This window comes from Vreelandella titanicae, from assembly GCF_014697095.1.
Taxonomy (GTDB): domain Bacteria; phylum Pseudomonadota; class Gammaproteobacteria; order Pseudomonadales; family Halomonadaceae; genus Vreelandella; species Vreelandella titanicae.
In genome coordinates this window covers 2,811,014-2,868,684 of the sequence record NZ_CP059082.1, presented here as the reverse complement: position 1 = coordinate 2,868,684, position 57,671 = coordinate 2,811,014, and the positions used below count along the sequence as shown (strand labels likewise).

Below are 57,671 nucleotides of genomic sequence, written 5' to 3'. Positions count from 1 at the left end.
TCAGGAAGATGACCGATGCCAACAGGTTCAAGGTGACGTACTTAATCGCCCCTTCCATCTGCGCGCGTTCTCCCCCCAGAATCAGCAGCGCAAAAGAGGCCACCAGCATTACCTCAAACCATACATAGAGGTTAAAGATATCGCCGGTTAAAAAGGCCCCCATCACCCCGGCGAGCAGCAGGTGCATTAACGGATAGTAGCCAAATTTTTCGTGGCCGCGGCCAGTGGTGGCCAGCGAGTAAACACCCATTGCCAAACCGATAAGAGCGGTCATTAACACCATCACCGCACTTAACAGATCGGCTATTAAGGTAATCCCGAAGGGAGCTGGCCAGCTACCCATTTGCATGGTGACATAGCCATCTGACAATGTAGATACAAACAGCCACAGGCTAACCATGAGTAGCGCAACATTACCTGCCACCGCCAAAAAGCGCTGCATGGGGCGCGCGCGCCAAAACAACAAGGAAACTGCCCCGGTTAGCAGGGGCAAGAGGACGGGAAGAGCAACTTCAGGCCTCACGTATCAGTATCCTTCATCTTATCGAGATCATCAGCCTTAACGACTTCGTAGGCGCGTCGAATCAATACCACGGCAAAGGCAAGCACCCCAAAGGCAATCACAATGGCCGTCAGCACAACCGCTTGGGGTAAGGGGTCGGCTACCCCGCTGGGCGGCAGCATCATCCCCTCAGGGATAAGCGGAGGTGCTCCACGGGTCATGCCCGCCGTGGTAAAAATCAGTAAATTGGCGGCATTAGAGAGCAGCATCAAGCCAATCACCAATTTGACGATAGAGCGGCGCAACATCATAAAAATAGCCGTCGCATACAGCAGGCCAATCGCCACTGCCATTAATGGTTCCATGCTGTGCCTCCTGTTAACTCAAGGTTCATCCTTGTCGACCTCCATAAGCGTCATCACCATGCCGGTGACCGAACCCAGCACAGCAAAATAGACGCCTACATCGAAAATCAGCGGCGTGGAAGCTTTAAAGTCGATAACCGGGATAGTCCACCACTGGGCTGTCAGAAATGGCTGCCCCATAAACCAGGCAGGCACTACCGAGATCATTCCCAGCAATAGCCCAACCCCAATCAGGTCTCGGGGGTCGACCATGCGCAGCACTTCTTTGGTGGCACTTACACCAAAGGCAAACAGATACAGCGTAAACGCCCCTGCCGCTACCAAGCCGGCAATAAATCCTCCGCCCGGCTCGTCATGCCCCCGCAGCAATAGGAAAATAGAAAACATCAGTTGCAGCGGCATTAAAAACCGTGCGGCGGTATTAAGAATAATCGTGCCTGACTTAACCATCGTAAGGCTCCTTGGCAGCTACTTTACTGCTGTCGGTGGTTTTGGTGTTATTGCGTAGCTTTAACATGGCGATCACGCCGATGGCGGCAAGCGCTAACACGAACATCTCACCTAAGGTATCCAGGGCACGGTAGTCGACCAAAATGACGTTAACGATGTTGCGGCCATACGCCAAAGGCGCGCTGTTCTCAATCATGTAGGTCGAAATGGGCTCAAACTGTTGAATGCTCCAGGAGGTCATAATCAGTAGGCAGATCAAGATACCCACCATAGCGGCCACCACGCCGTCGCGTATGCGCTCCAAGCTGGTGGAAAGATTCGAGAAGCGTGGCAGGCGAAACAGCACCAGTACCAGCAAAATAACCGTTAAGGTCTCTACCAGCAGTTGGGTAATCGCTAAATCTGGCGCACTGAACAGAACAAAAATCAATGCAATGGAAAAACCCATGATGCCCACGGAAACCACTGCCCCCAGCCGCGATCGAGAAATGGTCGCAAACAGTGCCCCCATCACCATAGTGCCAGCCACGACTACCTCGTGAAAACGCACATCCAGGTCAACGGCAAACACAGGCGAATGGCGTAATAGAATTGAATTACCGATCAGTGCAATAAGCGTCGCTAACATCACTAAAATGTAGTTACGCATATAGCCGTTTTGGAGCAGCCGAGTTTGCCACTCTGAGAAGTGCACAATGCCATTCATCATGCTTTCATACCCAGCCTCGGGGCCATGGCGCATCACCGGTGCCAATACAGAGAGCTTGCCACGCACGCTGTCCCAACGCCTAAACAGCAAAAAGCCTAAACCAAGGCTAACGATCGACATTATCAACGCGACGTTAATGCCATACCAAAGCGACAGCGCCACTTCTACTGTTTGCCCGGATATAGCAGTGGCGGTTGCCGTTAACAACGCATCAGCACCCAGCACAGCGGGCATCAAGCCTAACAGTAGCGACCCTAGTGCGAGCAACGCGGGCCCAAGCAGCATACCAGGCGGGGCTTCATGTGGTTCAAGCGGGGTTTGGTGACGCTTACCGTAAAAAGGACGTAGCGCCACAATGAAAGCAACGGCGATAGTTAAAATAGATGCCAGAAAGGCGAACAGCACCAGTAGTGTTCGGAAGCTATCGGCACCGAGAACTGATTCAAGCATCAGTTCTTTACCGATAAAACCGAGTAGCGGCGGCACACCGGCAAGCGAAAGCGCAGCCACCAACGCAATGGTGGCAGTCAGCGGCATCACTGAGCGTAACCCGCCCATCTGGGTGACATCTTTCGTGCCGGTCTCATGATCGAGAATACCGGCGACCATAAACAGCGCCCCTTTATACAGCGAGTGCGCGAGCAGGAAGGTAACAAACGCGGTCATCGCGTACTCGGTGCCGATGCCCAATAGCATCGTCAGCGTGCCCAGCGCCATAATGGTCGAGTAAGCGAGCAGCTTTTTGATATTGGTGTGATGAATCGCTAAAAACGCACCCACCAGCATCGTGGTTGCGCCGACCACGGAAAGAACGCCAACCCAAATCGCAGTGCCACCCAGCTCCGGGTGTAAGCGCGCCAGCAGATAAATACCCGCTTTCACCATGGTGGCCGAGTGCAGGTAAGCCGAAACCGGAGTCGGCGCGGCCATGGCGTTGGGTAACCAAAAGTGAAACGGAAACTGAGCCGATTTGGTGAAGGCGCCCAGCAGCAAACAGATCAACATAGGCGTGTAGAGTGCATGTTCACGCAGGTCAGCCTCCTGATCGAGAATCTCCGCCAGCGACCAGCTACCGCTGGCAATCCCTAGCAGCACCAACCCAGCCATTAATGCTAACCCACCCGCCACGGTAACGAATAAGCCCTGCCGCGCTGATTTACGTGCATTGATATCAGCGTGGTTAAAACCAATCAGCAAATAGGAGGTAATGCTGGTCAATTCCCAAAAAACGAATAGCGTTAATAGGCCGTCAGCTAGTACCAGCCCCAGCATCGACACCATGAAGGCGACCAAGGCGATGTGAAATCGGGCAAGATCAGGGTGATCTTTAAGGTAGCCGCCGGCATATACCAGCACGCAGGCCCCCATAACGGTAATCAATAACCCAAAGAGTAACGATAGACCGTCCAACAGGAAGGTAAGGCTGATTCCCAGAGAAGGCACCCACTGCCACTCTAAAAGCAGGCTACCGTTCTCAATGACCTCAGGGGCTTGAAGTGCCAACCACGCCGCCAATCCGGCAGGAAATAGAGCCAATACTAGGCTGGCACGCTGGCCGAACCAGTGGTTTAACATTGGCGATAGCGCCGCCAGTACGAACCCCATTAAAACGGCAAATTGTATCAAGCGAAACCTCCTGAAAAACGAAAGGCTCACCACCAAGACAGCCGCTAGCGGTTAGACACCTTACTTTGCCAATAATATGCCAGCGTTGAATAATAGTGATTCTAAAGTAGTACACCATATAACAGGCAGTTTTGACTGACCAGTCAAACGCTTAAACGCAAACAGCCGCACAGCGATTAATTTCGCAGGGCGGCTGCTATTAGCTTTCAGTTATGACGAGTAGCTAGCTAAACGCTAGGGTTTGGGGCCGATAGCCATCCTGCTAATTCATTGTTGATGACTGCTAACAGTGCCTCAATATGGTCATCGCGATCATTCAGGCAAGGTATATAGCTGAACGTTTCGCCACCCGCTTCCATAAAGCTATCGCGAATCTCCTCTTCGATCTCTTCCAAGGTTTCAACACAGTCGGAAGAGAAGGCAGGCGACATAATCGCAATGTGCTTATGCCCCTGCTCGGCGAGTTCTGCCACATGCTTAACGGTTTGTGGGCCGACCCATTTTTCAGGGCCAAACTGCGACTGGAAAGCGGTATCCACTTCCTCTTTGCTAAAACCGAGTTTCTCGCGGAGTAGGCGCGTCGTTTTCTGGCACTGGCAGTGGTAGGGATCACCCTCCATCAGGTAGCGCTCGGGAACGCCGTGGTAGCTGGCCACCAGCTTGGTCGGCCGGGTCGAGAAACCGTCATAGGCTTCTTGCACCGAATTGGCTAGCGCCTGAATGTAAGCAGGATGTTCAAAATATGCTGGCACCGTACGTATATAAGGCTGCCACTTCATCTTCATCAGGGTGCGAAACGCCTGATCATTCGCCGTCGCCGTGGTGGGCGAACCGTACTGAGGGTATAGCGGATAAAACACGATTCGCTCGCAGCCCTTCTCTTTTAATCGCGTCAGCACGCTTTCCGTCGAGGGATTACCGTAGCGCATGCAGAAATCGACCTCGACATCGTCACCATAAAGCGCCTTTAACCGTGCGGTCATCTTCTCGGTCTGGGCACGCGTCGTTGTTAGCAGCGGGCTTTCGTTTTTCTCGTTATTCCAGATTCCCCGGTAGGCCTTGCCCGATGAGAACGGACGCTTGGTCAAAATAATCAGCTGTAGCAACGGCTGCCATTTCCAACCGGCATAGTCGACCACACGCTTATCAGAAAGAAACTCATTAAGGTAACGACGCATTGACCAGTAGTCGGTGGCATCCGGGGTTCCCAGGTTTGCCAGCACAACACCCACCTTGGCGCGCGCTACTGGTGGATGATCGCTGGGTGCATGGGCCAAGCGGCCCTCGCCCGGCTGATCCTTGACGACATTCTCGGTCATTACTCATGCTCCTGAAAAATAACGATGGTGCTCAGTACCTCTATCAATTGATTAAATCCTATCACTTTTCGGCAAAGTGGCGGTATAAAGTTATACTATCGGCATCATTTGTATAATTACAGGCTAACTCATGTCCAAGCCTTTGCTTTTGGTGCTCGGCGACCAGCTCTCGTTTTCACTCACAACGCTGCAAGACGCGCCCGCCAATGCCGTGGTTGCCCTGTGCGAAGTTGGCGAGGAAGCGCGCTATGTTCCCCATCATATCCATAAAATTGGCCTCTTTTTGGCTGCCATGCGTCACTTTGCCCAGGCACTGCGCGAAAAAGGCTTTCAAGTGCACTACAGCGCGCTGGATGATGCAGATAACTGCCACTCCCTTATTGAAGAAGCTGAACGCATCGCACAACAGTATGGCTGCGATGAGATACGCGTTGCCCGACCTGGCGAATGGCGGCTTTGGGAGACGATGCAGCAGCGCGAAACCGCCATGATTCCGTGGAGGCTAGTTGAGGACGAGCGTTTTTTCACCACACCCGATGACTTTAGCCAGTGGGCAAAAGGCCGCAAACAGCTTCGCCTAGAGTACTTTTACCGAGAACAGCGCAAACGTACCGGGTACTTGATGGAGGGCGACGAGCCCGTTGGCGGCAAATGGAATTTTGATCACGACAATCGCCAGCCTATCAAAGCCAAACTGGATTTTCCTGAGCTACCTCAACACCGTCAGGATGCGATCACCCAAGAAGCGCTAAACGATGCCAAGCGCCATTTTGGCGACCATATGGGGTCTCTGGATAATTTCAACCTGCCAGTCACTCGTCGACAAGCGCTGGTGGATTTACACCATTTTATAGACCATGGATTGGCTGATTTTGGCCGCTATCAAGACGCAATCAGTGACTCTGCACCTTATTTGTATCACTCGCGCCTCTCAGCTGCGATGAACATCGGCCTGCTGTCGCCCCATGAAGTCTGCGAAGCCGCCGAGCAGCGTTACTATGGCGGTGACGTGTCGATCAACGCCGTGGAAGGGTTTATCCGCCAAATTCTTGGCTGGCGTGAGTATGTGCGAGGGCTCTACTGGACGCAGATGCCCAGCTACAAAGGGTCTAATCAGCTAGGTTTTGAGCGCGACCTGCCAGCGTTTTACTGGGACGCGGATACCGATATGCGCTGCTTGCAGCGCGCTATTCAGATGACCATCGACAATAGCTACGCCCACCATATTCAACGACTGATGGTGACAGGCAATTTCGCCTTACTATGCGGAGTTAAACCTGAGGCGCTATGCGACTGGTACTTAGCGGTTTATGCAGATGCCAGTGAGTGGGTAGAGCTGCCTAACACCCTAGGGATGGTGCTCCATGCCGACGGCGGCTTAATGGGCTCAAAGCCCTACTGTGCGTCGGGCAAGTATATCGACAAAATGTCCGACCATTGTCAGCACTGCCGTTACTCACCCAAGCAGGTCACGGGGCCAAAAGCCTGCCCTTTCAACAGCCTTTACTGGCACTTTCTCGAAACCAACGCTGAGCGCCTGAGTAAGACCCCTCGCATGAAGCTGATTTACGGCTCCCTCAACCGCATGGCCGACGAGAAGCGCGAGGCTATCCGCCAACAGGCTGAGCACTTTTTGGATCAATTGGAAACATCGCCTGGCTACGGGCAGCCCTGCCACACAGCAGGTTATTCGGCCAATACCAACCAGGAGTCACCATGAGCCGCTACACGCCACTACATGCTGCACCGCCAGTTACGCTATTTCACGATGGTCACTGCCCCTTTTGCCAACAGGAAGTCGCGTGGCTGGAAAAGCATCGCCATCGGGAACACATCGCGCTGATAGATATTCAGGCCCGTGATTTTAACGCTCAGGCGTATGGGCAAGAATTTAACGCCATGATGGGCCAGTTGCACCTGCGTGATAGTCAAGGGAGATGGTACATCGGCATGGATGCCAGCCGTGCCCTCTATGCAGTGTTGGGCTATCGGCGGCTGGTGAGGTTTTCGTGCTTACCGGGAGTACACGGCATAATGAATGCCGGTTACCGATTTTTTGCCCGTCGCCGAATTCGGCTTGGGCAGTGGTGGGAAAAGCGTCAGGCTAAACGTTGATGGGTGAGAGCAGCGTTAAAAAACAAGCGGCATACGCGATGTGAGCGGCTCACTATAGTGCGCGTCGCGGCCTATCACTTCATCGTGGGGCACATGCTGTACTAGGTAAGCGCGATGAATCCCGGCGCGCTTGAGATCCATATAGGCATCATCTAGCGAGCGAAACAGCATTGGCTTGGTACGCTGCGTCAGCATATGACGCTCGCCTTCAACGTCTTCCAGCTCAACCTGATAAAAACGGCTGCCCGAATGGGTAATCACGCGAATTTCAAAATTGTCGTGATTGGCGACAAACTGCTTAAGATCCTTAAGTTCCATGGTTCCCTCCTATTATTTGGCTATTTCATACGTTATGTCAGACGGCATGTCATCAGGGCACAGCATGACTGTACCCCATGACACTTCTGTTGCCCCGTCATTGCAATGTAATGACAACAAGCAATAACTAGACATTAATAGCTAGGAGGTCAATAGTGCAAGAGAGTTCCTGACCGGAAGGTCAAGATATCAATTGATTATTGATATTCAGAGGGGTCGATCGCTTTGCCAAGCGAATTGCGGTCAATCCAGTTGCCGCCTTTAGTCTCTTTGTAGCGGAACACGACCTTATCTCCCACCGTCACAGGCAGCTCACCATCTTCAGTCTGGTAACTATACTTCTCGCCTGCGACCACTAAATGGTAGCGATAAAGATCCGGCATACCTAGCCACTCTTTAAAAGGGCCTTCGCGCTCTATCGCCTCTAGCTCACCGCGACCTTCTAACTTAGGAAGACGCTGCCGGTTACCGCGCCGAAATCCACCTGCCATTTGCTGCTCCCGTTTTTACATATCGTGGGTGAGGCATTATACGAACTCGCCCCCCATCCTCAAGCTACTTATCACTAGCCTGTCATCACAAACCAGTCATCACAAACCAGTCATCATTAACTTAGTCGCCGAACTCTTGGCCGTAACTATCCGGGGCCAAATCCTCAAAGCGGGTATATTTGCCGATAAAGGCCATATGCACCGTGCCAATAGGACCATTACGCTGCTTACCGATAATTAACTCAGCAATCCCCTGATTGTCGGGATTATCTGGATTATAGACCTCATCACGATAAACGAAGGCAATGACGTCGGCATCCTGCTCGATCGCACCAGATTCCCTCAGATCCGACATAACCGGGCGTTTGTTGGGGCGCTGCTCCAAGGAGCGGTTCAACTGAGAAAGAGCTACCACAGGGCAGTTAAACTCTTTCGCCAACCCCTTCAAGGAGCGCGAAATCTCGGAAATCTCACCGGTGCGGTTTTCGCTAAAGCCAGGGATCTGCATCAACTGAAGATAATCGATCATGACCAGTGCGATATTGCCATGTTCACGCACCACACGGCGCAACCTTGAGCGCATTTCGTTAGGCGACAAGGCCGCGGTGTCGTCGATAAACAGCTGTTTGTCTTTGAGCAGATTAACCGCTGAGGTTAAACGCGGCCAATCCTCGTCCTCCAGTTGCCCGGTACGCACACGGGTTTGATCGATTCGGCCCAGGGAAGACAGCATCCTCAGCATGAGCGACTCTGCGGGCATCTCCATGGAGAACACCATGACTGGCTTGTCGCTGGAAATCACCGCATGTTCAACCAGGTTCATAGCGAAGGTCGTTTTACCCATCGAGGGTCGACCGGCGATGACCACCATATCGGATGGCTGCAACCCGGTGGTCATTTCATCCAGATCACGAAAACCAGTGGAAAGCCCGGTCATTTCACCTTTCAGATTAAACAGCTCATCAATACGATCCACCGCCTTGGTCAATAGATCGCTCATGCCAATGGGGCCGCCCGTTTTGGGGCGCTCCTCGGCAATCTGGAACACTAACCGCTCGGCTTCGTTAAGCAATTCATCAGCCGGGCGCCCCTGGGGAGTAAAGGCACTATCGGCAATTTGATTAGCCGCACGGATCAGCTTGCGCAGCGTTGCCCGCTCACGCACGATATCAGCATAGGCGCGAATATTACTGGCAGAGGGCGTGTTACGAGCAAGCTCTGCCAAAAACGCCAGGCCGCCTACGGTATCCAAGTGATCACGCGCTTCCAGCGCTTCAGAAAGCGTCACCACATCCAGCGGCTGACCGGCTTCAGCCAGATGAATCATCACGTTGAACACCAAACGGTGCTCATAGCGGTAGAAGTCATCAGCGACCAACCGCTCTGAAACGTTATCCCAGGCCTGGTTGTCTAGCATGAGCCCGCCTAGTACCGACTGCTCCGCCTCTAATGAATGCGGCGGCAGTTTTAGCGCTGCCGTTTCTGTATCAGCAGAAGGCTGGTCCTGCATAGCGAGCTCCTTTAAACACTACTGCGTAGCCGGTGAAGATGCTTATCTTAGCCGCATGCGGTGCGACTACCAACATGATCAAGGCGTTGTCTTAAAATACCCAGCGGGAGATGGGCTGGATAGTTTTGGCAACGCCCAAAAAATAGCGAATATCCAGAACTAGCGGATACCCGGAAAAACAAAAGGCGCGGGAGAAACCCCGCGCCTTTTGAGGCAGCTGTATTAGCTGCCGTTAGTAACGACTTTACGTCGTTACTAACTTAACTACTCGCTCAATTACTCTGCAACTACCACTACGCGTACAACGGCATCCACTTCAGCGTGCAAGTGAAGAGTGATGTCGTATTCGCCAGTTTGACGAATTGGGCCATTTGGCATGCGGACTTCGCTTTTGGCAATATCGATGCCAGCAGAGGAAATCGCGTCGGCCAGGTCACGCGGACCAATAGAACCAAACAGCTTGCCTTCATCGCCTGCTTTGGAAACCAAAGACAGTTCGATGTCGTTTAGCTGCTCAGCGCGCGCTTCGGCTTCTGCCTTACGCTCAGCGGCTTGCGCTTCGAGCTCAGCACGCTGTGCTTCAAACGCTTCGATGTTGTCTTTGGTGGCCGGTACGGCTAAGCCGTAAGGCACCAAGTAGTTACGACCATAACCAGGCTTCACGGTGACCTTGTCACCCAGGCCGCCCAGCTTACCAATGTTGTCGAGCAGAATGACTTCCATCTCGTAAACCTCTTGTCAGTTGCTGCGGGCAAGGCGTGCGCGAACGTTCGCGAATGTATCAATCAGCCCCAACAGCAGCACAATGAGAATCGTGGGCCAGGTCGTGATCAGTAGCACATAAAATGCTACCAGCCACAGCCCGTTCATCCCCTTTATTCCAATAAACCCGTGCACTAACGCAACGCCAGCTACCAACAGCGGAATCCAACCAAGCATCGCCAGCGCATGAGCGCCTAGCAGCATACCTATCACCCCAATGACGACCAGCACGGCCAGTTCTTTAGGGGTCAAGCGCAGTGCGTGAAACTCTTCGCGAAAGCCACCTGGGTTGTACAACCCAGCTTGCCAACTCCGCGCAAGTGCCAAGCACACTATGGCTGCCAACAGCACCACAAGCCCGGTTACTCCACCCACCACCAGTGCGGCAATGGTTTGAGTATCGTAGCCTTGATTGGCAAATTCCGTGAGCATGCGATCCACTTCTTCTGAACCTTCTCGCAACTGCTCAAGCATTAGCTCAGTGCCACCTGGCGGACTGAAGATGCCGAGTTGAACCATGACAGAGGCGACCAACGTCCCCACAATCAAGGTTTCTCCCCAACGCATCCTCTCGCGCAGGATAACGGCCATCAGCGTAACCAGCAGTATGCTAGCAAGCGGAATCACATCACCCTGAGCCCACCACCAACCGGCTGGTAGTGCTGCGGCGATGATGACCGGTAGCGCAGGGGCAAAACCTCTGCGCAGCGTCATCAACGCAGCGATGGCTGCTCCTAACCAGAACAGCCAAGGCACTAGCGTTGCCAAGGCCGCCCCGCCTGCAGCGTAAGGCGTGCCCCGCATTAGCCATCGGGCTAGTGCCAGCATCACGTTAAACGCTTACTGGTGGCTATCGGAGTAGGGCAGCAGTGCCAGATAACGCGAACGCTTGATAGCGGTCGCCAACTGACGCTGATAGCGTGCTTTGGTGCCGGTAATACGGCTTGGAACGATCTTGCCGGTTTCGGTGATGTAAGCCTTCAGCGTGTCCAGATCTTTGTAATCGATCTGCTTGATGCCTTCAGCGGTGAAGCGGCAAAACTTACGGCGACGGAAAAAACGTGCCATGGACTAGCTCCTTAAAACGTGCAGTGAATAAAATCAGGCAGTTTCTTCTTCTTCAGCGCGCGGTTTTTCTTCGCGACGCGGACGTTTTTCTTCTGCCGGTTTCATCATCGGGGAAGCTTCAGTAACAGCTTCTTTGCAGCGAACAACCAGGCTGCGGATAATGGCGTCGTTGTAACGGAAGATGTTCTCGATCTCGTCGAGAGTCTCGCCGCTACATTCAACGTTCATCAGCACGTAGTGGGCTTTGTGGATCTTGTTGATCGGGTAAGCCAAGTGACGACGGCCCCAATCTTCTAGACGATGCACAGTGCCGCTGTTTTCGGTAACGATGCTGGTGTAGCGCTCGACCATTGCCGGCACCTGCTCGCTTTGATCCGGGTGGACCATAAACACGATTTCGTAATGACGCATGGGATCTCCTTGCGGTTTGACAGCTTCCTTTGTGTGCCATTGCTTAACGCAATAAACGACGACAGGGAAGCAAGGAGTTAACTGAAGTGCTCCGCCACCGCGCTAGGCGGCCACAGGGGCATCAAACAGAACTTTTCATTTCAGCAAAAGCTAATACTTCAACGACAGCTAACACCCGCTTGCAGACAAACGGGCGCGTGTATCTTAGTAGCACGGCGGTTAACTTGCAAGCTGGCGCTGACGGACAGCCTCGAACAGGCAAATACCAGTAGCCACCGAGACATTAAGGCTAGAGACCTCCCCCGCCATGGGAAGCTTGGCAAGATTATCGCAGGCTTCGCGAGTCAAGCGCCGCATGCCCTTGCCTTCCGCCCCCATCACCAGCGCGGTGGGGCCGGTCATATCAATGTCAAAAACGCTGGCCTCAGCTTCACCAGCCGTACCGGTTATCCAGACACCGGCATCTTTTAGCTTGGCCAGGGTGCGAGCCAAGTTAGTCACTTGATAAACCGGCACCACTTCGGCGGCGCCACAAGCGACTTTACGCACCGTTGCATTGAGCGGTGCGGCTTTATCTTTCGCCACAATCACGCCGTGGGCACCGGCGGCATCCGCGCTACGCAGGCAGGCACCAAAGTTATGCACATCCGTCACGCCATCCAAAATCAGCAACAGCGGTGGTGTATTCGAGGGCCAGGCGCGTAGCTTAAGCCAGAGCGACTCTTCACCTTCAGGAGTTAACGGCGGACAAAACGCCACCACTCCCTGATGAGCCGCCCCCTGGGTTAGCTGATCAAGCAAATCCCGGGGCTGCTCTTTTACTCGAGCACCATGCGCCTGGGCCTGGGTAATCAGCTCTTTTAAGCGGCTCCCTGCCCCCTGCTGCACCCAAAGCTCTCGGGGCGCTTCGCCTCTGTCTAACAAGCTTTGCAATGCATGAACGCCATATACCTGATCCAAACCATCAGGGGTCTTGGGGCCCCGCCGTGAAGACGCCGACTTCATACTCAGCCCTTATTCGGTGATGGTTTGCGTGGGCCATTTCGCGTACGGCGTGGGCCGCGACGCGTAGCAGGCTTCTCGCTATTGGATGGTTTGTTACCAGATGCCTTAGCACCACCACCTTTAGCACCAGCGCCCCCTTCCCCACCGCGGCTCTTACGCGGCTGGCGGCGTGGGCGCGGCTTTTCATCACCCAGCCCAAAGTCAATCTTACGATCGTCCATATCGACACGCGCCACTTGGACGGTAAGACCATCGCCCAAACGGTAGGTCGTGCCGGTGCGCTCACCTTTAAGACGGTGCTTCTCAGCTTCGTAGTGGTAATAATCCGAAGGCAGCGACGTCACGTGAACCAAGCCTTCCACGAAGAACTCATCCAGACGCACAAACAGACCAAACTGAGTGACCGACGCGATGGTACCTTCGAACATCTCGCCAAGCTTGTCAGACATAAACTCACACTTCAGCCAACTCTCTACATCACGGGTGGCTTCATCGGCGCGGCGTTCAGTCATTGAGCAGTGTTCACCCAGTTCAAGCATCTGCTCGAAGGTATACGGACACCACTTGCTGGGCGGCTCAACTGGCGCACCCTCCACGCGCAACACCGTGTTGGTCTGGCGCGGACCGCGGATCACCGAACGAATAGCACGGTGTACCAGCAGATCGGGATAGCGGCGAATCGGCGAAGTAAAATGAGCGTAGGCTTGATAAGCTAGGCCAAAGTGACCTTCATTCTGTGGCGAATAGACCGCCTGATTCATCGAACGCAGCATGACTGTTTGGATGATATCGAAGTCAGGGCGATCAGCAATCGCCTCACGCAGCGCCTGATAATCCTGTGGCGTCGGCATATCACCACCGCCAACAGAAAGCCCCAGCTCGTTTAAGAAGAGGCGCAGCTTGTCTAGGCGTTCTGGCGTTGGCCGCTCATGAATTCGGTAGAGCGCAGGCAAATCATGTTTATCCAGAAAGCGAGCAGTCGCCACGTTGGCGGCCAGCATGCACTCTTCAATAAGCTTATGAGCATTGTTACGGCTACGTGGAACGATTTTTTCGATTTTGCGCTCGTCGTTGAAGATGATCGCCGTTTCAGTAGTATCAAAATCAATTGCGCCACGCTCAACACGCGCTTCTCGTAACAAATAGTAAAGCTCTTCCAGATTTTTCAGCGGCTTAACAAGCTCGCTGTGTTCTGCCCGAAGCGCTTCACCCTCTTCGCTCTCCTCATCAAGAATTGCGGCCACCTTGTTATAGGTCAGGCGAGCATGGGAGTTCATCACAGCTTCGTAGAAGCGGTAGCGGCTAATCGCGCCGGTTTGCGAGATATTCATCTCGCAAACCATGACCAAGCGATCCACATGAGGGTTAAGCGAACAGAGCCCGTTGGAGAGCAGCTCCGGCAGCATGGGCACCACTTGACCGGGGAAATAAACCGAGTTGCCCCGAGTCCGCGCCTCATCGTCAAGAGCCGTACCGGGGCGTACATAGTGGGAAACATCCGCGATGGCGACGAGCAGCTTCCAACTGCCGGATTTGGTTTTCCAGGCACACACGGCGTCATCAAAGTCTTTGGCAGACTCATCGTCGATGGTAACCAGCGGTACATCACGCAAATCAACGCGGTGTTGCTTATCCCCTTCTAACACTTCTGCCGAAATACCGGCGGTCTGATCAAGCACTTCAGGCGGGAATTCTGCAGGAATATCGTAACTGCGAATCGCAATATCAATTTCCATACCGGGGTCCATACGCTCACCCAGCACTTCGATCACTTCACCCACCGGCTGTACACGGGTGGCCGGCTGCTGAACGATTTTGGCCGAGATCACCTGGCCATCTTTAGCACCACCGCAGGCACTATGAGGAATAATCACCTCCTGAGTAATCCGCGGATTTTCCGGTATCAGAATGCCAAACTCAGGAGTATTACTACGGTAAACGCCGACGATAGTTTGCGTGTTGCGTGCAATCACATCGGCAATGGTCGCCTCATCACGACCACGGCGATCGCGGCCGCTAATGCGCGCCAGCACGTGGTCACCGTGAAAAACGCGGCGCATTTGGCGCGGGGGCAATACCAGATCTGGCTTTTTGCCATCATCGCGCAGCAGAAAACCAAAGCCGTCTCGGTGCCCCAGCACCTTGCCTTTGACCAGATCGAGCTTGTCGATCAGCGCATAGGCGCCACGACGGTCACGCAGCACCTGACCGTCGCGTTCCATCGCCGCCAAGCGGCGCCTGACGGCTTCTATAAGCTCTTCGTCTTCCAGCCCCAGCATGCGGCTCATATTTTCGTGAGTGATCGGCTTGCCATAGCTTTCTAAGGCTGCAAGCAAATACTCCCTGCTTGGTGCTGGGTTGCCATATTTATGCGCCTCGCGCTCGGCGTGCGGATCATCACTTAACGTCCAATACTTCATGCGATCAACATCCTTGATGGCGTCATTTGCGAGAGGCATAAAAAAGGCGCAAACGCGTTGCGTTGCGGGCTGGATATTTCAACGCTTGATAGGCTGAAATGAATAGGGTTTTGTTTAGTCATAGGCGCAGTATAGCGCTGCACGTTCAATCACCCAACCGTCTTAGACGTTGTTTATACAATTTGCGTTATAAAAAGCACGTTAGGGGTCTTGCATTTAACCATCACCCCGGTATTATACGCGCCACTTGCCCAGATGGCGGAATTGGTAGACGCGCTAGCTTCAGGTGCTAGTGTCCGTATGGACGTGGAGGTTCAAGTCCTCTTCTGGGCACCAAACTGCTTTTATGCTATCTATTGGTATAAGCAGTACGGTGTTAGGCAAGGTTTGTGTTCGCCCAGGTGGCGGAATTGGTAGACGCGCTAGCTTCAGGTGCTAGTGTCTGTATGGACGTGGAGGTTCAAGTCCTCTCCTGGGCACCATACGAACACAAACGGTAATGATAAAAGTCAGTTATCCAAGTTGTAAATGATGCGCCCAGGTGGCGGAATTGGTAGACGCGCTAGCTTCAGGTGCTAGTGTCCGTATGGACGTGGAGGTTCAAGTCCTCTCCTGGGCACCATGACTTACATGGGCCAGTCCGCATCATTGTTGATTAGTCACCTCGTTTTCATTCCTCTCTCGATCTTTAATTTAAAGACTTTCCTTAACACTGTTACTAGAAGCCCCCGGTAAATAATCATTACCGAGGCCTTTTTTATTGGCCTAAACTTGGCATGTAGCTCGCGCGCTCAATAACCGAGCTGAGCGCACCGCCAACAAGGGGCAGTGCACTCAGTCTATCCACGGTATTTAGGCAAACAAATAGGTTTCCAGGTCGGTTTCAACGCCTACCAAGCTACTCCTAATCGCCTCCTCGATGTAATCGCCTACCTCTGAACGACTTCGCTGCTGGTGCTCGTCGGATTCGGTAAACGCCAGCACCATATCGGTCAGACTTGCGTCACCGCTTTCGATTATCGCTTGCCAGTACTGTTCACCTTCAGCATCTGGCGCGCGGTCGAGTACCCGGGCATAAAGCGTATCGATTAGCCCTTCCTCATCGGTTAGTAAACCTTCACTTTCCAGCAGACGTTCCGCTAGTGCTTCTGGAGACTGACCACCCTCTAGCCATCCGCTAAACGCTGTTTCATCAGGCACTTCGCCCACAAGGCCAGTGTGAAGTCGCACTAACGGCTCCGCAAAACCCAACTCATCACCAAAACCAAGCGACAGCATATCCATCTGCTCAAGGTTCACCCCCCAGGTCAGCAGCTTGGTGGCCGTTACAAAAGGTGCGCTGGTGTCGATATACTCATCGGAATTGACAAACGACAGTGCAATATCAGCTCGCTTGGCACTGTCACCTTGCAGGTTTTCCAACCAGTATTCGCGGCCGCTTTCATCCCCTGCACGACCCAGTACGGATTGATACAATGTATCCACAAAGGCCACATCATCGCTGCCCATGGCTTGTATCACAGTGCTGACCTCTTCGGCCGACATAAATGCTCGCTCGATATCGTTTAAGCTGCTCCCCGCGTTGAGCTGGGATACCCAGTACTCCAACCCTTCCTTGTCAGCAGCACGATCCAGGATACCGCTGTACAGCCGGATGATGGGGTTAAGTGATTCGTTAAGCTCAGGGTAACGCTTAAATGAATCTTCTTCACTTAGTGCTTCCGTAAGCTCGCTGGGCCACTGCCAACCTTTCTCAGCCAGCACATCCATAAAGCTAGCTAGCGCACTCGGCATGGGAGCGGGCTGGGGCGCAGGCGTAGGTTGAGGTGTGGGAGCAGGCTCAGGTTGAGGCGTAGGCTCAGGTGTAGGATCAAACTCAGGTGCTGGAGCAGGCTCGGGCTCCGGGGCCGGTTGAGGCTGCGGTTCAGGAACTACCACTTCTGCCGGTTGATACTCTATAGTTGACCCATCACTGCCCGAAACAAGCTGGAAAGCGGTGATATCAAAGTCACCTTCGAGACGGATCACCGTTTCATGGCTTCCATCATCAGTACTATCGATCTTCAGTATTGCGGAGCCTTCTTCAACGATGAGGTTTTCATCTTTGAGTTGTGACTTAAGAATATGTAGCCTATCGCCTACAGAAAATCCTGATATCGTGTCGCCATTCAGGTCACGAGCCGATCCGATAACCGAATTTCCAGTTCCCTGTAACATCATTATGTCTTCGGACGGGCCTGCAATATAAAGACTGCCAGCACCTGTCATCAGTGTTGAACCATCCTCGTGGGCAACAGCGATTGAGTGTTTTTGAACATCAAGAACCGGCTGTTCGCTCTCCTGAGTTTTTTTAGGGAATTTGATAATCGGCGGTTTGACTCCATCAACCATCCACTCACCAATAAAATAGCTAGATTTTATCACATCACCTATATACGGCTCGTCACTGAGCTCTATAGCCATTTCTTTAGTAAGCTCATATGCCTCGATGCCAAATTCACCAACAGCCTTAAACTTGTCGGCCGACCATTCAATCGACTCCCTCAAGACTTGGATCGACCAGTCAGCGATTTCAGAGATCCGCTCAGCACTCCATTCTTTTACATTTTCCCATTGCTGAAGAGTCCAGTTGGCCACTTCTGCTACAGTCTCTGCCGTCCAGGAAGCCATTGCCTTCCATTGCCCTAATGTAAACTCTAGCGTGGCTTTAAAAGTCTCCACGGTCCAATATGATAGCGCAGCAATTTTCTCAGGAACCCATTCCTTAATATTATCCCATTGTTTGCTTGTCCAATCAGAAATTTGCTCAATGACCACTTCACTCCACTCTGCAGCTGCTTTTAAACCCTCCAATCCTAAACTAAAAAAGCCTTTAAATGTTTCAAACCTCCACTCTATAACCGCACGTGAATCATCTGACCAAGCTTTTAAGACTACTGCAATAGCCGCTGAAAAAAGAACACCTTCATTTTTCAGACTAATCGCTTCCGAATCAAAAAAATAATCAAAAATAGGCCCAATAAATTTTCGCGATTGTTCGACAGATTCACGCTCCAGCATTAACTCAGCAAGTATCGATGAAGAAGGCGACCCAGAAAAAGGCAATGGATTAAAATCCTTAATTACATCCCTTCCTTTCACCTCAATCATGGCAATATGCATGACAAAAGTCAAATACTCTAAATTAGGTTTATCACCTGCAGTTAGATAAGAAAAATCCGGCGCACTTAGCTCATCAGAGCTTATTGTTCCTGCTATGGAATAATCTTCGCCAACACCCACAAGGGGGTGGCTTATTTGCTCAAAATTTGTCAGATCAACCGCCTGGATACTACCGTGACCAACATGCGATTCGAGAGCATGTTCTAATGGTAGAGCTGGATCCGAAATTGTTTTAATATCATAAAAGTTAACTTCTCCTTCGACAAACCGCTCTCCAGTCAAACTAACAATATCTCCACTTGAAATATGATGTGTAACCCCTGCTGATAAGGAAGGTACAAATAAATTTGCATCTATAGCCGCAATCCCCGGTGAATTGAATGTTTCAACACGCCCAACTTCTATATTAGCGTTTGTTGCCCAAGCAGCAAACATTTGTGCTTGGGCGCCACCTTGGCTATGGCCGGTAATATGTGCACCTGGGTTAGCTTTTAGCCACTCGCGAATCGCAGACCAGTTATCAATTGCTTCTCGAAAACCAACAGCCTCAGGATAAAAATTCTCATACCAATCCACCAATCCATCCGACGTACCACGAATAGCCAAGATGGGCTCTTTGGTGTCAGATTTTAAAGCGACAGCGCGAAATGAGCCTTTCAAGAACTCTTTTTCAATTTCATACCCGCCAAGTAACCCTCTGTCATATGCCGTCAACTTAGCAGCAAACTCCAGATCCCTGCTGCCAGGCTCTTTGAGTTCTGGTTGTGGCTCTAGACTGGACGCTAAACCAATGTTCACCTTAGCGCCATCAAACCCACTATTGCTATCCGATACGTAGTATCGGAAGCTGTCGGTACCGTTGAAGCCAGCACCTGGTTTGTATGTAAGTGTCCCGTCACCATTGTCGGTCACTGAACCATGTTCCGGGTCACCCCAGGAATCAATAGTTAGGTCATCCCCGTCTTCATCTCGGTCATTGGCCAACGGATCGAAGGTGACAGCGCTTGCCGTATCAGCCATTTCCACCAAGTCGATAATTGCATTGGGATTACGATTAGTGCCTGGCGCCCAGAGCGCATCGCCTTCGATTTTCCAGCCATAATCGTTGATTAGCGCATCGCGAGCTTCCTGCGCATGACTTGAATAAAGCAGCCCCTCCGCGCCCAGCGTGACGTTTTCTTGTACGCCACCTTCCATAGCCTGCTGGTACCAGCCATACAGCGTTGCGTCGTAGTTGCTAACGGACAGGCCAGAGTAATTCAGCATATCCTCCATATCGGTCACATTCTGGATTTCAAGCCCCGATAGGCTCTGATTGAACGCATCGGCCCAGCTGAACATTCCACTCATATCGGTGACGCTAGAGGTGTCCCAACCGCCGATAGCCTGATCAAACGAAGCGGCATGTTGGAACATATAGGCCATACTGGTGACTTTAGAGACATCCCAGCCGCCGATAGCCTGATTGAACGCTTCGGCCCCGCTGAACATGAAAAACATATCGATGACGTTGGAGGTTTCCCAGCCTCCTATGTATTGATTAAAAGATCTAGAACCACTGAACATGCTGTGCATATCGGTGACGATGGAAGTTTCCCAGTCGCTTATATCCTGATTGAACGCTTCAGCACCGATGAACATGCCCCCCATACTGGTGACGCTATTAGTATCCCAGCTACCTATATCCTGATTAAATACATTAGCTTCATAGAACATGTTAGTCATGTCGGTGACACTTGACGTGTCCCAACGGGTTATATCAGGAATGGGATTACCATCCGGGTCTGTGCCGTTTTCAAACCAAAGACGCAAATCAGTGTTAGATGCCGTCATATCCATCTCCTCAAGCCATGTCATCGCGGGGGGGGCTGCCACCCAGGCAGATTTATTTTTTAACCTATCAATCGATGTGTCTAACCGGATGGACATTGCACAAAAAATCGCAATAAACGTCTCTATTAAGCCGAGTTAAGATTTTTGCCATAAAAAAAGCGGCTACCCTTCTCAAGATAACCCCGAGGAAGAGTAGCCGCTTATGTCACTGCCAAGACGGCGCTATCAGGCGAAGATAAAACCTTCCGCCAGATATTTAGTCTGCATTTCGTCGGACGAAGCGACGTAAGCCATTACATCACCTTGATCCACCTGCTCAGTTTCCAGCGCTTCAGACCAGTACTCCAGCCCTTCAGCATCGGGTGTACGATCAAAGGCGTTTTGATATAACAAGGTCAAGAAGTCATCGTCGCCCAGGCTACCGTCGCGCTCGCTGATAAATTCGTCAGACTCGAAAAAGAAATCAGCAATCTCGAACACGCTACTGCCACCTTCACGAATACCGGCCCAGTAATCGAGACCGCCAGCATCCGCCTCACGATCAAATGCTACCAGGTAAAGCGCCTCAATCACCGACACCTCGGCGCTATCCGTCACTTCGCCTAATTCGACAGATACCACTGCTGATGACGCCGCGCCTTGGTCATCCTCGATGGAATACTCGAAGGTATCCTCAGCAGCCTCACCGGCCGAGGCTTCAAACGCAGAACCCTGGTCGTAAACGAAATCACCGTTTTCTTGCACGATCACCGTTGCGCCGGACTCCAGCTCAATGGCGGTGTCAAAAACCACGTCTAGTCCATCAATAGCGGTAATGACAATCTCGTCACCATCAGCATCCTGATCAGCACCGTTACCGTTATCCGCCAACAGGTTACCGCTCACCAGCCAACCGAATCGCCCTACCAAGTCGTCGTTGTTCGCCACAGGTGTCGTATTTTGCTCTATATCAGGCTCTGGCTGCGGTTCTGGCTCAGGCTGCGGTTCTGGCTCAGGCTGTGGTTCTGGCTGTGGTTCTGGTTCAGGCTGCGGTTCTGGTTCTGGTTCTGGTTCTGGACTAGATGCCAAACCAATCTTCACTGTCGCGGTATCTGTCCCACCATTGCCATCGGAAATGGTATAGGTGAAGCTATCCTTGCCGCTGAAATCATCGGTAGGCGTGTAGGTCAGGGTACCATCACCATTATCAGTCACGGTGCCATTAGCCGGGCCACTCCAGGAGTCAATGCTGAGTTCATCCCCATCTTCATCGCGGTCATTGGCCAATGGGTCAAAGGTAACAGCGCTTGCCGTGCCAGCCATTTCCACAAAGTCGATAATCGCATTGGGATTACGATTGGTGCCTGGCGTCCAAAGCGCATCGCCCTGAATATCCCAACCAAAGTCGTTAATCAGCGCATCGCGGGCTTCCTGGGCGTCGCTTGAATAAAGCAACCCCTCCGCCCCAAGGGTTACATCACGTTGCACACCGCTTATCAGAGCTTGCTGCTGGCTTGAATAACTCAGCCCCTTTTCGCCCTGGGTGATATCACTTGAGGTAGCCCTTAGCGCACTGCTTGCCTGAGCCTGCTGATACCAACCATTCAGCGTAGCGTCGTAGTTGCTAACGGAAAGGCCCGAGTCATCTAGCATTCCCGCCATATTGGTCACATTCTGAATCTCAAGTCCCGACAGATCCTGGTCGAACGCATCGGCATCTTCGAACATGGAACTCATATTGGTAACGCTGGAAGTATCCCAACCACCAATATCCTGATTAAACCCATCTGCCTCACGGAACATGGCATACATATTTGTGGCGTCAGAGGTATCCCAGCCGCCGATATCCTGATTAAACGCATCTGCCTCGCTGAACATGGCAAACATATTTTTGACGCTAGAGATATCCCAGCCGCTGATATCCTGATTAAACGTGCCCGTTCTCCTGAACATGCTCTCCATAGTGGAGACGCTGGAGGTGTCCCAACCACCGATATCCTGATTAAATGCATCGGCGTCCCAGAACATTCCACCCATGTGGATAACGCTGGAGGTGTCCCAACCGCCGATATCTTGATTAAACGCATCTGCCTCGCTGAACATGGCAAACATATTTTTGACGCTAGAGATATCCCAGCCGCTGATATCCTGATTAAACGTGCCCGCTCCCCTGAACATGCTCCCCATAGTGGAGACGCTGGAGGTGTCCCAACCACCGATATCCTGATTAAACGCACCGGCGTCCCAGAACATTCCACCCATGTTGGTAACGCTGGAGGTGTCCCAACCGCCGATATCTTGATTAAACGCGCCCGCACCTCTCAAAATCTCGGCCATACTGGTGGCGCTAGAGGTATCCCAGCCACCGATATCCTGATTAAACGCATCAGCGCCCCAGAACATTCCCCCCATGTTGGTAACACTGGAAGTGTCCCAACCGCCGATATCCTTATTAAACGCGCCCGCTCCCCTGAACATCTCAACCATGCTGGTAACGCTGGAGGTGTCCCAACCACCGATATCCTGATTAAACGCGTCTGCCCCCCTGAACATGCTGCCCATAAAAGGTACACTGGAGGTGTCCCAGCTACCAATATCCTGATTAAACGCCCTAGCCCCCAAAAACATAGCGGTCATATTAGTGACACTGGAGGTATCCCAACTGCCGATATCTTGATTAAACACATCCGCACCATTGAACATACTATCCATATTGGTGACATTAGCTGTGTCCCAGTCGCCGATATCCTGATCAAACGAGTTGTTGCTAAGGAACATGAAAGACATATGAGTAACGCTGGAAGTGTCCCAGCGACCAATATCCTGATTAAACTCATCGGCATCCCAGAACATTCCAACCATGCTGGTAACGCTCGAAGTGTCCCACCCCCCGATGTCCTGATTAAACGCGCTCGCCCACCTGAACATGTAAAACATATGAGTAACGCTAGAGGTGTCCCAGTCACCGATATCCTGATTAAAGGCTCGGTTATTTTCGAACATGCGATTCATCCTGATGACACTGGACGTGTCCCAACCACCTATATCTTGATTGAACGAAGTTGGGGTGTCATAGCCATCTCCTTGGAACATACCATCCATATAGAGAACGTTGGCGGTATCCCAGCCACTAATATCCTGATTAAATGCTTCTGCTCTGGCGAACATAAGCCCCATATCAGTGACACTGGCGGTATCCCAACCGGTTATATCAGGAATAGGATTGCCATCCGGATCTGTGCCGTCATCGAACCAGTTACGCAAATTTTTGTCAGGTGCCGTCATATCCATCTCCTCAAGCCATGTCATCGCACTATGTATGCCATCAAGGCAAATTCATTTGATTCAGTCTTAATTCATGAGACTGCCAAATCTATTAACGAGAATTACAAAATAGTTCGGCATTAGAACGATTCAGTGGAATCCCTTTGAACTGATTGCCTAAAGCGAAACCAGCGCTGTCTTTCCACTGCCCAGCATCACTTTGATCATAAAAGACGCTATACCTCCCCTTACCTCGACATTCCAATATCATGATTTTATTTCCCGCACTACTTCTATAGCCACCATCATAAAAATTAACCAAAGAAGATGACGAGTTAGCATTTGAACTTAAACTGCTAGTACGATTACTGACACTACTTACTGATTCATCTTTTGAGTCATCTATGTACACTGGTCGCACATTACTAAATATGTAACGGCGTTCAGCTATAGATCGGTAGCCAAATCCATTAAGCCCTTTCTGTATCTGCTCAGTTTGTCCACGTGCAATCTGTTGCAGCACAAGCTTATCTCTCTCAGAAACGGCACACCGATGGCTCTGATAAGTAACTATTTTTTCAGACGCATACTGATTAGGATTTTCTAGTGACAAACCCAAACCTTCGAAGAAACCAACACGCTCCCTATTAGTCACCTGCTCCGCAGGCTCACATTGCACTTGTGCCGTTAACTCTATTGAAATGGAGTTTTTTCTTGAAGAAACAACCAAATTATATATATCTCCTTGATTATACTCACTGACCGTGTAGCCAAATCGATCAAAAAAGTGTCGGTATTCATCTGAAGACATAAAACTATTTAAGCTCAAATTTTTACCAAATTGGTCTGACCTAGAGATGGCTTCATAAAAATATTGATTATTACAATCCTGGCAAAGCTTAACATCATCAAAAAAACGTGAAATAGTAGAAAAATCTTTTATTGCAAATATAAAATATTCCTCAAAAAAACGCTTATCACCTTTAATACTCCCTTCCCTGACATCAGATAGGTGCGCATTAAAGTACGAAATATCACCTGACAAAAGGTAAAGCAAATAATTATTTTCCACTCTGCTTATTAACTCATCGCTTTGTCCTAAGAAACCAACCAAAGCATCATGAAATTCATAACCTTTGTAAAAATCATAATCCAAAAAGAAATAATTTAAAATATCGATCAACTCGTCATCACTTGCCGTCTCAACAATTAACCCAAAAATATTTTCTCTATTAGAAAACTCTAGATTGCTTATATTTTTAGCATAAAGCATATCAACACTTAATGCACGCAAAGCAATAACCGTAGACTTAAACTCTTGAGCCAATTCCATTAGCTTAGGCTTTAACATCTTATTAACCAGACGAATAGAATATACAGTATTCTCATTATAATTATTAGCCTGTGGATTTCTCACCCTTTGTTGACCAACATTATGAATATAGTTATAGAACCATTCACTTTCTGCAGCCTCTTTATCAAGAAGCTGAGCTATACGCTCAATTGTCACATAACTATACTTTTGGCTTGGGTATAAATCTATGTAATCAAGTACAGCTTGCAAGTCATTTGCGAGAACAAATGTGCGAAAATCTTTATAATCTACCCCATCAAATGCTGCGTATTGACCACTCCAGCCCCCAGTACCGTCCTCCCTATAAAGCTCAGGGTACATCATGCGACCACAAGAGCTTATAGAAAAACACAATAGTATTATGATAAAAATATGCATTATATAACCTTATAAGAAAGAACATTCATGCCAACATAGCGTAAGCATCATATAGTCGGTACATGAGTAATTTATCTTTTTGAAATGACTTGGAATTATTATTGAGTAACATGGCAGTGTGTCTCCCGGATATTTTTGTACTATTCGCTAAGTGTAAGCTATCAAGAAAAGTGTCTAACCGGCTGGACACTGCCGCAAAAAATTAAAAAATGCACTAGCATTAGCACTATTTGGTGGCACTAATGCGCAGCATACGGGGATCGCCAAAGCGTAGGAAATCATTGGCGGCGCGGTTGGTGACGTAGGTGAGATCGGTGAGGCGTTGAATGCTAGTCTGGATAGACGGGCCGTGTATGGGTTGCCCATGGGCGCCTGTGCAGTAAGTACAGCGCCTTTATCTACATAACACAGGAACAGACATCATCTCCGGCGGCTTCGAGCTGAGATGAGTCTGGATCAGATAAATTTCAATGACTCTGTCCCCATTGACCACGAAAGGGGGCGACATCCCCCCTTTCACCTTAGTGATTACTCTTCCAGTTAAAACGTATAAGTAATGCCAAACACAGCCACTGGGAACACAGGCAACTTATCAATGTCGTCTTTGAGTTTTTGTTCTTCTGCGCGGATATCTTGCTGAAGAACTGGGTCTACGGACTCCTGATTACTGCTCGTCCTTAGCGATACATCCGTATCGGTAGCCACTAGCCCAAGCTCAGAAAACAGCGCCAGACCCGCTTTATGGGAGCTACGCCAGCCAACGCCCACATACGGTTGAACACCGTCAGTAAGGGTAGCATTACCAATCACCGAGCCAATCTCGCTAGCGTTGTAGCTTCGGTTGTTAAGTTCATACACCGAGCCATCTTGCGGGTTACCTGTTACGCCGGCTTCAATATCCGGCATCATAATACCTGCTGAGAGAAAGAACCTGCCAGCGAAGGGAAAGTAATCCAACTTAACGCTAGAGGCTTTTAGGTCAAAGTCGGTATCGTAATTGACGCCATCCTGATTAAAATCGGTGTCATAGCTTAGGCCATCGGTATAACGCCCGGTCACCGCGAGATTTTCATTAAAGCGCCAGGAAACATCTGCCCCTAAGCCAGTCATACCCGCCAAAGCCCCCACAGATACCCGAGGCTCAAACGCATGAGCATTAGTCGCAGCGACCAGCGCTACGGTTGCAATAACGCTTGCGGTTCTTTTCATCATCATGTGTCCCTTGCTGTTTTATCATCGCCTGCTCAATGGCAGGCTTGTTGGATGTGACGAAAGGCTTGTCAGTATGTTTAGCGGCATAACGCCACTGCCAAAGCACCTACGTCACTTTTCTATCGCTTGGTGTAACCTGTGCATTCACACCATCAGTGTGAATTCGTTGACGGTTAAGAAAAACTACCAAGAAGAGTGTCTAACCAGTTGGACACTGCCGCTAAAAAGTTAAAACAAGCGGCAGTGCAGGCCTAAAACTGCTTGGTGGCACTAATGCGCAGCGTGCGTGAATCACCAAAGCGCAAGAAATCGTCGGCGGCGCTGCTAGTGACGTAGTCAATATCGGTGAGGTTTTGAATGCTGGCTTGTATTGAGAGGTCGGGCATCGCCTGCCAGTGGGCGCTTAGGTCGTAGCGGGTGTAGCTATCCACATAAAAGCTGTTAGCCCGGTCACCGGGGCGGCTGCCTTGGTAAACCACACCCGGCGTGAGGGTTAGCTGACTGATCGGCTGGTAATGCAGCAGCAAGGAGTGCTGGTGGGTGGGAACGCTGGGAAAGCGGTTGCCTTCATTGGCATCATTGGTTTTCTCCAGTCTGGCTTCCATATACGTCGTGGCGGCAGTGGCTTGCCATTGATCATTCAATTCAATGCTTAGATTGGCTTCAGCGCCTTTCACCGTTTTCTCGCCCGCCAGCACATAGCGTTCAGCTATTTCCAGGTCGCGTACCAGCAGGTTGTTCTGGCGAATGTTAAACAGCGCCATATCCAGCGTGGCGGAGGGAGTCGGCTGCCAGTTAAGCCCCAGCTCGTGCTGAACACCACGGCTGGGGTCAAAGTAATTAGCGTTTTTATCCTGACCTTGATTAGCCAGCCACGACTGACTATAGCTGGCGCGCAAAGTTAGCTGGTCATCAAGCGCCCAGGCCAAGCCAGCGGAATAACTCAACGCGCGGTTATCCGCTTCGCTTGTGCTGGAGTTTCCGCTCACATTGGTTAAACGATAATCCGTATAACGTGCGCCTAAAGAGAGGTCAAGCGTATCGGTTAGTTGACTTTTCTGACTCATTAATAGCGCAGATTCCTGCCAGTCGATATTGCCACTCAATGGGGTTAGTTGGTCTTGACTGGGTAGTGAGACGTCAAAATCCGGCTGATAAATATTCAGACTAAAATCGTATGATGAAACGGCGTCATCATAAGTTGACTGAGTTTCATGGTATGCCAGCCCCACGGCGGTTTCATGGCGCAGCCCGCCCAGTGCGTAGTCGTAATGCAAGCTAAGCTGACCGGTGTTTTGGGTAAAGTTTTCATCCACTTCCCGGTAGTAGCCTGGCAAGGGACTGTCTTCGTCGGCCATAAACCAAAAGCCAACCCGCTTCTCTTCACGTTGACCGGTAATGCGCCGGTAAATACCTTCTAAACGAAGGTGAGATGCAAGTTGAGTGTCACTTTGCAGCTCAAAGCGGTGGTATTCACTTTTCGCGAATGAGGCGGGATGTACATAGGAGACATCATAAACCGGCGAGCCCTGAGCATAGACATTGTCAAAATCGTAGGGATAGTTCTGGCGACTATATTCCCAGCTACCAGTAAGCTCGGTGCTCTCTCCCTGCCACGCTACGCTATTGAGCAACGTTACCGGGCTTGAGTCTACGTTTTGCTTATCGCTATTAAGATGACGAGCCGCCAGCACAGTGCGGTAAGCCCAAGCACTGTGTGGTGCTAGCGGGCCGGTAGAATCCACCACCAGCGCTTGATAATCATCGCTACCCAGGCCAGCAGTAACGCTAGTGCTTGGCTGGTATTGCGGCCTTTTGGGAATAAAATTGACCGAGCCCCCTGGCACCCCAGCGCCATACCATGCGCTGTTATGGCCCTTGATAAAGTCTACCTGCTCGTAAGTGGCCGGATCGCGCACATAATAGCTCTGGTTATCCAGTACTCCATCCAATAACAAACGTCCACCTAGCGGGAACCCCCGTATCGAGTAGTCTTCCCCCATCCCTGCACCATTGCGGCTGGCTTGAACGCCTGGCACATAGTCACTCAGGCTTACCACAGAATTTGCATTGAAACGGTCTAAAAAATCAATGCTTAGGGTATTTTGCGTTTGATGGAATGGAGTTTGAGTTGTAGTGAGGCCAACCTCTTGATTCACTAACACTGGGGCATAAACAATTTGGGTCGCTAGCTCGACGGGCTGCTGGTTGTCATTTGCGGACACGGCGAATACAACGAGAGTATTTCCAATGGTTAACAGCGCTTGCCTAGGCTTGACCATGGTGGGTTTATTTAATGTCACAATGAGCACACCTTAACAATGCAATAGAGCGGCAGTTTGCCTGGAAAACATAGCTTGCCGTTGGCATCAGTGGCTTTCCATTCCGATTTAACAGTACAAGGCAACCCAGGTGCGGTTAATGTAACGGACAGCAAAATTTTCTCGCCTGGTACCGTTTTAGGAATGGCTATCCGGGGTTGATCAGGTTGGAGCCCCATGGCCATGCCACCTACTTCGACAGGTGCATCCTGACAAACTAAAAATAAGTTTTCCCAAGGGACTTTGCCTGTATTCATGACCGCCCATGTTTTTACAAAGGTTTGATGCGGCATCACAGACGAGTAATCCGGGTAAGTAACATCCTCGATAAAGGCGGTGCCCGCTTGGTGAGTAGTCGCCAGCCTACCGCGCATGCTTTTATGAAAGTAGGGATGAATAATGTCGAGCGGGTGAACACCGAGTGCCGAAGAGAGACGAATTAACGTTGAAAGCTTGCTCTCTGCCACGTCCCCACTGAGCAAGTTATACAGGCTTGCACGAGAAATACCTGCCCGCTCGGCCAACTGGGTTTTGGTGAGATTAGACTGTTCAATTAGTTCATTTAACGATGTTGAAAACCGTCTCCCACTCATAAAGGATAGCCTTACAATTAGATGTGCTTGACCTTCCTGATCGCACACCCAAGAGGTTTTTTTGAAATCATCCTTTAAGCCATTATCATGATAATTAAAGCAAAATTCAATAAAAATTAATTTTAATTAAGTCTAAATTAGATGTCATTAATTTAGGGTGAGAAATAGAAAAGCGGAACAATATGGCTTGGATACAAAAGGCATTCGACAACTATTGATACCGCCCCGGCCGCTTTGCTACATCTTCCAGCGCCCACCCTTGTATACGCAGCTCACCTTCCAGTACAGCCTCAAGCTGTGGTGTCAGGTCGGGGAAGAAGTCAAGCCCTGTGCGTGCCTCAATCTCATCGATGGTCACCAAATAGTCATCCAGCGGCTCATTGCCCCGAACGTCTTGTGGCATGATGAACGCCAACGCCAATGGTGCCTCGCTGTGGGGCGCCACTATGATCTTGTAAAAAGCCGAAGGCACTTCGACCAGCCCCACCCGGTTGAACACGTTATCCATAAAGTGTTCTGGGTAAATGGGGCCGGTAATCACCTGCAACCTTTCAAAGCGTGGCGCAAAGTGATCCATCACCGTTTCTTCTAACCGCTGCCAGAGCTGTCGGTTCAGATTGGGCCGTTGCGGAGACATATTGCTCATTAGGAAGGTATCGACCTGAGCGCTGCGCCCATGCACCGCTGCAATGGCGTAGTTGGGTGCTAAATGGCCTCGGTCGTAACCGCTACCGGCGTAGCTGTCGGTGCCTATCGGCCATAGCGTGCGCCAATCGGCTTGAAAATTTGGCCTTGGGCCGATGCTCGAGTCGTCTACTGCTTCAACCTGATAACTTACCCATAGCGGATTGACCCGCACATCGGACCAGCCTACCAAGTAGCCATCATTGCGCAGCACTCGGTGCATCGTAGTGGGGCGAAACTCCTCCCACGTGGGCACCCCCATCCAGGTGTAAGCATCTTTATGCTGGCGCTCCTGAAACTCCCACAGCCCTGTGCCAACTACCACAAAAAGCACAGTAATGCCCAGGCGTCGCCCCTGTCGACGCCAGCTCAAAAGCGATGTTCCCAACAGACTTTCCCCTTGTTAAATGCTTACATTAGCGCTTTTTCATTTTCACTGCGTTCGTGAACGCTTTGTGTGTAACCAAATAATAAAGGGCTACCAACCCAAAGAGAACATGGTTTCAAGATCGTGGCGGGAGTGAACCTGCATGGCATTCAGGGTTTCTGTATCGCTGATACCTTCTACGGCGTTCAGGCGCTCAGTCACCAATTCAGCCAAGCTTTCAAAATCACGGGTGCGAGCAATGGCCACTAAGTCGTAGCGGCCGCAGGTGGAGTACACCTCGCTAATGCCCTCCACATCGGCCAAGCGCTCGGCCACGGCCTTGACCTGGCCTTTATCGGTATTGATTAAAATGACTGCGTTTTGCATGGCGCGCCCCTTAAGAGAAAATGGTCATAAAAGTAGTGTCAAAGCTGGGCAGAGTATAGCAGCGACGAGGAAGCGAGCGCAGCACCCGGCGACAGCGTGACCAATTGTCGCTATTCCAGCAGCACTATTCGCACAACCCTTATACATCCGCTAGCATGTAGTTTAAGAATAGGGTTGAAAACGGCTGGCCTAAATTGTAGTAGGTTGAAAAAAATAGTAGGTCGAAAATACAACTGATTGAAAGATGTAGCAGAGAGCTCCGGCTTATAAGACTACGCGGAGCACAAAGAGGTGGATAACCACCCAACAACGTGACCAAACGTCAGACCGTGACGATAAGGAGAAATCATGGCTAATAAGAGCCGTCGTGACTTTATGCGCAACAGCATGTTGGGTCTTGCAGCCCTTCCACTGGGAGCTGGCATTCTTTCTAAAACTGCTTTCGCCCAAGAGCTGCCGCGTCTTGATCCTTCCGCAAGCAACGCCCAAGCGCTTAACTATGTAGAAGACGCCAGTGAGGCCAGCGATCATCCCGCTTATGAAGAGGGCGAACGCTGCGATAACTGCATGTTCTTTAATGCAGACACTGAGGGTTGCCAGCTATTTCCGGAGAATAGCGTAGCACCCGCTGGCTGGTGCCAATCCTGGACTGCTCAGGCTTAAGCATTTAAAACTTGATAGTCGTATAAGCACCTCTACCCCGCCATTTGAGCGGGGTAGTTTTGTTTTAGTCACACTAGCAACTAAGAAGCCGGGCTTTCATCCTCTACCGGCCAATGAAAACGCCGCGTTACCCGTCCCTCTTCCAAAGAGACAAGATGAACAGGGAAGCCCCATAGCTGCTGTAGATGGCGAATCACCGGATAAACACTGCGGCCTAATGGGCGGCGACTATCCTGCACGTGATGGAGTGTTAGCGAGCGATCCCCACGAATAGCCGCTTCAACCACTTGAATATTGGGTTCGCGGACAGAGAGCGCGTACTGAGTGGCAAGCGCTTCCCGAACCTGGCGGTAGCCCTGTTCGTTATGAATTGCTGCGACTTCAAGGGTCTCCACCTGATCGTCATCCACCACCAAAAACAGCTTATGGTCGCGCATTACTTTCGGCGATAAAAACTGCTGAATAAACGACTCATCCTTGAAGTTGCGCATCGCAAACTCCAGCGTTTCCCGCCACGGAGTGCCTGCAATATCAGGGAACCACTCGCGATCCTCATCGGTGGGTGCTTCGCAGATCCGCTTAATATCCATAAAGATTGCAAAGCCAAGGGCATAGGGGTTAATCCCACTGAAGTGAGGATGATCAAACGCTGGCTGGTTAATGACCGCCGCATGAGACTGTAGAAACTCCAGCATTAATCCCTCATCGACATTGCCATCATCGTAGAGCCGGTTCATCAGCGTGTAGTGCCAAAAGCACGCCCAGCCCTCATTCATTACCTGGGTCTGCCGCTGAGGATAAAAATACTGCGCCAACTTGCGCACAATCCGCACGATCTCACGCTGCCAAGGCGCCAGCAGCGGCGCATTTTTTTCAATAAAGTAGAGCAGGTTCTCTTGAGGTTCCGGAGGATAGTGGCCGCCGCTGTGCAAGCCCAATGGGTCATCGTCAGCATGCAGGCCCCCCGTTGACAGCGGTGAATCGCTGATAGGTGCCTCAGGAATGGTACGCCAGAGCATATTCACCTGGGTTTGCAGGTAGCTTTCACGCTCCTCCTGGCGCTTCGCTTCTTCCTCGGCAGAGATCGGCGAGGGCCGCTTGTAACGGTCGACCCCATAGTTTTGTAGCGCATGGCAAGCATCCAGTAACTGCTCAACGGCCTGCACGCCGTGGCGTTCTTCACACTTGGCGATATATTTACGCGCAAACACCAGGTAATCAACAATTGAAGAGGCATCGGTCCAGGTGCGAAACAGGTAGTTACCCTTAAAAAAGGAGTTGTGGCCGTAGCAGGCGTGAGCCATCACCAACACCTGCATCATCAGCGTATTCTCCTCCATTAAATAAGCGATGCAGGGGTCGGAATTGATCACCAGTTCATAGGCTAAACCCATCTGGCCACGCTTGTACGCCTGCTCGACGGCTAGAAACTGCTTGCCGAACGACCAGTGGTGATAGCCCACCGGCATGCCTACACTCGCATAGGCATCCATCATCTGCTCGGTAGTGATGACTTCTATCTGATTAGGATAGGTATCTAGCCGATACTCATCAGCGAGCCTGGCCAGCTCCGCATCAAAACGCTCCAGTACACTGAAGTTCCAATCGGAGCCGGTGGCAATCGGCTTACGCTTGCGGGTCGCACTCATAGCCCCCTCCTCTACACGCGGTCACTAACCTGTATACAAGGTCACTAGGACTGGCTTAAGCGGCGCTTAAACAGTTCACGAAAGACCGGATAAATATCGCCCGCCTCCACAATTTGGCGCATGGCAAAGCGCTCGGGGAACTCTTTCACCACACTTTCGTACTCATGCCACAGGGACTGATGGTCATGGGGCGTGATCTCAACGTAGGCGTAGTATTGCAGCTGCGGCATCAACTGTTTGACCAGTAAGTCGCGGCAAATATTCGAGTCATCATCCCAGTTATCACCATCGGACGCCTGGGCCACATACAGATTCCATTGGCCAACGGGATAGCGCTTTTCGATGATTTTATTCACCAGGTTCAGCGCACTGGAAACAATCGTACCGCCGGTTTCCCTTGAGTAGAAAAACTCCTCCTCGCTAACCTCGCGGGCGGCCGTATGGTGGCGCACAAAAACCAGCTCGACTTTCTCGTAGTGCTTCTCCAAGAACAGATAGAGCAGCAGGAAAAACCGCTTGGCGATGTCTTTATGGTTTTGGGTCATCGAGCCGGAGACATCCATGACGCAAAACATCACTGCTTGATTGGAGGGCTGCGGCTGGGCGCTTAGTTGATGGTAGCGCAGGTCGTAGGTGTCAATAAACGGTACGCCCGCGATGCGCTTCTCCAGGCGCTCAATTTCGGCTTTCAGCTCGGCAATGCGGGTGGGATTACGCAGCACCGTGTCCTTGCGTTCTTCGGCCTCCAGGGCATCAATCGCCTCTCTTAACGCCCGTTTAATCGGTGCGCGCATAGCAATGCGCCGAGCATAGGCTTCGCGCATAGAGCGGGTAATGCTAATCCGCGACGGCACACCGTCCCGGGAGAGCCCCGCCCGCACCATTTTGACCTCTTCAAGCGATTTCAACGGTTTGCGCTGCAAATGGGGCAGCTCTAAACCGTCAAAAACAAACTCCAAAAACTCTTCGCGGCTCAGCGTAAAAGCGAACTCATCGACGCCTTCACCCTGATTAGAGGGGCCGCCCTCGCCTGCGCCACCACCGCCCCCCTGCCCACTGGGGCGGCGGATTTTATCACCGGCGACAAACTCTTTATTACCGGGTGAAACGATATTACGCGCCCCACCCGGGCCATGCTGGAAGACCGGCTCGGAGATATCCTTTGCCGGTATCGAAACGTTCTCACCACGCTCCATATCCGTAATCGAGCGGCGGTTAACGGCCTCTTCAACCGAGCGCTTGATATGCTTACGGTAGCGCTCCAAAAAGCGCTGCCGGTTCACCGCGCTTTTATGTTTCGCGTTCGGCCTTCGATCAATAAAGTAGGTCATACGACCTCCTTAAACGCTCATCTTAAGCACACCATCCATTACTGGGACTTGCGCACGCGCAGATACCACTCGGATAGCAACCGCACCTGTTTTTCGGTGTAGCCGCGATCGACCATCCGCGCCACAAAGTCTTCGTGCTTTTTCTGATCCGAGCGAGAAGCCTTGGCATTGAACGAAATCACCGGCAACAGCTCTTCGGTATTGGCGAACATTTTGTGCTCGATAACGCCCTTGAGCTTTTCATAGGACTGCCAGCTCGGGTTCATACCGTTGTTTTGCGCCCGCGCCCGCAGCACAAAATTGACCACCTCGTGGCGGAAGTCTTTGGGATTCGAGATACCCGCGGGTTTTTCGATTTTCTCCAGCTCTTCGTTGAGCGCCTGGCGGTCTAGCAACTCACCGGTCTCATGATCACGATACTCTTGATCCTGAATCCAGAAATCTGCGTAGGTCACATAGCGGTCAAAGATATTCTGGCCATACTCGCTGTAGGATTCGAGGTAAGCGGTCTGGATCTCCTTACCAATAAAGTCCACGTAACGAGGCGCCATATATTCTTTGATAAAGCCCAAGTAGCGCTCAAACACTTCCGATGGCAGCTGCTCACGCTCCAACGCCTGCTCAAGCACATAAAGTAAATGGACTGGGTTAGCGGCCACCTCGGTGCTGTCGAAGTTAAATACCTTAGAAAGAATCTTGAATGCAAAGCGGGTGGAAAGCCCCTGCATACCCTCGTCAACGCCTGCGGCGTCGCGGTACTCCTGAATCGACTTGGCGCGAGGGTCGGTGTCTTTCAGATTTTCACCGTCGTAAACGCGCATTTTCGAGTAAATATTGGAGTTTTCCGGCGCTTTTAGCCGTGACAGTACCGAGAACTGGGCCAGCATGCGCAGCGTGTCCGGTGCGCAGGGCGCGGCGTTAAGCGAGGAGTCTTCGAGCAGTTTCTGATAGATCTTGATCTCTTCAGTAACCCGCAAACAATAAGGCACCTTGACGATATAAACCCGGTCAAGGAACGCTTCGTTATTGCGGTTATTGCGAAACGCCTGCCATTCCGACTCGTTGGAGTGGGCCAGGATCACGCCATCAAAGGGAATCGCCCCCATGCCTTCGGTGGGGTTGTAATTACCCTCTTGCGTCGCGGTAAGCAGTGGATGCAGCACCTTGATCGGCGCTTTGAACATCTCCACAAACTCCATCAGCCCCTGGTTAGCACGGCATAAACCGCCGGAGAAGCTGTAGGCATCCGGATCATCCTGGGAGTAAAGCTCCAATTGGCGAATATCGACTTTACCCACCAGCGACGAGATATCCTGGTTGTTCTCATCCCCTGGCTCGGTTTTGGAAATAGCGATCTGGTTAAGCCGTGATGGGTACAAACGCACTACCCGGAACTGGGAGATATCGCCGCCGTACTCATTCAGCCGTTTTGCCGCCCAGGGCGACATTACGCTGCGCAAATAGCGCTGTGGGATACCGTACTCTTTCTCGAGCAGTTCGCCGTCCTCTTCGGGTGAGAACAAGCCAAGCGGCGACTCGTAGACCGGCGAGCCTTTAATGGCATAGAACGGAATCCGCTCCATCAGCAGCTTAAGACGCTCTGCCAGCGACGACTTACCGCCGCCCACAGGGCCAAGCAGATAGAGAATCTGTTTGCGCTCTTCAAGCCCTTGAGCCGCATGGCGGAAGTAGGAGACGATTTGCTCAATGGCCTCCTCCATACCGTGAAACTCGGCAAAGGCTGGATAGCGACGAATCACTTTATTGGAAAAAATACGTGATAGACGCGGGTCTTTCGCCGTGTCGATCACTTCAGGCTCGCCTACGGCTTCCAGCATGCGCTCGGCGGCGCTGGCATAAACCTTCGGATCACGGCGACAAAGCGCCAGATACTCCTCCAGGCTCATGTCCTCTTGCTGAACGCGGGAAAAACGGTCTTGAACGTGATCAAAGATGCTCATGAAACTCTCCTGTGGCCCATCCCCAGGCAGTCACCGTCAAGCCAAATGTTTCGCAACGGCGTGCCAAACGAGGTGTCGCTTTTTTAGCGTAGTCAGCATTAGCAAAAAGTGATGACTAAAACCTTCAACGCAGCAGCGATATAGATAAGAGAATTATTCAGACGAATAGTTGCGTTAGTCCAAGCATCTCAAATAAACGCAAAGCGCTAAAGCAGTGATGTAGCTGCTTTAGGCAGCGACATCACTAGGTCAAAAGCGCCCAACAGCGGCAAAAAAGAGAGTAACTGACGGCTTTAACGCTCAAGTACCGCGCGAATATCGGCCAATAGACCATCCAGCAATTCAACGGTGGTGTTCCACGCACATACAAAACGCGCGCCACCTGCGCCAATAAAGGTATAGAAGGTCCAGCCTTTAGCTTTCAACGCTTCAATAGCGTGGGGCGGCAATTCAACGAACACGCTATTGGCTTGGGTAGGGAACATTAGCGATACGCCGGGTAGCGCTTGCAGCCCTTCCGATAGGTAGCGCGCCATCTCGTTGGCGTGCTGTGCGTTGGTTAACCAGGCACCACTTTCTAGTAGCCCTAACCACGGCGCTGAGACAAAGCGCATCTTGGAAGCCAACTGCCCTGCCTGCTTGCAGCGGTAGGAAAAATCTTCGGCTAATTCACGGTTAAAGAACAGAATCGCTTCGCCAAACGCTAAGCCGTTTTTGGTACCCGAAAAACACAGCGCATCCACTCCCACCTGCCAGGTAATTTCTGCGGGAGTGGCATTTAGACTGGCGCAAGCGTTGGCAAAGCGGGCGCCGTCCATGTGCAAGCGCAAGTCATGTTTATCGGCAATGGCACGAATCGCCATGAGCTCTTCCCGGGAGTAGAGCGTGCCCACTTCGGTGGCTTGCGTGAGCGATACCACTTTAGGTTTTGGGTAGTGAATATCGCTGCGCTTGGTGACCAGCGCCTCAATGCCTTCCGGCGTTAGCTTGCCATTGGCACCCGGAGAGGTCAGCAGCTTCGCTCCGTTAGAGAAGAACTCTGGACCGCCGCACTCGTCGGTTTCGATATGCGCCAGCTCGTGGCAAATAACGCTGTGGTAGCTGCGTCCCATTGCAGAGAGTGCCAGGGAGTTAGCGGCGGTGCCGTTGAAAACGAAGAAGACATCGCAGTCGTAGTCAAACATCTCGCGAAAGCGATCCGCGGCACGGGCTGTCCAGAGATCGTTACCGTAGGCCAAGTCATCGCAACGATTGGCTTCTAGTAGATATTCCATCGCCTCCGGGCAGATACCGGAGGTGTTATCACTGGCTAAAAAACGCGGGCTACACTCCGAGGTCATGACGACAGTCCTTTTATCTGGCGATCGAACGGCGCGAGCTGGGTGCCACTCGCGCCTTTAATATCTAGCTATTCTTAATAACTAGATTAGTCATTTAGTCTATCGCCATTTATGGGCTAACGTCACCCGCTCAACTCACCTACACAGAACTATCTCGGGACACGTCGGTGGCCGAGGGCAGGTTTCCGCGAGGGCGCTGTGAATCCGTCCATGGACGCTACTTTCGCCATCCATGGCGAAAGACCCTCGCTTCAACCTGCCCTCGAACATGGTGAATGGGGATTTATGAAATTTACTCTATCCAGCCTATAGGCTAGCGGCCAATCGAGTGCCCTGCTCAATTGCCCGCTTGGCATCCAGTTCGCTAGCTTCATCCGCGCCGCCGATTATATGTACCACCGCCCGTGCGCGCTCCAACGACGCCAGTAGATCGCGCACTGACTCCTGCCCGGCGCACACCACAATGCTATCCACGGCAAGTACTTGGTCAACGCCATCGCGGCGAATATGCAGCCCCTCGTCGTCGATTTTGAGGTATTCGCAGCCGGTGAGAGTTTTCACTCCCCGCTGCTTAAGCGATGCGCGGTGAACCCAACCGGTGGTTTTCCCCAGATACTTGCCAGGCTTGGAAGTTTTACGCTGGAGCATGACAATTTCGCGGGGAACCACTGGAGCCGTCGGCGCTTTTAAACCGCCCCGCTCGCCGACTGCCAAATCAACGCCCCACTCGTCGCACCAGTCGGCAATGTCCAAGGCTGGGTGGCCTTGGTGGGCCAGCAGTTCGGACACATCAAAACCAATACCTCCCGCGCCAATCACCGCTACTTTACGCCCAACACGCTCGGGAGATTCAATCGCTTCGGCGTAGCTCAACACCTTGCCGTGGTCGTGACCTGGAAGATTGAGTTCCCGGGGCTTAACGCCGGTGGCCATGACCACCTCATCGAAAGCGGCGAGGGTTTCTGCGCTTGCCGTAGTGTTTAGACGTACTTCTACCGCATATTTCTCCAGCATCACCCGGTAGTAGCGCAGGGTTTCATTAAACTCCTCTTTGCCGGGGATCTTACGCGCGTAGTTAAACTGCCCGCCTAGCTCACTGCGCTGTTCGAACAGCACCACGCTGTGTCCGCGGCTAGCGGCTGTCACGGCCGTTGCCAGACCCGCGGGCCCACCGCCCACTACAGCGACGCGTTTAAGGGTTTGCGCGGGCTCTATCACAAGCTCGGTTTCATGACAGGCACGGGGATTGACCAAACAGGAGGTCAGCTTTCCGGCAAAGGTGTGATCCAGGCAGGCCTGGTTACAGGCGATACAGGTATTGATCTCTTCAGCCAGGCCCTCTTCGGCTTTGCGTACCCAGGCAGGATCCGCCAGGAAAGGCCGCGCCATGGAGACCATATCCGCGTGGCCCGCCGCTAGTACGCGCTCGGCTACCTCAGGCATATTGATACGGTTGGTGGTAATCAACGGAATCGACAACGCTGATTTGATCCGCCGGGTCACCTCGGTAAAGGCAGCGCGGGGCACGCTGGTCACAATGGTGGGCACCCGCGCTTCGTGCCAACCGATACCAGTGTTGATCACGTTCGCCCCGGCGGCTTCGATCGCCTGGCCCAGCGTGACGACCTCTTCCCAGGTGCTGCCCTCTTCGACCAAATCAATCATCGAGAGGCGGAAGATAATCACAAATCGTTCACCCACCGCTTCGCGAACACGGCGCACGATCTCAACGGCAAAACGCATCCGGTTTTCAAACGCCCCGCCCCACTTATCGTCACGCTGGTTGGTACGCTGACAGATAAACTGATTGATCAGATAACCTTCTGACCCCATGATCTCAACGCCATCGTAGCCCGCCTGTTTGGCTAAGCTTGCGCAGCGAACGTAGTCAGCAATTTGTTGCTCAACCTCATCGCTAGAAAGTGCTCTAGGCATAAAGGGATTGATCGGCGCCTGGATAGCCGAAGGTGCTACCAAATCCGGCGAGTAGGCGTAGCGCCCGGCATGAAGAATCTGCATGCACAGATGACCGCCCTCAGCATGCACCGCGTCTGCCACCTGGCGGTGTTCTGGCAACTGCGCCTCATCAACGAGCGCGTGGGCGCCCTGGAATACGGCGCCTTCCGCATTAGGGGCAATACCGCCGGTGACGATCAGGCTAACCCCCTCCCGCGCACGCTCGGCATAAAATGCCGCTAAGCGTTCAAAGCCATTGGGCGCCTCTTCCAAATTGGTATGCATAGAGCCCATCAAAACGCGGTTGGGCAGCGTCAAATGGCCAATGGTCAGCGGGCGAAAAAGGTGCGGATAGGCGGGCGCACGGGTCATCACGGTACTCCTTGGTATTATTAGTAACAGTGTTAAAACGCATTCAAACAAGCGTATGACATACTCGCCGCAACGTACAGACCTTTACCTATCTGAATATTGCCAGGTTTGCCGTTCTCCCCCTTGCCCAGTGTGCAAATTCGCGTCACATTACCCGGCTAACGATAAGGAACCGTTGCTATGCCCTTGATGTATTTTTTGCCGCCACTCGCCACCGTGCTTATCTGGTCGGGCAATATGACCATTAATCAGCTTAGCGTAGGCGCCATCGCGCCAAGCAGTATCGCTTTTTTACGCTGGCTGCTTGCCCTTGCGGTGATGACCCCGTTTGTACTCCCTGCAGCGTTACGCCACCGCGACGAAATTCGCCGCCAGTGGCCTAAGCTAGCGCTGCTTGGACTACTCGGCATGGGCCTATGGCAAGGGCTGGCCTATGTGGCGGCAGAAACGACGACCGCTACCAACATGGGGATTCTCGCCGCCATGGTGCCGTTGTTAACGGTACTGCTGAGCGCGCTGATTCTTCGCGAGCCGCCGACCCTGGGCGGCATTGTGGGCGGCGTGCTGGCCTTCGTGGGGGTTACCGTTCTGCTAGGGCGTGGTAATCCGCTCTCGCTGCTACAGCTAGAGGTTGCCCTTGGTGATGCGCTGATGGTGGTAGCAGCCACTTGCTACGCGCTATATGGGGTGATGCTCAAACGCTGGTCGATGAATTTACCGCCCTGGGTCATGCTTTACGCCCAGGTCTGTTTTGCGGTGCTGTTCTTGTTACCGCCTTATTTGATGGGGCCAATGACACCTATTGATAGTCAGAATATCGGCCTGATTGTCTACGCGGGCATTCCTGCCTCGATCATCACCACCTTTTTGTGGATGCGCGCGGTTCGCCAGATCGGTGCCAATCAATCGAGTATTTTCATCAACCTAATGCCACTGTTTAGCGCACTGATTGCGATGGCCTTCTTGGGTGAACAAGTGGCAGGGTTCCACTTTACCGGTGGGCTGCTGATACTGGCGGGTGTCATTATGGCGCAAACGCTGACACGCCCGTTAGCACGTGGTTTAACCTCGGATAAGCCGAGCAGCGCCCGATAATGCTAGAATGGCTGTCGATTTCTAACGCTGGGAAGCCCTGATATGTCCCTGGAAGAACTGCATCTTAATCTGCGCAACCTAATGAGCGATGACTACGATCAGCTCAAGGCATTGATGGACGCCGTCTATCACGATATCGGCGGAGCATGGCCAAAGCGCACCATTGACAAATTAATTCAGGAATTCCCCGACGGCCAAATCGCGATTGAAGACGATGGCCTTCTGGTGGGCGTAGCACTCACCGTTCAGGTGGATTACGACGAATTTTCCAACCCGCATAAGTACGATGACCTGATTGGCCATCGCGAGATCATCCTCAATGACGAGGATGGCGACGCCATGTACGGGCTGGATGTACTGATTCACCCAGATTACCGCGGTTATCGCCTGGGCCGCCGCCTTTACGAAGCGCGTAAAGAGCTATGTCGCTCAATGAACCTACGGGCGATTTTAGCCGGTGGGCGTATTCCTGAGTATCACCAGCACGCCGATGAACTCACGCCTGCCCAATACATCGATAAAGTCTCGCGCAAAGAGATCTACGACCCGATTCTCTCTTTCCAGCAGGCCAACGATTTTCAGGTAAAGCGCCTACTGCGCAAATACCTGCCTGAAGATGAGCAGTCTCGCGGTTACGCCACCCTGTTGGAGTGGAACAACATTTTGTTTGAGCCCGCTGCCAGTGTGCTCGACAACAAACCGACCCAAGTACGGGTGGGTGCGGTGCAGTGGCAGATGCGTGAGTTTTCGTCGGTGGAAGCCGCGCTTCAGCAGATCGAGTACTTCGTAGACGCGCTCTCCGACTATCAAAGTGACTTTGCCGTTTTCCCTGAGCTATTCAACGCGCCGTTGATGGGCCTCCAAGACCGCGCCGCCCAGCAGGATCAAATGGGCGCGATTCGCTTTTTAGCCGGTTTCACCGAGCGCTTTAAGTCTGAACTGTCGCGTATGGCGGTCTCTTACAATATCAATATTGTCGGCGGCTCGATGATTGAAGTGGGTGACGATGACCGACTCTACAACATCGCCTACCTCTTCCACCGTGACGGCACCGTTGAGCGCCAGGCCAAGCTGCATATTACGCCTCAAGAGCGTCGCGACTGGGTGATCGAGGGCGGCGATGAGCTACAGGTGTTCGATACCGACGCTGGCCGCGTGGGCATCCTGATCTGCTACGACGTGGAGTTTCCGGAACTGGGCCGACTGCTGGCCGACCAGGATATGGACATTCTGTTTGTGCCCTTCTGGACCGACACCAAAAACGGTTACCTGCGCGTGCGCCACTGCAGTCAGGCGCGGGCGATCGAAAATGAGTGCTACGTGGTGCTCTGCGGCAGCGTTGGCAACCTGCCTTCGATTGAAAACCTGGATATCCAGTACGCCCAATCAGCGGTGTTCTCGCCGTCTGACTTCGCGTTCCCCCACGATGCAGTGCTGGCGGAAACCACGCCCAATACCGAGATGATCTTCTTCTCGGACTTGGATCTCACTCGCCTCACGGTAGTACGTGCCGAAGGTTCGGTGACCAACCTTAAAGACCGCCGCAAGGATCTGTTTGACCTACGCTGGCGCGACTGGTCGTGGAAATCGGGTGCTAATTTGGAGGATTGAGGGGTTAAATGCGGGGAAAAAGTGAGGCGTTAAATGTGAGGAGTGAGGTGTAAAGCGCATCACCAACGCCCGTCACAGATACGCATTCATCAAAAGCATTCGTAAATACGATAATGCCGCCCAAGTTGGGCGGCATTATCGTTTCTAAAAGTGCCTTAAACGGTTAATCAGGCCAAACAAGGTGCGCGGGCACTCGTCCTTTGGCATCGAACAACACCCCCTCATCGCGTAATTTGCGGTGCTGGCGTTCGGCGCCGCCGTGATCGGCAAGCTTCAAAGACGATGCGATCACGCGGTGCCAGGGCAACTGATGGCCATCCGGCAGGTGGCGCATCGCCGAACCCACCATGCGCGGCGTGGCGCCTTCGGTCATGGCGGCAATGCGACCATAGGTGGTCACACGCCCCGGCGGAATTTGATCGACAATGGTGTAGATCTGTTCAAGTAATTCCGGCCGAGCCATGTGATTATCCTTCTATGCTTTGAGATATGCCTTGAGAGCGCTTCTAAACGCGCTTAAAGCCCCTCAACCAATTGATCGATCGCTTGGAAAGCTTCTTTTATTGCAGCTTCGCGCTGCTGCTCACCCAAATTCAGCCCTTCAGCATAGACCACGTCAACCTCTTTAATTCCCATCAGCCCCAGCATGGCTTTCAGGTGTGGTGTTTGGCTGTCAAATTCCGTACCCGCGTACTGACCACCCCGCGCTGCCAGAATAATCGCTCGCTTGCCTTCTACCAACCCTTGCGGGCCGTTTTCGGTATAGCGGAACGTTTCACCGGCACGCAGAACACGGTCAAACCACGCCTTCAGCTGTGAAGGAATACCCAGGTTATACATCGGTACCGCAATGACCAGCACATCATTGGTGCGCAGCTCAGTCAGCAGTTCGTCCGAGCGCGCGGCTAACGCCTGCTGCTCAGCGGTACGCTCTGCGGCCGCCACCTGCCAAGCCCCCAGTTCGCTAATATCCAAGTGAGGGAGCGAGGTTTTCACCACGTCACGCTGAGTAACGTTTACATCGTTGCGGGCGCTCGCCTGCTCGATAAAGCGATTAGCCAACGCAATGGATTGGCCGTTTTCAGCCAGAATAGAAGAGGTAATTACCAGGGCACGAGTCGTCATTGAAAGCTCCAAAATGTACAGGGAAGGATTGGAAGCTATTCTACGGCGCTTTCCAAGAAGCAAAAGCGCAACGTTTTACGACTTGTATTCGATTAAATCGAATCATGTGACGGCCAATAAAAAGCCCCGCGACGCAAAATGCGAGGCGGGGCACAGCCAGTGGTTTAAATGGCTATAGCTCGTTTTCTTAAGCTTGATTACTTCTTGGGCCAGGCCTTGGGATCGACTTTATTAACCAGCTTGGGAAAAAGGCTGGGATCAAACACAGGCTCTTTGCCCGCTTTCAACTGCGCTTCGTAGTCGCGGAAGAGTGCGAAAGCTACTGGCGAGAGAAGCAGAATAGCGACCAGGTTAATAATAGCCATCATACCCATAGAGAGGTCGGCGAAGTTCCAAATCGCCCCCAGGCTTGCCACCGAGCCAATCATAATCATCGCCAGCACCGCTAAGCGGTAAATAAACACGGCAACCGGGGCGCGGCGCCCGGCCAGATACTCAATGTTGGACTCGCCGTAGGAGTAGTTGGCAATCACCGAGGTAAACGCAAACAGCAGAATCGCCACCGCGATAAACATACCGCCCCAATCGCCCACATGGCTGGAAAGCGCCATTTGGGTCAACTGAATGCCGTTGTTCTCATCGCCCGCCATCAGCTCCGGCCCCGCCATAATGATGATCGCCGCCGTGGCTGTGCAGATCACTAGGGTATCCAGAAACACCCCGAGCATCTGAATAAAGCCCTGGGCAGCAGGATGATCTGGCCGCGTAGAGGCCGTGGCCGCGGCATTGGGCGCTGAGCCCATCCCCGCTTCATTGGAAAACAGCCCGCGCTGAATGCCGTTCATAATCGCCTGGGATACCGCGTAGCCTACTGCCCCACCGGCCGCCTGCTCAAAGCCAAATGCACTGCGCACAATGGTCATGATCGCTGCGGGCAAGTCACTGATATTCAACCCGACTACCACCAGCGCCAGAATTAAGTAGAGCAGCGCCATGAGCGGAACCACCAGTTCAGCCACCTTGGCAATCGACTTCAAACCGCCGAAGATGATCGGCGCCACAACAGCCATCAAAACTAACCCCATGGCCCAGGTGGGAATGGCGAACGCCTGTTCCATGGCCTGGGCGATAGAGTTGGCCTGAACGCTGTTGAACGCTAACCCAAAGGCAATGATCAAACAGATAGAGAACAGCACAGCCAGCCAGCGCAAGCCCAAACCACGCTCAATATAACGCGCAGGGCCGCCGCGGAAGGTGTTGTCGCCGTGGTCTGTTTTGTACGCCTGAGCCAGGGTGGACTCCACAAAACTGGTCGCCATCCCAACCATTGCGGTCATCCACATCCAGAAAATGGCCCCAGGGCCACCAAAATAAATAGCCACCGCGACACCCGCCAGGTTACCGGTACCGACTCGGGCCGCCAGACTGGTTGAGAGCGCTTGAAACGAAGAGATACCGCCGTTTGATTGTCGGGAGCTGCCCAGCAGCTTAAACATATGGCCGAAATAGCGCAGCTGAATACCGCGTGTCATCACAGTAAAATAGAGACCCGCGCCAATCAGCAGATAAATCAGCACGCTGCCCCAGAGCAAGCCGTTGCCGCGATCCACCAGCGATGTCAGCAACGGAGGGAGAGTAAAGTCCATGAAGATCACGCCTTTTTAAACAATGAAAGCGCATCATTTTTCACGGCTGCACCAAAATGGCAAGGAAATTGGTGAAAAGACTTTAAAACAGCAATAACCACTTATCACATTGAATCGCAAAGCCCCCGCCATACCAGCTCGGATTCGTCGCTAACGTGGCGCCGGCTAGGGCGAACCAACCAGAAGCGCTCATCGCTGGGCACACTGAGCTCAAAAGGCGCCACCAAATCGCTACGCTGCTCCATTAAGCGTCGGTGAGTTAACGCAACGCCACCGCCCTGGCTAGCAAGCGCCAGTGTCATCACCTGGTTATCGCAAGTGAGCGACCAGCACTGCGCTTCCAGGTGAGCAACCCCCGCTTCCTGCAGCCACCCCGGCCACCCCACGCCAAAACCGACAGCGTGCAGCAGCGTATGCCCAGCCAGATCGCTCGGCGCAGTAAGCGTGTCCGCTAACGCCTGCGAGCAAACGGGCAGCAGTTGCTCTTCGCCTAGCGGCTGCATTTCAACGCCCGTCCACTCCCCTTTGCCATAGCGAATCTCGATATCCGCCCCTTCGGGGCCAAAGTCATCGGGCCAGATAGCACTTACTACACGAATCGACACCTGGGGATGAGCCCGGTGGAAGGCAATTAAACGCGGCGCCAGCCACGACTGCTGAATAACCGGCGTGGCACGCAGCGTCACTGGCTGCTCAGAGGTGCTGCCAAAGACCTCCAGGGTGCCCTCACTAATACGCACAAACGCATCGTGAATGCTCGGCAGCCACGCCTGCCCAGCGGGGGTAAGCGTTAAGCTGCGTGCATGACGAACAAAGAGCTTTTGCCCCACCCGGTCTTCCAGCAGCCTGACGCGCTGGCTGATGGCCGCTTGGGTAACCCCAAGCTCATTGCCTGCAGCGGTAAAGCTTAAGGTACGCGCCGCAGATTCAAAGGCTTGTAGCCATAACAATGGCGGTAATTGGCTCATGAAAAAGAGACCTATAAATTAAATGATGTCTTAGGGGTCAGATTAATCGTTTGTCACTGCTGCGGCTACTCCGCATCCTGGTTGGCACAAACGCACACCCCTACGTAATGCCACAGAGGGAGCGAATCGGAGTTTTAATGAACAGCACAGCAGAGACCACCTTAACGCCCCCCCATGCAAACACCCCTGAGATGGGCGAATTAAGTCCTTATCAAGCGGGCCCGGTACTCACTCAAGCGACGCTTGCCCACAATGGCATTGCCCTTGAGTGGCTAGATGGTCAAAAAACCACTCTGCCCCTGCTCTGGCTGCGCGACCACTGCGCCTGCCCGGCCTGCCGGCATCCGCAGACCCGGGAAAGGCTCTACCTGCCGCTTGAACCCATCACTGAGCCACCCAGCGTTGCTCTGCTAGATGGGCACTTACACCTGCAATGGCAAGATGGTCATGTCAGTGCCTTTCATAGCGGCTGGCTTTACCAGCGCCGCCCGGAAGCCGAGCTGACTTCTGCGGTACCCAACGCTAAGCCTTGGGTCGATAACTTCACTCCCGAGCACATCAGCCATAGCGATTTTTTAACCCCTCTAGGCGAGAAAGCCTGGCTAACCGCCATGCTACGCGACGGGCTGGCACTGATTACCGACGGCCCATTGGTAGAAGAGGAAGTGAGCCGCTTAGCTGAACGTATTGGGCCCCTGCGCGCCACCAACTTTGGCGCCCGATTTGATGTGCGCTCCAAACCCAATCCCAACAACGCGGCTTATACCGCGGTAGGGTTGCCATTGCATATCGATTTACCCAACTGGCGCCAACCGCCAGACATTCAGTTGCTCTACTGCCTGCAAAACGGTGCCAGCGGCGGCGAATCGTTATTTGCTGATGGCGCTCGGGTCGTAGAAGCGCTACGCCAGGAGTCTCCAGAAGCGCTAACGATTCTTAGCGAAACACCGATTGATTTTCGCTTTCAGGATGAAACCCACGATATTTCAATGCGGGCACCGGTGATCACTCTGGATAGCGCAGGCAACCTGGTTGAGATGCGCCTGAATAACTGGATTCGCGACGCCCTTCACCTACCGGTAGAGCAGATGGACACCTGGTACAGCGCCTACGCGCTACTGTGGAAGCTGTTCCACAGCGAAGCGCACCAGCTAGAGTTTACCCTTCGCCCTGGTCAAATGGTCGCTTTTGATAATCGCCGGGTACTCCACGGGCGACGCGAGTTCGACCCTAACAGCGGCGCACGCCATTTACAGGGCACCTATTTAGACCGCGACATGCTGGCTTCACGCCTCCGCGTGCTGGCCCGTAACGTTTAGCGGTATTCAATAATCACTGTTTAACAACAACACCTATCAGACAAAAACCTAGCAAGGAGATCCTATGACACACCTCAAGCCTCTCGCCTCAGGCATTGCCCTCGCCACTACCGCGCTATTTGCCTCAGCGACTCACGCCGACGACCAAACCCTCGATTTCGGTGTGCCCGCCTGGCCCGGCATTACAGTAAAAACGGCCATCGCCGAACAGCTATTAAACCCACTCGGCTACGAAACCAGCACCCAGGAAATCGGCCTACAGGTGATTTACCAAGGTATTGAAAGCGGCGATATCGACGCCTTCCTAGGGGCTTGGCTGCCCGCCCAGCGTGAGATGTTCAATCCTCGCAAGGAGTCGGGTGTACTGATTGACGTGGCGAATAACGTCGATGGTGCGCAAATGACCCTGGCGGTGCCGGAATATCTGTATGAGAGTGGCATTCAGAGCTTTGCTGATCTAGACGAAAATCGCGAGCAGTTCGAGGGTGAAATCTATGGCTTCGGCGCAGGCTCTGCTGCCAGTGAGATTCTTCACAACGCCATTGACAACGACACCTGGGGGTTAGGTGATTGGCAGGTCGTCGATACCAGTGAAGTGGGCATGCTTTCCGCTGCACGTGACGCCATCTCCCGTGAGGAACCGATTGTCTGGGTAGGCTGGACGCCCCACTGGATGAACCTTGAACTGCCCATGCGCTACCTGGAAGATCCTGAAGACCTGTTCGGTGAGAACAACGGTGAAAGCGATGTGTTGACGCTGCTGCGCAGTGACTACGCTGAAGCCACCCCCAACGTAGTGACGTTCTTTGAGCAGTTTACCTTTTCGGCTGAAGAGCAGAGCTGGATGATTCAGGCGTTTGGCCAGGAAGAGCAGGATCTTACCGACGTCGCCGAACAGTGGATCAACGACCACCCAGAACGCATTGAAGCAATGTTGGCAGACGTCACCACCACTGACGGCGACCCCGCTTGGCCGGTCATTGAAGCCCAGCTCAACAACTAATAAACCGCTGATTAACAACTGCACTTAATGGAAAAGCGCCTTCATCCCATTGGACGGCTAGCGTATGCTAGCGCTTTTTTAGCCGATGGGAGTGGGCATGTCGCGGACATTGGGTAAGGGCGTAGGCCTGCTGGTAATCGTCGTGCTGCTGGGCGTCATGTGGCAGGTACTGCAGCGCTACGACCTACTCACCCAGGCGCGCCTTAGCGAGTTTATCGCTTACATTCGCCAGTGGCGTACCGCGCCCTGGATGTTTGCTGCGGTAATGGCCACTTATGCCAGTGCCTTGCTGGTGATGTTTCCACTTAGCCTACTGGTGGTGGTGACTGGCTTACTGTTTGGCCCGATATGGGGGCTGGTGTACGCCACGCTAGGCACATTGACCTCCTCGATTGTGTCTTACTGGGTAGGCCACTGGTTAGGCCGTGAGGCGCTTATGCGTTATGGCGGGCGTCATCTGCGTGGCCTATCGGGTTACTTATCCAAGCGCGGCATTCGCACCATGACGGTGATTAACCTGCTGCCACTCGCCCCGTTCACGCTCACCAATATGCTGGCGGGCGCTTTTCACCTTAAGTTTCGCGACTATATGATCGGCTCCACCCTGGGCATCGTACCGGGGCTGGCAGCGGTGATCTTATTGGGCAGCCAGCTAGGCGCACTGTTCACCGCTGCCTCGACCAAAGAAATCATCTTAGCGGCTGTCGGGCTAGCGGCTGGCGTTAGCTTGTTAATAGGCCTTAAACGCTATGCTAACCGCCGCCAAGCGGCAAAAAAACAGCCTCACCGCGAAGGCGAGTGATATTTGGCCAGCACTTCGGCGTAAAAGCCCGCCACCGCTGAGGCAAAGTTGGCAATATCAAACTCCTCAGCAAAGTGGCTGGCCTGCTTACCCAACTCCCGGCGTCGCTCAGCGTTATCTTTTAACTCAACCACCCTTTGCCCCCAGGCCTGACGATTTTGCGGTGTTTTGAACCCATTGACCCCTTGCCGCACCACATCATCGATACCGCTGGAGCGCACCGCCACGACGGGCAACCCCGCCGACATTGCTTCAAGAATCACCATACCCTGGGTTTCTGAGGTCGAAGCAAACACAAATATATCGCCTAGATGGTAATAAAGCGCCATGCGCTCCGGCGGTACCGCACCTACCAGGGTGACCTGCGAGGTCAGCTTCAAAGTATCGATTTGGTTTTGAATCGCCTCCCGGTCTGGCCCATCACCAATCAGTAGCAGATGAAGATCATCGTGCCCCTGTGACTGAAGCTCGGCGAGGGCTTCCAGCATAAAGCCAATGTTTTTCTCCTTACTAATCCGCGAGACGCTGATCAATATTTTACTTGCAGGGTCGATAGTTAATTGCTCGCGCAGCGCTTCCAACTCACTCTCCTCAACGTGTGAAAAGCGTGCTACATCAATGCCTGTGGGCTGTACCAGCGAGGGTGTTTTCACGCCAATCATGCGCAGATACTCCTCGGCGGAGTAAGTCGGCACAATCACTCCTTGGCAGCGATTAGAGAAGCGCTTGATCAGGGTATGGGAAATCAAATTACGGAACAGCGCACCGGGCAACGGCACGAAGTGGGCATAGTGCTCCAGGCGGGTGTGATAGGTGTAGATCACTGGCACCTTGAGCCGACGCCCCATAAACAGGCCCATGGAGCCGAGCCAAAAGGGATGATGAACGTGAATAACATCCGGCTTAAACCCACGCAGGCAACGACGAAAACGCGCACTGAACGGATTGGTTAACCGGAACTCGCCCTTCTGCCCAAATGCCATTAGCGTGGGGATGCGTTTTATTGAGCTGTCGTCCTGCCACGTTTCTCGGTAGCGCGGCACTAACAGTTGGATGGTGTGGCCTAGATCACATAAGCCATTGCGCAGGCGATCCACCGAGACCGATACCCCCGATACAAAAGGAAAGTAGTTATTAGAGATCATCGCTACGCGCAGAGATTTACCCAGGAAAGGCGTTGGGTCGATATCAAAATCAGGATAGTAGTCGCGATCTTCGAAAATTAGCCGATATAAGCGCAGTGCGAGCAGAGTCAACATACCCACAATCAGCAAAAACCGCGTATAGCTAACGTAGAAAAACGCATACACCGTGGAAGCCACACTACTCACCATCCGCCACCAGCCAGGGCTATCCACATTTAATCGCACCGGCGCAATAGCGACATTCTCACCCTCTACATTGACGATGACGTAGTGGTGAAAGCTACTATCGGCATCGATGAGGATGCCTCCCGCGCCTCCGGTGGTCACGTAATCCACGCCATTAATCGTCTGCTGGGAAAAGAGCGTTAAGTTGGCGGAAAATACGGTGTCAACGTCATGCTCCTCTGCCAGCGCCATAATGCCATCGGCTAAGCGAGAATCATTGAGATAATTGTCCGCTTCAAACAGCGGCGCGTCGCTCACTACGTTGTGCAGCGGCAAACCAACAAATAGAAACCGATGCTGTGTTTCTGAGGCCGTAAGCTCACGCTCCAACCAATCAAGCTGCCAGGAGGTAGAGGACTTGCCGGTACCGTCAAGAAAGATAAAGTGGCTATTGCCCGCTACAAACGAGTAAAAGTGCGGCCCAAAATATTCGTAAAACAGATAGCTACCGAAATCGCTATCTTCATTTTCACCGTAGGTGAGTAAGTAAGGGACATTGAGCTGCTCCAGACTCTGATAAATCGCCTGGTAGCTCTCCTGCTGCCCACTATTGACGGCATTCCCAGCGGAAATCAGGAAATCGATGCCGCTCTGATTGATGAGCGGCACAATCTCCTTTTGAAACACGCTCACCGAGTTATTGATATTGCCCACCACCGCAAAGCGATAGTCGGTTCGCTCCTTCAACACCTCGCGAATATTCGCCACTTCAAGGGTATGCACCGACTCAAATTTGGGTTCTGCTACATACAACCAAATTTGGTGAGCAATTAGCCCAGTCACCAGAGCAAGATTAAGAAAAAAGAACAGCCGCAACCTGCGCTGTCGGGAAAGGCGAAGAAAGGAGCGTCGTGGCATTTAAAAGCGCTTTTTCAAAGATAATATGAGGTTATTAACCACTATACAGCAACGCTGAGTCGAGGTGGCGCGCCAAGCTAGCGCGCTTCACACCCGTTTAGGGTGGCCAGTAATCGACGTGGCCCAGCCTGATTGCGGTGTTCTCCCAGCCATATGCCCTGCCAGGTACCTAAAGCCAGGCGTCCATCGCGCACCGCCAGCGTTAGCTGTGTACCCAGCAGGCTGGCGGCTACATGGGCTGGCATATCATCAGGCCCTTCCAGGGTGTGGCGGAAATAGGGTAAATCTTCGGGCACCAGTCGACGCAGAAAAGCATCTAAATCGTGGCGCACATCCGGATCAGTGTTCTCATTGAGCGTTAACGAGGCAGAAGTGTGCATCAGCTGTAAATGCAGCATGCCAGCCTGGCAGTCACTTAAACAAGGCAGTGCGCGGGCCACATCATCCGTAATCAAATGAAAGCCGCGCGCCATTTCGGGCAAATGAATCTCTTGTTGGCACCACATACACACTCCTTTATTTGTTATGTAAACGAAAACACTCCATCACTGCCTTCTCCTGCTGTATGGCAAAATAGCAACAGATAGCACTAACCATAGTCGATCACCCTCGAATCATCGCCAAGGAGCGCGTTAATGAAAACCCTGCTAGGAAGCAGCATCGTTAGTATGACCCTACTCACCGGCTGCACTGGCATTCCGGATGGCACGCAGCCAATAACAGACTTTGAGCTAGACCGCTACCTGGGCCAGTGGTTCGAAATTGCCCGCCTGGATCACTCCTTTGAACGCGGTCTTGATTGCGTGACCGCTACTTACAGCCTGCGCGATGATGGCGGTGTTCGAGTAATCAACCGTGGTTACAACCTTGAAGAGCAAGAGTGGGATGAGGCTGAAGGCCGCGCCTACTTTATTGACGATGAAAGCGTTGGGCGCTTAAAGGTAAGCTTCTTTGGCCCCTTTTACGGCGGCTATAACGTCCTTGAGCTGGATGAGGAGTACCAATGGGCGTTGGTGGCAGGCCCTAACCGCGACTACCTGTGGATACTTTCACGTACAGCGGAAATGGATAGCGCGACAGAAGGACGCCTGCGTCAGCGAGCAGCCGAGCTGGAGTTCCCTACTGAAGAGCTGATTGATGTTAACCAAGGCGAGGCTTGCCCTAGCCGATAAGCAGCTTCTGATTAGCTCCCATCAGGCAATATTGGTACCCGCCCCGCTATCTCTCGCTGAACATAGTCAATAAAAGCGCGCAGCCGGGCGGGCACATGGCGGCGTTGCTCAAACACCGCATAAAAATCTGCCCGCACCCCCTGCCAGCCTGGCAACAGCGCTACCAATGCGCCACTGGCAAGGTGCTCGTTAACGTCCCACCAGGAGCGCAGCATGACACCGTGGCCGTCCAAGGCCAGGCGGGTAATGACCTCGCCATCGTTGCTGGCTAATCGACCGCTGACCTTTATCGACTGTGTCTGCCCAGGCAGTCCTTTTGCAGACTGAGCGACTTGTTCAAAGCGCCAGAGGGGGAAATCACTGTCATTCTCGCGAATCACCAAACAAGCGTGCTGCTGTAAATCTGCCGGTACTTGCAAAGACGGTGCCTGGGCAATGTAAGCAGGCGACGCGCAGAGCACCCGCCGATTGGCCAGAATACGCCGGGCGACCAAGCGCGACTCCGGTGGCTCGCCCACGCGAATACCAATATCAAAGCCGTGATCGCTCAAATTAAGCGGAAAATTGGTTAACTCCAACCACCCTTCCACCCCGGGGTGATCGGCACAAAAGCGTGACAGCAGTGGCGCAATATGGCGGCGCCCAAAGCCAAAAGTAGCGTTTACCCGCAAACGTCCGCTAAGCGCCTGATCGACCCCCTCACCCAGTGAATTTTCCAACTCATCCAACTCATCTAAAATCAGCGCGCCACGGGCCAAGTAGCGCTCACCCTCTGCGGTCAGCGTCAACCGCCGCGTAGTGCGAGCAGCTAGCTCTACCCCCAGGCGCGCCTCCAATTGTTTTAGCCGCTTGCTTACCGCCGAGAGCGATAGCCCCAGCTCGCGAGCAGTCCCCGTCAGGCTTCCCGCCCGCGCCAAGTGCTGAAAAAACGCCAAATCATCCAGGTGCGCCATATCGCTCCTCAGTCATTCTGCACTTTCACGCAATAATAACTTGAATAGTAGCCTGATTATCTCCACCAAAATAGCCGCTACACTCTATTTACTATTCACGACTCACGACTCACAAGCATAAAAAGTAACTAACAAGGTAAGGAACCACTATGACCCACCGTATTGCCATTATCGCCGGTGACGGCATCGGCACCGAAGTCATGCCTGAAGGCATCCGCGCCCTTGAAGCGACCGCCAAGCGCTTTAATCTTGATCTTGAGTTCACCACCTTTGAGTTTGGCAGCTGCGACTATTACCTGGAACACGGCAAAATGCTGCCGGATGACTGGTTTGAGCAGTTAAAAGGTTTTGATGCGCTGTTTTATGGCGCGGTGGGCTGGCCCGACAAAGTACCCGACCATATTTCCCTGTGGGGCTCACTGCTGCAATTCCGGCGCCGCTTTGATCAGTACATCAACCTGCGCCCCTGCAAGCTCATGCCCGGCATTAAAAGCCCGCTAGCAGGCCGTAAACCCGGGGATATCGACTTTTACGTGGTGCGTGAGAACACTGAAGGCGAGTACTCAAGCGTTGGTGGCAAAATGTTTGAAGGCACCGACCGTGAAGTGGTCATTCAAGACACGGTCATGACCCGCACCGGCGTAGACCGCGTATTGAAATACGCCTTTGAACTGGCCCAAACTCGCCCGCGTAAAAAGCTCACCTCCGCGACCAAGTCCAACGGCATCTCAATCACTATGCCGTATTGGGATGAACGTGTGGTCGAAATGGCGAAGGGCTACCCTGAAATCGCGGTGGATAAATTTCATATCGATATTCTTACCGCCAACTTCGTTCTCCACCCGGATTGGTTTGATGTCGTCGTGGGCAGCAATCTGTTTGGCGATATTCTTTCTGATCTCGGCCCCGCCTGCACCGGCACGATAGGCATTGCCCCTTCAGCCAACATCAACCCTGAAGGCAACTTTCCGAGCTTGTTCGAGCCAGTACACGGCAGCGCGCCGGATATCGCCGGTATGGGTATTGCCAACCCTATCGGTCAAATTTGGTCAGGCGCCATGATGCTGGAGCACCTCGGTTACAAAGAAGCCGGTGACGCAATAGTCACGGCCATTGAGGAAGTATTGAGCGAAGGGGATGCCACCGTACTTACCCGCGATGTGGGTGGAGAAGGCACCACTGCAAGCCTAGGCAAGGCGATTGCCAACGCTATTTCGCACTGACACACATATGGCATAAAGATTGGCTGTCTGGTTGAATCCAACCGGGCAGCCAATGTATGTTTTTTAATCGCTTATGTTCTACATTTGTCCTGAGGGTGGAAGAAACATCAGTTTCACTTCGCTCATAACAACATCAACAAACAACCATCAGGACAATGCTATGAAACTTGGACGCCGTCAGTTCCTTTCGGCATCGGCCGCCCTGGCCGCTGTTGGCACATCGCCCCAGCTTTTTGCTTTGCAGAGCTCACAAGGTTCCACCCCGGAACGATACCCAATCGATGCCTGGAAAGTCGAAGATTCCCGCTTTAGTGATTACATGATTTTTAACAGTCCTCTAGAACGCCACTGGAGTGGAGGTCTGTGGACAGAGGGGCCAGCATGGAACGCCGTAGGTCGTTATGTTGTTTTCAGCGACATACCTCGTGCCAAGCAGATGCGCTGGGACGAATCCACTGGTCAAGTCAGCGTATTGAGAGACAATGTCGGCCACTCTAACGGTAATACCTTCGATCATCAGGGGCGGCTAATTGCTTGCGAGCACTATCCCTCACGCGTTTTACGCTACGAGTGGGACGGCAGCACAACGGTGCTCGCCGAGCGCTATCAGGGCAAACCGCTCAATGCCCCTAATGACGTGGTGGCACTGCCCTCGGGTGGAGTGATCTTCACTGATCCAGGCTATGGTGCTCACTTCGACTACGAGGGCAAAAAACGAGACCTGGAGCTAGAAACGGCCATCTATTACGTCGATGACAGCCTGGATGAGCCCATCATGCTGACCGACGATATTTATAAGCCAAACGGTATTGTATTAACGCCGGATGGCGAAGGGTTCTACGCCAGTGACAGTGCCCCCACCCATTTCGACGAACCCGCGCGAATTATTCGCTGGTCGCTGGGTGAAGATGGTCGCAGTGTCAGCGACCGGCAAGTTATCGTGACCAGCGAAGACACTATTTTCGACGGCATGGCCTGTGACGTGGATGGCAATATCTGGTCAAGCGCCAATGGTGGTGAAGGTATCGACGGAGTAGTGGTTTTCTCACCGGAAGGCACCTTGCTGGGCCGAGTATTGCTACCCGAAGTCTGCTCGAACGTGTGTTTTGCGGGCAAGAGCCGCAATCGACTATTTATGACGGCCAGTCAATCCGTCTACACAATTTACACGGCGGCACGCGGAGCATAGTAAAACTATAATCCCAGCCACAATATCCCAACCCCAAAAAAAGCCTCGCCGGATATATCCGGCGAGGCTTTTACTTGGCTGACTCGTATATGTCTTGGCTAGTAAACTAATTAACTGGCCAGTTTAGCCGCCGTTTTTGCGACCAACTCGCCTTGGAAACGGGCGATTTTCAGCTCACGCTCGTCAGGTTGGCGTGAGCCGTCACCACCAGCAATGGTTGCGGCGCCGTAAGGCGTACCGCCGCTCACTTTAGAAATATCAAACTGCTCTTCGAGACCGTAACCAATCGGCACAATCACCATACCGTGGTGGGCAAGTGTGGTCCAAGTAGAGGTGATGGTCATCTCATCACCGCCGCCAGTACCGGTAGAAGTGAACACGCTAGCGACTTTGCCACGCAGAGCACCGTTCGCCCACAGGCCACCGGTCTGATCCAGGAAGGTACGCATTTGACCGGCCATATTCCCAAAGCGGGTGGGCGTACCGAAAATGATCGCATCGTAATCGGCAAGCTCTTGAGGCGTCGCTTCCGGCGTGTCGTAATCCTGCTTACCGCCTGCATTCTTGAACGCCTCTTCAGGCATGGTTTCAGGAACGCGTTTCACCGCCACCTCAACACCGCTCACACCCTTTGCGCCTTCTGCCACGGCCTGAGCCAGCGTATCAATATGGCCATACATGGAATAATAAAGTACCAGTACCTTTGTCATTACTATCTCCTTCACTTATGAATAGTGCAGTTATGAGTAGTGCAGTGAGCGTCGCCTAAAGTGGGCGTCGCCTAATAAGTAGTAAACACAACATAGCGCACTCAAGCATAGAAAAAAGCGAATGTTTTCGTCCGTGGGCGTCGATTTCATCGACGAACGCCATCTTGCACTTTACGCCAACCACCACTAGCTTTTGACTTGCCTACATCAAACGTATCCAAGGAGTCTGGAATGACGATTTTTGAAGCCCTGCGCAAGGATCACGATATTCAGCGCGACCTGCTCGCCCGCTTAGTTGAAACACATGGAGACAGCGATGAGCGAGATAAACTGTATCAGCAGGTACGGGCAGAGCTGCATTATCACGCCGCTGCCGAAGAGCGGGCGCTCTATATCCCAATGATGTCAATCGACCTGACTCAGGAAAAAGCCCGCCATAGCGTTGCCGAACATCATGAAATTGATGAGCTTTTAGAACTGCTTGATGAAACTGACTACAGTGCAACCCACTGGTTGACCCACGCCAAACAGCTCCAGGATTTAGTCACTCACCACCTGGATGAAGAAGAGCAAGAGGTTTTCCAGCTGGCGGGCCGTGGCCTGCAAGATAAACAAAAGACATCGCTTGCTAGCGAGTACCAGGAAGAAATGCAGCGCCAGCGTTCAGCGTAACGTGATGAACAAATTGAAAAACGCTCATGCACCCCATGGGCGTTTTTTGCTGTTAGCGATTAAATAAAGCCACTTTTC

General features: G+C 52.6%; 47 protein-coding genes and 3 tRNA genes (1 of these 50 cut by a window edge). 15 read left to right on the top strand and 35 right to left on the bottom strand.

The window, feature by feature from the left end; all coding sequences use genetic code 11:
- The 5 genes from HZS52_RS13200 to hemH all read right to left on the bottom strand — a co-directional run.
- Positions 1–523 carry the start of a Na+/H+ antiporter subunit D gene (locus HZS52_RS13200; protein ID WP_190372939.1) on the bottom strand. The gene continues 1,082 nt to the left of window position 1, outside the view, so the window shows 523 of its 1,605 coding nt (coding positions 1–523); it begins with the start codon at positions 521–523; its stop codon lies beyond the left edge, outside the window.
- Positions 520–867, bottom strand: a complete 348-nt coding sequence (locus tag HZS52_RS13195) for a Na+/H+ antiporter subunit C (RefSeq protein ID WP_022522732.1) — start codon at positions 865–867, stop codon at positions 520–522. The genes HZS52_RS13200 and HZS52_RS13195 overlap by 4 nt, the downstream gene beginning before the upstream one ends.
- Positions 868–885: 18 nt before the next feature.
- The gene (locus HZS52_RS13190) at positions 886–1,317 is read right to left on the bottom strand and encodes a Na+/H+ antiporter subunit B (protein WP_022522731.1); all 432 of its coding nucleotides are present in this window, start codon (positions 1,315–1,317) and stop codon (positions 886–888) included.
- The gene (locus tag HZS52_RS13185; RefSeq protein WP_190374920.1) at positions 1,310–3,649 is read right to left on the bottom strand and encodes a putative monovalent cation/H+ antiporter subunit A; all 2,340 of its coding nucleotides are present in this window, start codon (positions 3,647–3,649) and stop codon (positions 1,310–1,312) included. Before HZS52_RS13185 ends, HZS52_RS13190 begins: the two co-directional genes overlap by 8 nt.
- A 230-nt stretch (positions 3,650–3,879) precedes the next feature.
- Entirely contained in the window at positions 3,880–4,971 is a 1,092-nt protein-coding gene (hemH, locus tag HZS52_RS13180) for a ferrochelatase (RefSeq protein WP_190372938.1), read from the bottom strand.
- Positions 4,972–5,101: 130 nt separating this feature from the next.
- Here hemH and HZS52_RS13175 point away from each other — a divergent pair, with 130 nt between their 5' ends.
- Together HZS52_RS13175 and HZS52_RS13170 are read left to right on the top strand one after the other, a co-directional pair.
- Complete coding sequence (locus HZS52_RS13175) at positions 5,102–6,691, top strand: cryptochrome/photolyase family protein (RefSeq protein WP_190372937.1); 1,590 nt, start codon at positions 5,102–5,104, stop codon at positions 6,689–6,691.
- Positions 6,688–7,086, top strand: coding sequence for a thiol-disulfide oxidoreductase DCC family protein (locus HZS52_RS13170; RefSeq protein ID WP_161462963.1), 399 nt, complete (start codon positions 6,688–6,690; stop codon positions 7,084–7,086). Before HZS52_RS13175 ends, HZS52_RS13170 begins: the two co-directional genes overlap by 4 nt.
- 15 nt (positions 7,087–7,101) lie before the next feature.
- Here the strand turns inward: HZS52_RS13170 and HZS52_RS13165 are convergent, their stop codons facing one another.
- From HZS52_RS13165 to rnr, 9 genes are all read right to left on the bottom strand, one after another.
- Complete coding sequence (locus HZS52_RS13165) at positions 7,102–7,404, bottom strand: DUF6482 family protein (protein ID WP_027960145.1); 303 nt, start codon at positions 7,402–7,404, stop codon at positions 7,102–7,104.
- Between the two features lie 197 nt (positions 7,405–7,601).
- Positions 7,602–7,895, bottom strand: coding sequence for a hypothetical protein (locus HZS52_RS13160; RefSeq protein WP_022522725.1), 294 nt, complete (start codon positions 7,893–7,895; stop codon positions 7,602–7,604).
- A gap of 121 nt (positions 7,896–8,016) precedes the next feature.
- Entirely contained in the window at positions 8,017–9,405 is a 1,389-nt protein-coding gene (gene dnaB / locus HZS52_RS13155) for a replicative DNA helicase (RefSeq protein WP_190372936.1), read from the bottom strand.
- 276 nt (positions 9,406–9,681) lie between these two features.
- Complete coding sequence (gene rplI / locus HZS52_RS13150) at positions 9,682–10,128, bottom strand: 50S ribosomal protein L9 (protein ID WP_022522724.1); 447 nt, start codon at positions 10,126–10,128, stop codon at positions 9,682–9,684.
- Positions 10,129–10,143: 15 nt separating this feature from the next.
- Complete coding sequence (locus HZS52_RS13145; protein WP_027960144.1) at positions 10,144–10,995, bottom strand: hypothetical protein; 852 nt, start codon at positions 10,993–10,995, stop codon at positions 10,144–10,146.
- 12 nt (positions 10,996–11,007) lie between these two features.
- Positions 11,008–11,235, bottom strand: a complete 228-nt coding sequence (gene rpsR, locus HZS52_RS13140) for a 30S ribosomal protein S18 (RefSeq protein ID WP_008958980.1) — start codon at positions 11,233–11,235, stop codon at positions 11,008–11,010.
- Positions 11,236–11,268: 33 nt separating this feature from the next.
- Positions 11,269–11,646 (bottom strand): 30S ribosomal protein S6, encoded by a 378-nt coding sequence (gene rpsF, locus HZS52_RS13135; protein ID WP_007113338.1) that lies wholly within the window; start codon positions 11,644–11,646, stop codon positions 11,269–11,271.
- A 219-nt stretch (positions 11,647–11,865) separates the two neighbouring features.
- Positions 11,866–12,651 carry a 23S rRNA (guanosine(2251)-2'-O)-methyltransferase RlmB gene (gene rlmB, locus HZS52_RS13130; protein WP_009287665.1) on the bottom strand — a complete coding sequence of 262 codons (786 nt, stop codon included), beginning with the start codon at positions 12,649–12,651 and terminating at the stop codon, positions 11,866–11,868.
- Positions 12,652–12,653: 2 nt separating this feature from the next.
- A complete protein-coding gene (rnr, locus tag HZS52_RS13125; protein WP_022522722.1) occupies positions 12,654–15,071 on the bottom strand; it encodes a ribonuclease R in 2,418 nt (805 codons plus the stop codon).
- 249 nt (positions 15,072–15,320) lie between these two features.
- Here rnr and HZS52_RS13120 point away from each other — a divergent pair.
- The 3 genes from HZS52_RS13120 to HZS52_RS13110 all read left to right on the top strand — a co-directional run bounded on the left by HZS52_RS13120 (position 15,321) and on the right by HZS52_RS13110 (position 15,693).
- Positions 15,321–15,407 (top strand) — tRNA-Leu (locus tag HZS52_RS13120).
- 59 nt (positions 15,408–15,466) lie between these two features.
- Positions 15,467–15,553: transfer RNA gene (locus HZS52_RS13115), tRNA-Leu, on the top strand.
- Positions 15,554–15,606: 53 nt separating this feature from the next.
- A tRNA-Leu gene (locus HZS52_RS13110) sits at positions 15,607–15,693 on the top strand.
- Between the two features lie 230 nt (positions 15,694–15,923).
- Here HZS52_RS13110 and HZS52_RS24645 read toward each other — a convergent pair.
- The 8 genes from HZS52_RS24645 to HZS52_RS13070 all read right to left on the bottom strand — a co-directional run bounded on the left by HZS52_RS24645 (position 15,924) and on the right by HZS52_RS13070 (position 30,605).
- A complete protein-coding gene (locus HZS52_RS24645; protein ID WP_263364872.1) occupies positions 15,924–20,066 on the bottom strand; it encodes a BspA family leucine-rich repeat surface protein in 4,143 nt (1,380 codons plus the stop codon).
- 225 nt (positions 20,067–20,291) lie between these two features.
- On the bottom strand, positions 20,292–23,330 hold the full coding sequence (locus HZS52_RS13100) for a BspA family leucine-rich repeat surface protein (RefSeq protein WP_190372934.1): 3,039 nt from the start codon (positions 23,328–23,330) through the stop codon (positions 20,292–20,294).
- Between the two features lie 91 nt (positions 23,331–23,421).
- Positions 23,422–25,041 (bottom strand): hypothetical protein, encoded by a 1,620-nt coding sequence (locus HZS52_RS13095; protein ID WP_190372933.1) that lies wholly within the window; start codon positions 25,039–25,041, stop codon positions 23,422–23,424.
- 540 nt (positions 25,042–25,581) lie between these two features.
- Entirely contained in the window at positions 25,582–26,250 is a 669-nt protein-coding gene (locus HZS52_RS13090) for a hypothetical protein (protein WP_223827924.1), read from the bottom strand.
- Positions 26,251–26,504: 254 nt separating this feature from the next.
- Entirely contained in the window at positions 26,505–28,556 is a 2,052-nt protein-coding gene (locus HZS52_RS13085; RefSeq protein WP_190372932.1) for a TonB-dependent siderophore receptor, read from the bottom strand.
- Positions 28,553–29,167, bottom strand: a complete 615-nt coding sequence (locus HZS52_RS13080; RefSeq protein ID WP_022522718.1) for an NBR1-Ig-like domain-containing protein — start codon at positions 29,165–29,167, stop codon at positions 28,553–28,555. The genes HZS52_RS13085 and HZS52_RS13080 overlap by 4 nt, the downstream gene beginning before the upstream one ends.
- Before the next feature lie 211 nt (positions 29,168–29,378).
- Positions 29,379–30,224, bottom strand: coding sequence for a DNA/RNA non-specific endonuclease (locus tag HZS52_RS13075; protein ID WP_223827923.1), 846 nt, complete (start codon positions 30,222–30,224; stop codon positions 29,379–29,381).
- A 105-nt stretch (positions 30,225–30,329) separates the two neighbouring features.
- On the bottom strand, positions 30,330–30,605 hold the full coding sequence (locus HZS52_RS13070; RefSeq protein ID WP_008958975.1) for an Lrp/AsnC family transcriptional regulator: 276 nt from the start codon (positions 30,603–30,605) through the stop codon (positions 30,330–30,332).
- Positions 30,606–30,953: 348 nt separating this feature from the next.
- Here HZS52_RS13070 and HZS52_RS13065 point away from each other — a divergent pair, with 348 nt between their 5' ends.
- The gene (locus tag HZS52_RS13065; RefSeq protein WP_022522716.1) at positions 30,954–31,268 is read left to right on the top strand and encodes a high-potential iron-sulfur protein; all 315 of its coding nucleotides are present in this window, start codon (positions 30,954–30,956) and stop codon (positions 31,266–31,268) included.
- A gap of 80 nt (positions 31,269–31,348) precedes the next feature.
- Here the strand turns inward: HZS52_RS13065 and HZS52_RS13060 are convergent, their stop codons facing one another.
- The 5 genes from HZS52_RS13060 to HZS52_RS13040 form a co-directional block, all read right to left on the bottom strand.
- Positions 31,349–32,917, bottom strand: coding sequence for a SpoVR family protein (locus HZS52_RS13060; RefSeq protein ID WP_190372930.1), 1,569 nt, complete (start codon positions 32,915–32,917; stop codon positions 31,349–31,351).
- 44 nt (positions 32,918–32,961) lie between these two features.
- Positions 32,962–34,248 (bottom strand): YeaH/YhbH family protein, encoded by a 1,287-nt coding sequence (locus HZS52_RS13055; RefSeq protein ID WP_009287655.1) that lies wholly within the window; start codon positions 34,246–34,248, stop codon positions 32,962–32,964.
- 38 nt (positions 34,249–34,286) lie between these two features.
- Positions 34,287–36,209, bottom strand: coding sequence for a PrkA family serine protein kinase (locus HZS52_RS13050; RefSeq protein ID WP_009287654.1), 1,923 nt, complete (start codon positions 36,207–36,209; stop codon positions 34,287–34,289).
- Positions 36,210–36,502: 293 nt separating this feature from the next.
- Positions 36,503–37,549, bottom strand: a complete 1,047-nt coding sequence (locus tag HZS52_RS13045) for a threonine aldolase family protein (protein ID WP_009287653.1) — start codon at positions 37,547–37,549, stop codon at positions 36,503–36,505.
- A gap of 306 nt (positions 37,550–37,855) precedes the next feature.
- Positions 37,856–39,877 (bottom strand): NADPH-dependent 2,4-dienoyl-CoA reductase, encoded by a 2,022-nt coding sequence (locus tag HZS52_RS13040; protein WP_190372929.1) that lies wholly within the window; start codon positions 39,875–39,877, stop codon positions 37,856–37,858.
- A gap of 180 nt (positions 39,878–40,057) precedes the next feature.
- Here HZS52_RS13040 and HZS52_RS13035 point away from each other — a divergent pair, with 180 nt between their 5' ends.
- Positions 40,058–40,972, top strand: a complete 915-nt coding sequence (locus HZS52_RS13035; protein ID WP_009287651.1) for a DMT family transporter — start codon at positions 40,058–40,060, stop codon at positions 40,970–40,972.
- Positions 40,973–41,014: 42 nt separating this feature from the next.
- A complete protein-coding gene (locus HZS52_RS13030) occupies positions 41,015–42,583 on the top strand; it encodes a bifunctional GNAT family N-acetyltransferase/carbon-nitrogen hydrolase family protein (RefSeq protein ID WP_027960135.1) in 1,569 nt (522 codons plus the stop codon).
- 163 nt (positions 42,584–42,746) lie between these two features.
- Here HZS52_RS13030 and HZS52_RS13025 read toward each other — a convergent pair whose 3' ends face one another.
- From HZS52_RS13025 to HZS52_RS13010, 4 genes are all read right to left on the bottom strand, one after another.
- Positions 42,747–43,046: an MGMT family protein gene (locus HZS52_RS13025; RefSeq protein WP_022522712.1), complete on the bottom strand. Its 300-nt coding sequence runs from the start codon at positions 43,044–43,046 to the stop codon at positions 42,747–42,749.
- Between the two features lie 53 nt (positions 43,047–43,099).
- Positions 43,100–43,708: an FMN-dependent NADH-azoreductase gene (locus tag HZS52_RS13020; RefSeq protein WP_022522711.1), complete on the bottom strand. Its 609-nt coding sequence runs from the start codon at positions 43,706–43,708 to the stop codon at positions 43,100–43,102.
- Between the two features lie 197 nt (positions 43,709–43,905).
- A complete protein-coding gene (locus HZS52_RS13015) occupies positions 43,906–45,354 on the bottom strand; it encodes an alanine/glycine:cation symporter family protein (protein WP_022522710.1) in 1,449 nt (482 codons plus the stop codon).
- Between the two features lie 104 nt (positions 45,355–45,458).
- Positions 45,459–46,322, bottom strand: coding sequence for a LysR substrate-binding domain-containing protein (locus HZS52_RS13010; RefSeq protein WP_022522709.1), 864 nt, complete (start codon positions 46,320–46,322; stop codon positions 45,459–45,461).
- Between the two features lie 137 nt (positions 46,323–46,459).
- Between HZS52_RS13010 and HZS52_RS13005 the strand changes: the two genes are divergently transcribed.
- The 3 genes from HZS52_RS13005 to HZS52_RS12995 all read left to right on the top strand — a co-directional run bounded on the left by HZS52_RS13005 (position 46,460) and on the right by HZS52_RS12995 (position 49,446).
- Positions 46,460–47,641: a TauD/TfdA family dioxygenase gene (locus HZS52_RS13005; RefSeq protein WP_190372928.1), complete on the top strand. Its 1,182-nt coding sequence runs from the start codon at positions 46,460–46,462 to the stop codon at positions 47,639–47,641.
- A 64-nt stretch (positions 47,642–47,705) separates the two neighbouring features.
- Positions 47,706–48,644: an ABC transporter substrate-binding protein gene (locus HZS52_RS13000; RefSeq protein ID WP_190372927.1), complete on the top strand. Its 939-nt coding sequence runs from the start codon at positions 47,706–47,708 to the stop codon at positions 48,642–48,644.
- A gap of 97 nt (positions 48,645–48,741) precedes the next feature.
- Complete coding sequence (locus tag HZS52_RS12995; protein WP_022522707.1) at positions 48,742–49,446, top strand: TVP38/TMEM64 family protein; 705 nt, start codon at positions 48,742–48,744, stop codon at positions 49,444–49,446.
- Here the strand turns inward: HZS52_RS12995 and HZS52_RS12990 are convergent.
- Both HZS52_RS12990 and HZS52_RS12985 read right to left on the bottom strand, forming a co-directional pair.
- Entirely contained in the window at positions 49,428–51,674 is a 2,247-nt protein-coding gene (locus tag HZS52_RS12990) for a glycosyltransferase (RefSeq protein ID WP_022522706.1), read from the bottom strand. The two genes, HZS52_RS12995 and HZS52_RS12990, sit on opposite strands and share 19 nt — an antisense overlap.
- 77 nt (positions 51,675–51,751) lie before the next feature.
- Complete coding sequence (locus HZS52_RS12985) at positions 51,752–52,180, bottom strand: secondary thiamine-phosphate synthase enzyme YjbQ (RefSeq protein ID WP_022522705.1); 429 nt, start codon at positions 52,178–52,180, stop codon at positions 51,752–51,754.
- A 129-nt stretch (positions 52,181–52,309) separates the two neighbouring features.
- Here HZS52_RS12985 and HZS52_RS12980 point away from each other — a divergent pair, with 129 nt between their 5' ends.
- The gene (locus tag HZS52_RS12980) at positions 52,310–52,846 is read left to right on the top strand and encodes a lipocalin family protein (RefSeq protein ID WP_190372926.1); all 537 of its coding nucleotides are present in this window, start codon (positions 52,310–52,312) and stop codon (positions 52,844–52,846) included.
- 11 nt (positions 52,847–52,857) lie between these two features.
- On the opposite strand, the gene HZS52_RS12975 is transcribed toward HZS52_RS12980, so the two are convergent.
- Positions 52,858–53,799, bottom strand: a complete 942-nt coding sequence (locus HZS52_RS12975; RefSeq protein ID WP_190372925.1) for a LysR family transcriptional regulator — start codon at positions 53,797–53,799, stop codon at positions 52,858–52,860.
- 149 nt (positions 53,800–53,948) lie between these two features.
- Between HZS52_RS12975 and HZS52_RS12970 the strand changes: the two genes are divergently transcribed.
- The gene (locus HZS52_RS12970; protein ID WP_190372924.1) at positions 53,949–55,022 is read left to right on the top strand and encodes a tartrate dehydrogenase; all 1,074 of its coding nucleotides are present in this window, start codon (positions 53,949–53,951) and stop codon (positions 55,020–55,022) included.
- A 160-nt stretch (positions 55,023–55,182) separates the two neighbouring features.
- Entirely contained in the window at positions 55,183–56,211 is a 1,029-nt protein-coding gene (locus tag HZS52_RS12965; protein WP_027960127.1) for an SMP-30/gluconolactonase/LRE family protein, read from the top strand.
- A gap of 110 nt (positions 56,212–56,321) precedes the next feature.
- Here the strand turns inward: HZS52_RS12965 and wrbA are convergent, their stop codons facing one another.
- The gene (gene wrbA / locus HZS52_RS12960; protein WP_022522701.1) at positions 56,322–56,921 is read right to left on the bottom strand and encodes an NAD(P)H:quinone oxidoreductase; all 600 of its coding nucleotides are present in this window, start codon (positions 56,919–56,921) and stop codon (positions 56,322–56,324) included.
- A 231-nt stretch (positions 56,922–57,152) separates the two neighbouring features.
- Here wrbA and HZS52_RS12955 point away from each other — a divergent pair, with 231 nt between their 5' ends.
- Positions 57,153–57,593, top strand: a complete 441-nt coding sequence (locus HZS52_RS12955; protein ID WP_022522700.1) for a hemerythrin domain-containing protein — start codon at positions 57,153–57,155, stop codon at positions 57,591–57,593.
- Positions 57,594–57,671: the final 78 nt, after the last annotated feature.

Bases quoted from the DNA above. Each gene is read 5' to 3' on its own strand.
- HZS52_RS13195 (WP_022522732.1), bottom strand. From the start codon at position 867: ATGGAACCATTAATGGCAGTGGCGATTGGCCTGCTGTATGCGACGGCT.
- HZS52_RS13190 (WP_022522731.1), bottom strand. From the start codon at position 1,317: ATGGTTAAGTCAGGCACGATTATTCTTAATACCGCCGCACGGTTTTTA.
- hemH (WP_190372938.1), bottom strand. From the start codon at position 4,971: ATGACCGAGAATGTCGTCAAGGATCAGCCGGGCGAGGGCCGCTTGGCC.
- HZS52_RS13175 (WP_190372937.1), top strand. From the start codon at position 5,102: ATGTCCAAGCCTTTGCTTTTGGTGCTCGGCGACCAGCTCTCGTTTTCA.
- HZS52_RS13170 (WP_161462963.1), top strand. From the start codon at position 6,688: ATGAGCCGCTACACGCCACTACATGCTGCACCGCCAGTTACGCTATTT.
- HZS52_RS13165 (WP_027960145.1), bottom strand. From the start codon at position 7,404: ATGGAACTTAAGGATCTTAAGCAGTTTGTCGCCAATCACGACAATTTT.
- HZS52_RS13160 (WP_022522725.1), bottom strand. From the start codon at position 7,895: ATGGCAGGTGGATTTCGGCGCGGTAACCGGCAGCGTCTTCCTAAGTTA.
- dnaB (WP_190372936.1), bottom strand. From the start codon at position 9,405: ATGCAGGACCAGCCTTCTGCTGATACAGAAACGGCAGCGCTAAAACTG.
- rplI (WP_022522724.1), bottom strand. From the start codon at position 10,128: ATGGAAGTCATTCTGCTCGACAACATTGGTAAGCTGGGCGGCCTGGGT.
- HZS52_RS13145 (WP_027960144.1), bottom strand. From the start codon at position 10,995: ATGCTGGCACTAGCCCGATGGCTAATGCGGGGCACGCCTTACGCTGCA.
- rpsR (WP_008958980.1), bottom strand. From the start codon at position 11,235: ATGGCACGTTTTTTCCGTCGCCGTAAGTTTTGCCGCTTCACCGCTGAA.
- rpsF (WP_007113338.1), bottom strand. From the start codon at position 11,646: ATGCGTCATTACGAAATCGTGTTTATGGTCCACCCGGATCAAAGCGAG.
- rlmB (WP_009287665.1), bottom strand. From the start codon at position 12,651: ATGAAGTCGGCGTCTTCACGGCGGGGCCCCAAGACCCCTGATGGTTTG.
- rnr (WP_022522722.1), bottom strand. From the start codon at position 15,071: ATGAAGTATTGGACGTTAAGTGATGATCCGCACGCCGAGCGCGAGGCG.
- HZS52_RS24645 (WP_263364872.1), bottom strand. From the start codon at position 20,066: ATGACGGCATCTAACACTGATTTGCGTCTTTGGTTTGAAAACGGCACA.
- HZS52_RS13100 (WP_190372934.1), bottom strand. From the start codon at position 23,330: ATGACGGCACCTGACAAAAATTTGCGTAACTGGTTCGATGACGGCACA.
- HZS52_RS13095 (WP_190372933.1), bottom strand. From the start codon at position 25,041: ATGCATATTTTTATCATAATACTATTGTGTTTTTCTATAAGCTCTTGT.
- HZS52_RS13090 (WP_223827924.1), bottom strand. From the start codon at position 26,250: ATGAAAAGAACCGCAAGCGTTATTGCAACCGTAGCGCTGGTCGCTGCG.
- HZS52_RS13080 (WP_022522718.1), bottom strand. From the start codon at position 29,167: ATGAGTGGGAGACGGTTTTCAACATCGTTAAATGAACTAATTGAACAG.
- HZS52_RS13070 (WP_008958975.1), bottom strand. From the start codon at position 30,605: ATGCAAAACGCAGTCATTTTAATCAATACCGATAAAGGCCAGGTCAAG.
- HZS52_RS13065 (WP_022522716.1), top strand. From the start codon at position 30,954: ATGGCTAATAAGAGCCGTCGTGACTTTATGCGCAACAGCATGTTGGGT.
- HZS52_RS13060 (WP_190372930.1), bottom strand. From the start codon at position 32,917: ATGAGTGCGACCCGCAAGCGTAAGCCGATTGCCACCGGCTCCGATTGG.
- HZS52_RS13055 (WP_009287655.1), bottom strand. From the start codon at position 34,248: ATGACCTACTTTATTGATCGAAGGCCGAACGCGAAACATAAAAGCGCG.
- HZS52_RS13050 (WP_009287654.1), bottom strand. From the start codon at position 36,209: ATGAGCATCTTTGATCACGTTCAAGACCGTTTTTCCCGCGTTCAGCAA.
- HZS52_RS13045 (WP_009287653.1), bottom strand. From the start codon at position 37,549: ATGACCTCGGAGTGTAGCCCGCGTTTTTTAGCCAGTGATAACACCTCC.
- HZS52_RS13040 (WP_190372929.1), bottom strand. From the start codon at position 39,877: ATGACCCGTGCGCCCGCCTATCCGCACCTTTTTCGCCCGCTGACCATT.
- HZS52_RS13035 (WP_009287651.1), top strand. From the start codon at position 40,058: ATGCCCTTGATGTATTTTTTGCCGCCACTCGCCACCGTGCTTATCTGG.
- HZS52_RS13030 (WP_027960135.1), top strand. From the start codon at position 41,015: ATGTCCCTGGAAGAACTGCATCTTAATCTGCGCAACCTAATGAGCGAT.
- HZS52_RS13025 (WP_022522712.1), bottom strand. From the start codon at position 43,046: ATGGCTCGGCCGGAATTACTTGAACAGATCTACACCATTGTCGATCAA.
- HZS52_RS13020 (WP_022522711.1), bottom strand. From the start codon at position 43,708: ATGACGACTCGTGCCCTGGTAATTACCTCTTCTATTCTGGCTGAAAAC.
- HZS52_RS13015 (WP_022522710.1), bottom strand. From the start codon at position 45,354: ATGGACTTTACTCTCCCTCCGTTGCTGACATCGCTGGTGGATCGCGGC.
- HZS52_RS13010 (WP_022522709.1), bottom strand. From the start codon at position 46,322: ATGAGCCAATTACCGCCATTGTTATGGCTACAAGCCTTTGAATCTGCG.
- HZS52_RS13005 (WP_190372928.1), top strand. From the start codon at position 46,460: ATGAACAGCACAGCAGAGACCACCTTAACGCCCCCCCATGCAAACACC.
- HZS52_RS13000 (WP_190372927.1), top strand. From the start codon at position 47,706: ATGACACACCTCAAGCCTCTCGCCTCAGGCATTGCCCTCGCCACTACC.
- HZS52_RS12995 (WP_022522707.1), top strand. From the start codon at position 48,742: ATGTCGCGGACATTGGGTAAGGGCGTAGGCCTGCTGGTAATCGTCGTG.
- HZS52_RS12990 (WP_022522706.1), bottom strand. From the start codon at position 51,674: ATGCCACGACGCTCCTTTCTTCGCCTTTCCCGACAGCGCAGGTTGCGG.
- HZS52_RS12985 (WP_022522705.1), bottom strand. From the start codon at position 52,180: ATGTGGTGCCAACAAGAGATTCATTTGCCCGAAATGGCGCGCGGCTTT.
- HZS52_RS12980 (WP_190372926.1), top strand. From the start codon at position 52,310: ATGAAAACCCTGCTAGGAAGCAGCATCGTTAGTATGACCCTACTCACC.
- HZS52_RS12975 (WP_190372925.1), bottom strand. From the start codon at position 53,799: ATGGCGCACCTGGATGATTTGGCGTTTTTTCAGCACTTGGCGCGGGCG.
- HZS52_RS12970 (WP_190372924.1), top strand. From the start codon at position 53,949: ATGACCCACCGTATTGCCATTATCGCCGGTGACGGCATCGGCACCGAA.
- HZS52_RS12965 (WP_027960127.1), top strand. From the start codon at position 55,183: ATGAAACTTGGACGCCGTCAGTTCCTTTCGGCATCGGCCGCCCTGGCC.
- wrbA (WP_022522701.1), bottom strand. From the start codon at position 56,921: ATGACAAAGGTACTGGTACTTTATTATTCCATGTATGGCCATATTGAT.
- HZS52_RS12955 (WP_022522700.1), top strand. From the start codon at position 57,153: ATGACGATTTTTGAAGCCCTGCGCAAGGATCACGATATTCAGCGCGAC.